Annotated in this window: 55 protein-coding genes and 3 pseudogenes; 26 read left to right on the plus strand and 32 right to left on the minus strand. The window is 39.2% G+C overall.

Going from position 1 to position 57,671, the window contains the following annotated elements:
• Positions 1-513: 513 nt before the first annotated feature.
• Both HLH16_RS13140 and pyrE read right to left on the minus strand, forming a co-directional pair.
• Positions 514-978 carry a MarR family winged helix-turn-helix transcriptional regulator gene (locus tag HLH16_RS13140; RefSeq protein ID WP_171529659.1) on the minus strand — a complete coding sequence of 155 codons (465 nt, stop codon included), beginning with the start codon at positions 976-978 and terminating at the stop codon, positions 514-516.
• Between the two features lie 923 nt (positions 979-1,901).
• Positions 1,902-2,552, minus strand: a complete 651-nt coding sequence (pyrE, locus tag HLH16_RS13145) for an orotate phosphoribosyltransferase (protein ID WP_171529660.1) — start codon at positions 2,550-2,552, stop codon at positions 1,902-1,904.
• Between the two features lie 40 nt (positions 2,553-2,592).
• Between pyrE and HLH16_RS13150 the strand changes: the two genes are divergently transcribed.
• Together HLH16_RS13150 and HLH16_RS13155 are read left to right on the plus strand one after the other, a co-directional pair.
• Positions 2,593-3,411, plus strand: a complete 819-nt coding sequence (locus HLH16_RS13150) for an exodeoxyribonuclease III (RefSeq protein WP_171529661.1) — start codon at positions 2,593-2,595, stop codon at positions 3,409-3,411.
• Between the two features lie 457 nt (positions 3,412-3,868).
• Entirely contained in the window at positions 3,869-4,216 is a 348-nt protein-coding gene (locus tag HLH16_RS13155) for a Spx/MgsR family RNA polymerase-binding regulatory protein (protein ID WP_171529662.1), read from the plus strand.
• Positions 4,217-4,300: 84 nt separating this feature from the next.
• On the opposite strand, the gene HLH16_RS13160 is transcribed toward HLH16_RS13155, so the two are convergent.
• A complete protein-coding gene (locus tag HLH16_RS13160) occupies positions 4,301-4,738 on the minus strand; it encodes a DUF2147 domain-containing protein (RefSeq protein WP_067725428.1) in 438 nt (145 codons plus the stop codon).
• A 154-nt stretch (positions 4,739-4,892) separates the two neighbouring features.
• On the opposite strand from HLH16_RS13160, the gene HLH16_RS13165 reads away from it, so the two are divergent.
• Positions 4,893-5,804: an alpha/beta hydrolase gene (locus HLH16_RS13165; RefSeq protein WP_171529663.1), complete on the plus strand. Its 912-nt coding sequence runs from the start codon at positions 4,893-4,895 to the stop codon at positions 5,802-5,804.
• Between the two features lie 85 nt (positions 5,805-5,889).
• Here HLH16_RS13165 and HLH16_RS13170 read toward each other — a convergent pair whose 3' ends face one another.
• On the minus strand, positions 5,890-6,456 hold the full coding sequence (locus HLH16_RS13170) for an FMN-dependent NADH-azoreductase (RefSeq protein ID WP_171529664.1): 567 nt from the start codon (positions 6,454-6,456) through the stop codon (positions 5,890-5,892).
• Between the two features lie 260 nt (positions 6,457-6,716).
• On the opposite strand from HLH16_RS13170, the gene HLH16_RS13175 reads away from it, so the two are divergent.
• Entirely contained in the window at positions 6,717-7,916 is a 1,200-nt protein-coding gene (locus tag HLH16_RS13175) for a GGDEF domain-containing protein (RefSeq protein ID WP_171529665.1), read from the plus strand.
• On the opposite strand, the gene HLH16_RS13180 is transcribed toward HLH16_RS13175, so the two are convergent.
• From HLH16_RS13180 to HLH16_RS13200, 5 genes are all read right to left on the minus strand, one after another.
• Positions 7,913-8,593: a glutathione S-transferase family protein gene (locus tag HLH16_RS13180; RefSeq protein ID WP_171529666.1), complete on the minus strand. Its 681-nt coding sequence runs from the start codon at positions 8,591-8,593 to the stop codon at positions 7,913-7,915. The two genes, HLH16_RS13175 and HLH16_RS13180, sit on opposite strands and share 4 nt — an antisense overlap.
• Positions 8,594-8,597: 4 nt before the next feature.
• Positions 8,598-10,439: a protein-disulfide reductase DsbD gene (dsbD, locus tag HLH16_RS13185; protein ID WP_502707649.1), complete on the minus strand. Its 1,842-nt coding sequence runs from the start codon at positions 10,437-10,439 to the stop codon at positions 8,598-8,600.
• A gap of 17 nt (positions 10,440-10,456) precedes the next feature.
• Positions 10,457-11,227: a transporter gene (locus HLH16_RS13190; protein WP_171529668.1), complete on the minus strand. Its 771-nt coding sequence runs from the start codon at positions 11,225-11,227 to the stop codon at positions 10,457-10,459.
• Positions 11,228-11,241: 14 nt separating this feature from the next.
• A complete protein-coding gene (locus HLH16_RS13195) occupies positions 11,242-11,784 on the minus strand; it encodes an ankyrin repeat domain-containing protein (RefSeq protein WP_171529669.1) in 543 nt (180 codons plus the stop codon).
• Between the two features lie 169 nt (positions 11,785-11,953).
• Positions 11,954-12,331, minus strand: a complete 378-nt coding sequence (locus HLH16_RS13200; protein WP_171529670.1) for an HPF/RaiA family ribosome-associated protein — start codon at positions 12,329-12,331, stop codon at positions 11,954-11,956.
• 492 nt (positions 12,332-12,823) lie between these two features.
• On the opposite strand from HLH16_RS13200, the gene HLH16_RS13205 reads away from it, so the two are divergent.
• From HLH16_RS13205 to HLH16_RS13215, 3 genes and pseudogenes are all read left to right on the plus strand, one after another.
• Positions 12,824-13,558, plus strand: a complete 735-nt coding sequence (locus HLH16_RS13205) for an outer membrane protein OmpK (protein WP_171529671.1) — start codon at positions 12,824-12,826, stop codon at positions 13,556-13,558.
• Between the two features lie 108 nt (positions 13,559-13,666).
• The gene (locus tag HLH16_RS13210; protein WP_171529672.1) at positions 13,667-14,170 is read left to right on the plus strand and encodes a GNAT family N-acetyltransferase; all 504 of its coding nucleotides are present in this window, start codon (positions 13,667-13,669) and stop codon (positions 14,168-14,170) included.
• Positions 14,171-14,291: 121 nt separating this feature from the next.
• Positions 14,292-14,989: pseudogene (locus HLH16_RS13215) on the plus strand (phospholipase D family protein).
• Positions 14,990-15,041: 52 nt separating this feature from the next.
• Here HLH16_RS13215 and parE read toward each other — a convergent pair.
• A complete protein-coding gene (gene parE, locus HLH16_RS13220) occupies positions 15,042-16,922 on the minus strand; it encodes a DNA topoisomerase IV subunit B (RefSeq protein WP_171529673.1) in 1,881 nt (626 codons plus the stop codon).
• A gap of 14 nt (positions 16,923-16,936) precedes the next feature.
• Complete coding sequence (locus HLH16_RS13225) at positions 16,937-17,518, minus strand: YqiA/YcfP family alpha/beta fold hydrolase (protein ID WP_171529674.1); 582 nt, start codon at positions 17,516-17,518, stop codon at positions 16,937-16,939.
• A 253-nt stretch (positions 17,519-17,771) separates the two neighbouring features.
• On the opposite strand from HLH16_RS13225, the gene HLH16_RS13230 reads away from it, so the two are divergent.
• Positions 17,772-19,103 (plus strand): PGAP1-like alpha/beta domain-containing protein, encoded by a 1,332-nt coding sequence (locus tag HLH16_RS13230; protein WP_171529675.1) that lies wholly within the window; start codon positions 17,772-17,774, stop codon positions 19,101-19,103.
• 48 nt (positions 19,104-19,151) lie between these two features.
• Here HLH16_RS13230 and HLH16_RS13235 read toward each other — a convergent pair whose 3' ends face one another.
• Together HLH16_RS13235 and gshA are read right to left on the minus strand one after the other, a co-directional pair.
• On the minus strand, positions 19,152-19,676 hold the full coding sequence (locus tag HLH16_RS13235; protein WP_171529676.1) for a disulfide bond formation protein B: 525 nt from the start codon (positions 19,674-19,676) through the stop codon (positions 19,152-19,154).
• Positions 19,677-19,693: 17 nt separating this feature from the next.
• Entirely contained in the window at positions 19,694-21,271 is a 1,578-nt protein-coding gene (gshA, locus tag HLH16_RS13240; protein ID WP_171529677.1) for a glutamate--cysteine ligase, read from the minus strand.
• Between the two features lie 212 nt (positions 21,272-21,483).
• Between gshA and HLH16_RS13245 the strand changes: the two genes are divergently transcribed.
• The 3 genes from HLH16_RS13245 to HLH16_RS13255 are packed head-to-tail and all read left to right on the plus strand — an operon-like array spanning position 21,484 to position 23,967.
• A complete protein-coding gene (locus tag HLH16_RS13245; RefSeq protein WP_171529678.1) occupies positions 21,484-22,023 on the plus strand; it encodes a DUF924 family protein in 540 nt (179 codons plus the stop codon).
• A gap of 51 nt (positions 22,024-22,074) precedes the next feature.
• A complete protein-coding gene (locus HLH16_RS13250; protein WP_171529679.1) occupies positions 22,075-22,629 on the plus strand; it encodes a CC0125/CC1285 family lipoprotein in 555 nt (184 codons plus the stop codon).
• Between the two features lie 30 nt (positions 22,630-22,659).
• The gene (locus tag HLH16_RS13255) at positions 22,660-23,967 is read left to right on the plus strand and encodes a DUF445 domain-containing protein (RefSeq protein ID WP_171529680.1); all 1,308 of its coding nucleotides are present in this window, start codon (positions 22,660-22,662) and stop codon (positions 23,965-23,967) included.
• Between the two features lie 358 nt (positions 23,968-24,325).
• Here the strand turns inward: HLH16_RS13255 and HLH16_RS13260 are convergent, their stop codons facing one another.
• The gene (locus HLH16_RS13260) at positions 24,326-24,610 is read right to left on the minus strand and encodes a DUF2798 domain-containing protein (protein ID WP_171529717.1); all 285 of its coding nucleotides are present in this window, start codon (positions 24,608-24,610) and stop codon (positions 24,326-24,328) included.
• A 197-nt stretch (positions 24,611-24,807) separates the two neighbouring features.
• Here HLH16_RS13260 and argS point away from each other — a divergent pair, with 197 nt between their 5' ends.
• Positions 24,808-26,598 carry an arginine--tRNA ligase gene (gene argS / locus HLH16_RS13265; protein ID WP_171529681.1) on the plus strand — a complete coding sequence of 597 codons (1,791 nt, stop codon included), beginning with the start codon at positions 24,808-24,810 and terminating at the stop codon, positions 26,596-26,598.
• A 21-nt stretch (positions 26,599-26,619) separates the two neighbouring features.
• The gene (locus HLH16_RS13270) at positions 26,620-27,231 is read left to right on the plus strand and encodes an SPOR domain-containing protein (RefSeq protein WP_171529682.1); all 612 of its coding nucleotides are present in this window, start codon (positions 26,620-26,622) and stop codon (positions 27,229-27,231) included.
• Positions 27,232-27,381: 150 nt separating this feature from the next.
• Here HLH16_RS13270 and asd read toward each other — a convergent pair whose 3' ends face one another.
• The 3 genes from asd to pncB all read right to left on the minus strand — a co-directional run bounded on the left by asd (position 27,382) and on the right by pncB (position 30,398).
• A complete protein-coding gene (gene asd, locus HLH16_RS13275) occupies positions 27,382-28,233 on the minus strand; it encodes an archaetidylserine decarboxylase (RefSeq protein WP_171529683.1) in 852 nt (283 codons plus the stop codon).
• Complete coding sequence (locus HLH16_RS13280; RefSeq protein WP_171529718.1) at positions 28,230-29,078, minus strand: sulfurtransferase; 849 nt, start codon at positions 29,076-29,078, stop codon at positions 28,230-28,232. Before HLH16_RS13280 ends, asd begins: the two co-directional genes overlap by 4 nt.
• A gap of 114 nt (positions 29,079-29,192) precedes the next feature.
• On the minus strand, positions 29,193-30,398 hold the full coding sequence (gene pncB, locus HLH16_RS13285; protein WP_131288429.1) for a nicotinate phosphoribosyltransferase: 1,206 nt from the start codon (positions 30,396-30,398) through the stop codon (positions 29,193-29,195).
• A 344-nt stretch (positions 30,399-30,742) separates the two neighbouring features.
• Between pncB and dtd the strand changes: the two genes are divergently transcribed.
• Positions 30,743-31,183 (plus strand): D-aminoacyl-tRNA deacylase, encoded by a 441-nt coding sequence (gene dtd / locus HLH16_RS13290; protein WP_171529684.1) that lies wholly within the window; start codon positions 30,743-30,745, stop codon positions 31,181-31,183.
• 72 nt (positions 31,184-31,255) lie between these two features.
• Here the strand turns inward: dtd and HLH16_RS13295 are convergent, their stop codons facing one another.
• From HLH16_RS13295 to serB, 3 genes are all read right to left on the minus strand, one after another.
• Positions 31,256-31,735, minus strand: a complete 480-nt coding sequence (locus HLH16_RS13295; RefSeq protein ID WP_171529685.1) for an SCP2 sterol-binding domain-containing protein — start codon at positions 31,733-31,735, stop codon at positions 31,256-31,258.
• Between the two features lie 153 nt (positions 31,736-31,888).
• Positions 31,889-32,224 carry a ciprofloxacin tolerance protein AciT gene (aciT, locus tag HLH16_RS13300; protein ID WP_131288437.1) on the minus strand — a complete coding sequence of 112 codons (336 nt, stop codon included), beginning with the start codon at positions 32,222-32,224 and terminating at the stop codon, positions 31,889-31,891.
• Positions 32,225-32,646: 422 nt separating this feature from the next.
• Complete coding sequence (gene serB, locus HLH16_RS13305; RefSeq protein ID WP_171529686.1) at positions 32,647-33,867, minus strand: phosphoserine phosphatase SerB; 1,221 nt, start codon at positions 33,865-33,867, stop codon at positions 32,647-32,649.
• 77 nt (positions 33,868-33,944) lie between these two features.
• Here serB and HLH16_RS13310 point away from each other — a divergent pair, with 77 nt between their 5' ends.
• Positions 33,945-35,198, plus strand: a complete 1,254-nt coding sequence (locus HLH16_RS13310) for a hypothetical protein (protein WP_171529719.1) — start codon at positions 33,945-33,947, stop codon at positions 35,196-35,198.
• A gap of 76 nt (positions 35,199-35,274) precedes the next feature.
• Here HLH16_RS13310 and HLH16_RS13315 read toward each other — a convergent pair whose 3' ends face one another.
• Together HLH16_RS13315 and HLH16_RS13320 are read right to left on the minus strand one after the other, a co-directional pair.
• Positions 35,275-36,216 carry a bile acid:sodium symporter family protein gene (locus HLH16_RS13315; protein ID WP_171529687.1) on the minus strand — a complete coding sequence of 314 codons (942 nt, stop codon included), beginning with the start codon at positions 36,214-36,216 and terminating at the stop codon, positions 35,275-35,277.
• Between the two features lie 66 nt (positions 36,217-36,282).
• Positions 36,283-36,615 (minus strand): annotated as a pseudogene (locus HLH16_RS13320) (isochorismatase family protein); the annotation flags it as partial.
• A 77-nt stretch (positions 36,616-36,692) separates the two neighbouring features.
• Between HLH16_RS13320 and HLH16_RS13325 the strand changes: the two are divergent.
• Genes HLH16_RS13325 through HLH16_RS13340 form a run of 4 tightly spaced genes read left to right on the plus strand, consistent with a single transcriptional unit; the run spans position 36,693 to position 42,432 of the window.
• Entirely contained in the window at positions 36,693-38,054 is a 1,362-nt protein-coding gene (locus HLH16_RS13325; protein ID WP_171529688.1) for a tyrosine-type recombinase/integrase, read from the plus strand.
• Positions 38,055-38,062: 8 nt separating this feature from the next.
• Complete coding sequence (locus tag HLH16_RS13330; protein ID WP_171529689.1) at positions 38,063-40,063, plus strand: hypothetical protein; 2,001 nt, start codon at positions 38,063-38,065, stop codon at positions 40,061-40,063.
• The gene (locus HLH16_RS13335; RefSeq protein WP_171529690.1) at positions 40,056-42,017 is read left to right on the plus strand and encodes a hypothetical protein; all 1,962 of its coding nucleotides are present in this window, start codon (positions 40,056-40,058) and stop codon (positions 42,015-42,017) included. Before HLH16_RS13330 ends, HLH16_RS13335 begins: the two co-directional genes overlap by 8 nt.
• Complete coding sequence (locus tag HLH16_RS13340) at positions 42,010-42,432, plus strand: hypothetical protein (protein ID WP_171529691.1); 423 nt, start codon at positions 42,010-42,012, stop codon at positions 42,430-42,432. Before HLH16_RS13335 ends, HLH16_RS13340 begins: the two co-directional genes overlap by 8 nt.
• Before the next feature lie 98 nt (positions 42,433-42,530).
• Here the strand turns inward: HLH16_RS13340 and HLH16_RS13345 are convergent, their stop codons facing one another.
• Both HLH16_RS13345 and HLH16_RS13350 read right to left on the minus strand, forming a co-directional pair.
• A complete protein-coding gene (locus HLH16_RS13345; RefSeq protein WP_171529692.1) occupies positions 42,531-43,055 on the minus strand; it encodes a hypothetical protein in 525 nt (174 codons plus the stop codon).
• Between the two features lie 2 nt (positions 43,056-43,057).
• On the minus strand, positions 43,058-43,654 hold the full coding sequence (locus HLH16_RS13350) for a recombinase family protein (protein WP_171529693.1): 597 nt from the start codon (positions 43,652-43,654) through the stop codon (positions 43,058-43,060).
• Between the two features lie 282 nt (positions 43,655-43,936).
• Between HLH16_RS13350 and HLH16_RS13355 the strand changes: the two genes are divergently transcribed.
• The 3 genes from HLH16_RS13355 to HLH16_RS13365 all read left to right on the plus strand — a co-directional run bounded on the left by HLH16_RS13355 (position 43,937) and on the right by HLH16_RS13365 (position 45,890).
• The gene (locus HLH16_RS13355; RefSeq protein ID WP_171529694.1) at positions 43,937-44,197 is read left to right on the plus strand and encodes a protein L; all 261 of its coding nucleotides are present in this window, start codon (positions 43,937-43,939) and stop codon (positions 44,195-44,197) included.
• A gap of 173 nt (positions 44,198-44,370) precedes the next feature.
• Positions 44,371-45,303, plus strand: coding sequence for an IS5-like element IS17 family transposase (locus HLH16_RS13360; RefSeq protein ID WP_171529695.1), 933 nt, complete (start codon positions 44,371-44,373; stop codon positions 45,301-45,303).
• 122 nt (positions 45,304-45,425) lie between these two features.
• Positions 45,426-45,890: a surface-adhesin E family protein gene (locus HLH16_RS13365; RefSeq protein WP_171529696.1), complete on the plus strand. Its 465-nt coding sequence runs from the start codon at positions 45,426-45,428 to the stop codon at positions 45,888-45,890.
• A 73-nt stretch (positions 45,891-45,963) separates the two neighbouring features.
• On the opposite strand, the gene tnpC is transcribed toward HLH16_RS13365, so the two are convergent.
• The 5 genes from tnpC to HLH16_RS13390 all read right to left on the minus strand — a co-directional run bounded on the left by tnpC (position 45,964) and on the right by HLH16_RS13390 (position 50,297).
• Positions 45,964-47,568 (minus strand): IS66 family transposase, encoded by a 1,605-nt coding sequence (gene tnpC, locus HLH16_RS13370; protein WP_171529697.1) that lies wholly within the window; start codon positions 47,566-47,568, stop codon positions 45,964-45,966.
• A gap of 74 nt (positions 47,569-47,642) precedes the next feature.
• The gene (gene tnpB, locus HLH16_RS13375) at positions 47,643-47,978 is read right to left on the minus strand and encodes an IS66 family insertion sequence element accessory protein TnpB (RefSeq protein ID WP_004783682.1); all 336 of its coding nucleotides are present in this window, start codon (positions 47,976-47,978) and stop codon (positions 47,643-47,645) included.
• Positions 47,975-48,403, minus strand: a complete 429-nt coding sequence (gene tnpA, locus HLH16_RS13380) for an IS66-like element accessory protein TnpA (RefSeq protein WP_004783683.1) — start codon at positions 48,401-48,403, stop codon at positions 47,975-47,977. The genes tnpB and tnpA overlap by 4 nt, the downstream gene beginning before the upstream one ends.
• A 171-nt stretch (positions 48,404-48,574) precedes the next feature.
• Complete coding sequence (locus HLH16_RS13385) at positions 48,575-49,540, minus strand: hypothetical protein (protein ID WP_171529698.1); 966 nt, start codon at positions 49,538-49,540, stop codon at positions 48,575-48,577.
• A 367-nt stretch (positions 49,541-49,907) separates the two neighbouring features.
• Positions 49,908-50,297, minus strand: a complete 390-nt coding sequence (locus HLH16_RS13390) for a hypothetical protein (protein ID WP_171529699.1) — start codon at positions 50,295-50,297, stop codon at positions 49,908-49,910.
• Between the two features lie 83 nt (positions 50,298-50,380).
• Between HLH16_RS13390 and HLH16_RS13395 the strand changes: the two genes are divergently transcribed.
• A complete protein-coding gene (locus HLH16_RS13395) occupies positions 50,381-50,737 on the plus strand; it encodes a hypothetical protein (protein WP_171529700.1) in 357 nt (118 codons plus the stop codon).
• A gap of 271 nt (positions 50,738-51,008) precedes the next feature.
• On the opposite strand, the pseudogene HLH16_RS13400 reads toward HLH16_RS13395, so the two are convergent.
• Together HLH16_RS13400 and mhpT are read right to left on the minus strand one after the other, a co-directional pair.
• Positions 51,009-51,353 (minus strand): annotated as a pseudogene (locus HLH16_RS13400) (isochorismatase family protein); the annotation flags it as partial.
• Positions 51,354-51,630: 277 nt separating this feature from the next.
• On the minus strand, positions 51,631-52,836 hold the full coding sequence (gene mhpT, locus HLH16_RS13405) for a 3-(3-hydroxy-phenyl)propionate transporter MhpT (RefSeq protein ID WP_171529701.1): 1,206 nt from the start codon (positions 52,834-52,836) through the stop codon (positions 51,631-51,633).
• A 727-nt stretch (positions 52,837-53,563) separates the two neighbouring features.
• Here mhpT and dapA point away from each other — a divergent pair.
• Genes dapA through purC form a run of 3 tightly spaced genes read left to right on the plus strand, consistent with a single transcriptional unit; the run spans position 53,564 to position 55,838 of the window.
• Positions 53,564-54,463: a 4-hydroxy-tetrahydrodipicolinate synthase gene (gene dapA, locus HLH16_RS13410; RefSeq protein WP_171529702.1), complete on the plus strand. Its 900-nt coding sequence runs from the start codon at positions 53,564-53,566 to the stop codon at positions 54,461-54,463.
• A 13-nt stretch (positions 54,464-54,476) separates the two neighbouring features.
• Positions 54,477-55,082 (plus strand): lipoprotein-34 precursor (NlpB), encoded by a 606-nt coding sequence (locus HLH16_RS13415; RefSeq protein WP_171529703.1) that lies wholly within the window; start codon positions 54,477-54,479, stop codon positions 55,080-55,082.
• Positions 55,083-55,118: 36 nt separating this feature from the next.
• Positions 55,119-55,838, plus strand: a complete 720-nt coding sequence (purC, locus tag HLH16_RS13420; RefSeq protein ID WP_131288451.1) for a phosphoribosylaminoimidazolesuccinocarboxamide synthase — start codon at positions 55,119-55,121, stop codon at positions 55,836-55,838.
• A gap of 258 nt (positions 55,839-56,096) precedes the next feature.
• Here the strand turns inward: purC and HLH16_RS13425 are convergent, their stop codons facing one another.
• A complete protein-coding gene (locus HLH16_RS13425; protein ID WP_171529704.1) occupies positions 56,097-57,371 on the minus strand; it encodes a replication-associated recombination protein A in 1,275 nt (424 codons plus the stop codon).
• Between the last annotated feature and the right edge of the window lie 300 nt (positions 57,372-57,671).

Consider the following 57,671-nt stretch of genomic DNA (forward strand, 5'->3'; position numbering starts at 1 on the left):
TTAAACTGAGGATCAGAAAGCTTGTTTGAATCGATGTATTTCATCCGCAGATTATGCACGAATGCTAAGAAATCTTGGGTACGAATATTAACCAAAAGAAGATCATTTTTTGATTTATGAAAGAGGTTTAATATTTTAGACTCTGCACTTAACACATTCCATATAAAAAATTACCACAATGAGCCTGTTATAAAAAATAATAGCAATGGATTTTTTATCGATTATTTATATTGCTTAGCTAATCTCTAATGAGTGTTCCGTCAATTTGATTAAGTCATACACATAAAGGATCAGCATTTTTATTTTTATAGGGCTGATCTTTTTATATTCTTTCCTGATTATTTTTTAAATCTTAGTAAGAAAAAATTCTCATGCCAAATCTACCCAATAACGACCAAGATGAGTTATATCAAATATATCCTCTTTTCCTGACGTGAAATTGGATTATACATATTCCTCTAAAATAAAAATAAATCAGCAAACAGTTCTAAACTTTTTTGGATTCAATTTAGTTTAATGGGCTAAATTTTTGAAAATATGCTTAAGATTTTCTAACATTTTTTCAATTTGTAAGGGTGTTAAACCATCAAAAGATTTCTCCAGAACGATGTGACTAAGATCATTAATCTTTTGGATCATTTGCTGCCCTTTATCGGTTAATAAAACTCGGGTAATTCGACCATCATCTTCACAACAATAAGTATCCACCAACCCTTCATCTTTTAAACGGTAAACGATTTTGGTGGTTGTCGACATTTTAGAAATCACCATTTCTGATAGATCAGATACGCTCGCTTTATTTTTAGATTTTAAAGCCAGTAAAATACGACGACGAGAATTATCTAAACCATATTTTTTTAATGCATGATCAACATTCTGTATATATTGAGCATGCACTTGAGTGATCCAGTAATATGGAGAATTTTCTAAATTAAAATCTGCGGTAGCAGATAAAAATTTGTTGTACTTTTTTGTCATGACTCAACCCCTTTAATCTATTGGTGTCATTAAAATTATTTTCAATAAATAAATTTTATTTAGTAACAGCTATATCTATTGCATAACTTATATTGTTTATTTTGAGATTAAATCTCTTTTAAAGTTAACTTCCTTTCTCTTCACTCACTTCTCCGAGTATGTTTTGCAAAAAGAATGAGAGCATCAACGTCTAGATAAAGTCCTCTTTTTTGTGTTTACCGTTGGTTTGTAAACAAATTAAATCACTTTAATGGTTAAATGATCTATCACAAAAAATACCAATTTATTAGCTAGAATAAACAAATATATGACACAATTAACATTAATTTGTTTTATAAAAATCATTTATCTATATGCATATTGACTTATACGGATAAGTTTGAATGGTTTTTGAGGCTTTAAAGCTTAAAATAAGATATTGTTTAATATAGTTTTTTTATTTACAAAGACCCCATACTTTTAATATATAAAATCATACTCATTAAAAAAATAGATGAAAAATCAACTATTTTTATCTAGTAACAAGATGCATTTTGTATAATTAATTTTAACAGTCAGCAATTTTTAGCTATTTTTTATTCAAAAAATCTAAAATAGAAATTTATTTATTCTGAAGAGGTTTGACCTTCTTATTGGAGTTTAAAACACTGCTTCGCATACAGGCTAGAATTAAATAAATCATTCCAAGTTTTATTTCAGTTTTTTTAGTTTACTAAATTTTTATTTAAATTTTGTGAATTGCAAGATCGCTAAAGAAACTGAATCTGGATATTCCCAAACAATAGCGCTAATAATGTCATGAATATCTCCCAATATTGAACCAAATCTAACCTACTTTTTCATTTGAGTTTTTTAATAATTGATCACTTTCTTAAAATCATAAAAAAGGAAGCACTTAGCTTCCCTTCTCAACCATATAACCATCAGATGCCGTATTTGACACGGTAAGCTTCCATTTTCGCTAAAGCGTCTTTGTCACCTTTAGCATCCAAGAAGTCCATCAAATCTTTCATGGTAATGAGTGCATGAACTGGAATTTCGAGTTCTTTTTGCACTTCTTGAATTGCAGACAAGTTACCTTGACCTTTTTCTTGACGGTCTAAAGCAACCAACACACCTGCAATTTGCGCACCGGCATTTTTAAGAACAGTGACCACTTCACGAATCGCAGTACCCGCTGTGATTACATCATCAATGATCCAGACTTTTTTACCTTCCACAGAAGCCCCAACAAGCACGCCACCTTCACCATGATCTTTAGCTTCTTTACGGTTAAAGCCCCAAGGTACACTCACACCATGATTTTGTGACAATGCCACAGCAGTCGCAGCAACAAATGGAATGCCTTTATACGCAGGTCCAAAAATCACTTCAACATTATCGCAAGTTGTTAATTTATCCGCATAGCCTGAAGCCAATAACGTTAAAGCTTCACCATCATTGAGCAAACCCGCATTAAAAAAATAAGGACTCACACGACCCGATTTTAAAGTAAACTCACCAAATTTAAGCACACCACGTGATAATGCTAGTTCGATAAAAGCTTGAGGGTTAAATTGAGCTGGCGAGGTCATGAGGTGCTCCAAAATTCATAAATAGAGGTAAGACTTGCGCATGATACCAAAGAGTAGCTATCCAAGTGATCAAAAAATTCTAAGAGTCGTTTCAATTAACGTAAATGGCTTACGTTCATCAGTGACCAAGGGTTTACTTGAATGGATGGAACAGTCAGATGCCGATGTCATCTGCATGCAGGAAAGCCGGATCACGCATGCGCAGTGGACTGAAAAATTTAGACCTGAAGGTTGGTATACCCACCTGTTCCCTGCTGAACGTGCAGGCTATGCCGGTACTGCCATTTATAGCCGCCTGCCTTTTGTTTCTGTAAAAGATGGCTTAGGTTTTGAATTAGCTGATTCTCAAGGGCGCTTTATTTCTGCTGAATTTGACTTGGGTTTAGAAAAACCTGTTCATATCTGTTCACTTTATTTACCTTCAGGTTCATCCGGTGATGAAGCGCAAGCCCGTAAAGACCACTTTTTAGATCAGTATCAAGACATTTTAAAACAATGGCGTGATGAAGATAAATCGGTCATCGTCTGCGGTGACTACAACATTGTGCATAAACGCATTGATATTAAAAACTGGTCGGGCAATCAAAAATCTTCCGGCTGTTTACCGCATGAACGTGCTTGGCTCGATCATATCTATGATGATCTGGGTTATGTCGATACTTTCCGTGAAGTGCGTAAGGAAGCGGAACTTTATTCTTGGTGGTCAAACCGCGGACAAGCCCGTGCCAAAAACGTCGGTTGGCGAATTGATTACCAAGCCTGTTCTCCAGACTGGAAAGACCGTACCATCAATGCCTGGGTCTATAAAGAAACCTGGTTCAGCGACCATGCCCCAGTGGTTATTGATTATAAAATCTAATCAATATGACTTATTTGAGTGAACGCTTGTTCACTCAACACCATCCAAAAACCTACAGCACTTGACGCGTTTGTGTATTTTTATAGACACGTTTTAAGTGCATTATAGCTTCACGGCAAAGGGATAGGTCAGGATGACACGAAAGGACAGGACGCCGTAGGATGAAACAGAATAAACGACTTCAGTCGCTTATTTTGCAAGGATGTGACAATGGACGTTGAAATGAGACCCGCATGATCAGGATGATTAAATGCGGGTTTTCTCTTTTTCTGGATCTATTAAATCCATATTTTTAATCATAAAGTTATTCTAATCTATAGCACTATATTGGCAAATCTAAATGTCAATTTCATGACATCTCATTGGTTTTTTAGTTTTAATACTTTTCATTCCCCTCTAGAGCTTCTAGATAATTTTCGCTAGGCTATCCAGCAATCGAAAATGGAATGATCATCTTATGCTTAAAATTTATGGCATCAAAAATTGTAGTTCAATGAAAAAAGCATTCGACCTGCTCAATGAACTGGGTTTGGCGTATGAATTTCATGATTACAAGAAACAAGGCGTTGATGCTGAAACTGTAAAGAAATGGCTAGATGAAGTCGGACAAGATCTCATCCTGAATAAAAAAGGCACCACTTGGCGAAAACTGAGCGAAGAAGAACAACAAACTGCGCTTGAAAATGAAACAAACTTAATCACCGCCTTAACAACGCATAGTAGCTTGATTAAACGTCCGGTACTCGCAACTGAGCAAGGTTATGTCGTGGGTTATGATGAAGCTGCTTACCGAGCTTTAAAGTAAAACTGAAACATTCAAGCTCCCATATGAAAAAGCCTAGCTGAATATCAACTAGGCTTTTTTCTTAGTTTTTATTTTGGCTTGAAATTAGTTTGCACGAATCCAAGTTTGGTTACGACCTAAAGCCGCTACACCAATAAAACCACGTAACTCTAATTTTTTACCACCTTCAACCACTTGACCTTTTAATCGGTAAGTTTTGCCCGAAGATGGATCCAGAATAGTACCGTCTTCGTAGCTTGTACCACCACTATTCTTAAGACCATGAACAATCTTTAGACCTTTTAAAGATTTATTATTATATGGGCCTTCACATTTTGTACATGCGTTTTCTTCACCTGGTGTTAAAACCTTTTGAATACTCGCAGATAATGTGCCATTTTTTTGCTCAGTAAATTTTACGATCGCTTTCGGTTGTTTTGTTTTGTCATCAATCGTTTTCCAAACAGAACCATTTAGTGGATCAGCAGCATTAGCCAAAGCTGTTAATCCGAGCAATCCTAATGCAAGTGCAATTTTTTTCATTTTTTTTCGTTTCCCTAGTCTGGTATAGACGGCTTAGTATTAAAAAGTCACAACATTTTTGCAATTTTTCAGTGTGACCATTTAGTGTAATCTTGTAACTTGAATTGGTAAATATCCGGTCATCCCCTAAAAGATATAACAAGATGGAAAGAACATGAAGATAAGTCCGTTATGGAAACAATTAATTACAGAAAGCATCTTAAAAACCACCATCCGTAAACCTAGCCAATTTAACTTGCCTCCCAACTCGATACGCTTTGTATTGGAGCAAATGTGTCGTGCTTTTCCAAGCAGCAAGGAAGTTCAAATCAGGCCGCTACGCTTAGCAGGTTTACGCGCTGAAGAAATCAAACCTCAAAGTGAATCATCGCAACTTATTTTGCACATTCATGGCGGTGCATTCTTTTTGGGCTCACTCAACACCCATCGTGCCTTTTTAACCCATGTCGCTGCACGTACACAAATGCAGGTGCTTCATGTCGACTATCCCTTAGCTCCAGAATCTGTTTATCCTGAAGCCAGCGATGCAATTTTTGATATCTATACCACCTTGTTAGGTCAAGGGATTCAAGCCAAAGACATTATTTTATCGGGCGACTCTTGTGGTGCCAATTTGGCTTTGGGCTTGGCTCTTAAAATCCGTGACGAAGGCCTTCCGCAAGTCAGTGGCCTGATACTGCTATCACCCTTTCTAGATTTGACCCTGACCAGTGAATCTCTGCGCTATAATTGTAAACACGATGCCTTGCTCTCCATTGAAACTTTAGAAGCAGGCATTGACTATTACGTACCCAAATTCATGGATACCGCAGACCCTGCCATTTCACCGTTATTTGCAGACTTAACCGGATTGCCCCCAATCTTGGTTCAAGCCGGCTCTAAAGAAATTTTATTGGATGATGCGCAGCGCTTTAAAGAAAAAGCGCAACAAGCAGGTGTGGATCTGACCTATAAACTTTACACAGGTATGTGGCATAACTTTCAGATGTTTCATCCTTGGTTTGATGAAGGGAAACAAGCCTTGGCCGACCTGGCCGAATTTGCGCATCAACTGGATCGGGATTAGATTTTGGTATTAAAAAGTGATGGGCATAAAAAAGGTCAGCCGAAGCTGACCCAAAAGCAAAAGGAATGCTTTATATTTTCAATAATTACAGAGCTTGTACCTGAGTTAAAGCGCTAGAAATTGCTTTGTCTTTCAACTCTGGGCCCATATTCACGCCTTCAGCACGAATAATTTCGACATCATTCACACCAGTGAAGTTAAATACAGTTTTCAAAAAGCCTTCCTGGAAATCGACTGGGCTATTTTCACCATAAATCCCACCACGGCTACTTGCGATATAAACTTTTTTCTCACCCGCCAAACCGACAGGACCGTTTTCAGTATATTTAAATGTTTTACCGGCTACGCTAATACGGTCAATCCACGCTTTCAAAGTTGAAGTCAAACCGAAGTTGTACATCGCTGCACCAACCACCACGATATCCGCATCAAGATATTGCTGAATAACTTTTTCACCTAACGCAGTTTGTTCAGCATCTTGCCCCATTAAAATGGCCCCTGTTAAATGAGGAATAGGCTGTGCAGCTAAATCTAGATAATCTACGGCTAAATCTGCGTGTTTAGTCTGTAATTGATCAACAATTGCTTTGCTTAATTGGCGTGAAACTGAAGCATCGCCTAAAATACTTGAATCGATATGTAAAACTTTCATGCTCAAAACCTTAATGTTTATTTATTCAATGAACTCATTTTAATCGATCAACAAAAATAGAATAATATCCTTATGCACAACACACTGTTTTATATTTAGAACAATAAACATTCGGATAAAATGCATTTTTATACCTAAAAGTACAAAATATAGGCATTACTATTCACAAAAAAACGTGCTATGTTGTGAATTATTAAAAATAAATCAGATCAACTCATCATTAATACATAATTTGAAGATCTAAAGGTCATATCTATCGAATGAAGCCAACCTTTTCACCCAATCTCACCTCGTCATTCAAAGAAAAAATTGCGAAATATCTGATAGAAGATGAAGTCGTAATGAACTGGAGTGTCCTGAATAAATGCATCCTGATGCTTATTTTAGGAAGTTTGGTGCATGTGATCTGGATTGTCTGGAAAGTTTTTGTCCTTCTTTCACCCGAGGTATGGCCCTGGGTAAATTTACCTTTGCTCAAGCTTCAACTTGGATTCAACATCCTCTCTCTAACGGTCTTTATTGGGCTGATTTACCCGTGTTCCGTCTGGCGAAAAAAACCTGCGGTACAGCAGTGGTTGCCTTATTTATGCGTGGCCATTTTTGTTATTTCATTATGTCGGGATGGCTATGTCGTCGGGGTTCTCAGTCCCGCCACCATGATCTCTTACATCAGTTTGGTAACTGTAGGCCTGGTGCTGTTTAACCGTAAAATTGTTTATTATGCGTTGATTCCGGCCACACTATATTTGATCTTATGTGGCTATTTAAGCTTGCAAGGTCACATTCCCTACGCACCCATCTTTTACTTAAACAGCCTGCCCTACCAAAATATGTTTTGGGTTCTCACGATGATGTATTTCATTGCCCCCATTTTGATTACCTGTCTCATTTTATTTGAAATTTTACTCAGCCAATGGCGCCATCGAGAAAAATTAATCCAACATTTAAGTCAGATTGACCCACTCACCAATGCGCTTAACCGTCGTAGTATTAGCTATTGCCTGGAAAAATTAGAGCGTAAACCGACCACATCTTATGCATTGGTATTAATTGATTTAGATCATTTTAAACGGATTAATGACCAATATGGCCATGATAAAGGCGATGAAACCCTGATTAAAGTCAGTGAAGTGCTTTCCCAAATTATTCGTGATAGCGATGTAGTAGGTCGCTTTGGTGGAGAGGAATTTATTCTTATTCTAAATAACTCCTCTTTAGAACAGGCACAAATTATTGCTGAGCGTTGTCGTCAAGCCATTCAACAACTGAATTTAATCAGTGATTCAGGTGAGAGGATTCAGGTCACAGCCAGTTTTGGGATTGCATTATCGAATACCCAGCTTAGACCGCAACAATTGTTAAGCCAAGCAGATAAAGCACTCTATGAAGCAAAAGCCTGTGGCCGTAATCAGGTCAAATGCTATCAAGAAGAATTCTTGAGTGAAGCCAAGCTGTGTTAAAGCGGTTTCTGTTGATACGACTCTAAATAATTCACCCAAGCATCTTCTTGCAATGCACCATCAATCCAGGCTTGCATTGCAGGATGTTGCAGCATGGTTTGCATATACTGCCGTGTAGATTCACTTACAGGCAAAGCATAAGTCATTAAGCGCGTCACCACCGGTGCGTAAAATGCATCGGCAATCGAAAATGCACCACATAAAAAACCGTTCACACCTGGACGTTCCGACCAAATCTGCTCTATACGTGCCACATCCTGGCGAAGCTCTGCATTGTCCTGCCACAAACGTTTACCCACATCGGCTAAATTGGCTCGGATATTCATGCCACAGGCATTGCGTAAACTCGGAAATCCGCTGTGCATTTCTGCAGAGATACAGCGCGCACGTGCACGTTGCCTAACATCTTCCGGCCATAAAGCCTGATCTGGATGTTGTTCTGCCAAATATTCACAAATGGCCAAGGAATCCCAGAGCATCAGCCCTTCATCTACCAACACCGGCACTTTACCATTCGGATTAATCGCCAGAACATCCTGTTTAAATGTGCCTGTATTTCGCTCTGAAGAAAAGGGAATGATGATTTCTTCGAAGGGTAAATTAAACGCTTTCAGCACCAACCACGGGCGCATTGACCAACTGGAATAATTTTTATTGGCAATATACAGCTGATACATAAAATTATTGTCCTGTATGCTTTTGAAACAGATCGAGCTGTTTCAGTAATTCGGCTTCGTTAAATGCACCGGTTAAACGTAAACCACGAATTTCTTGTTGTTTTGAATTTAAGAATAAATACGTGGGTGGACCTAAAATATCCCATTGATTCAGCAATGCCTGATGCGTTGCATCATAGTCACTCAAATCCAGTTTAATCAGAAAATACGGTGCCAAGGCTTGCTGCACTTGTGCTGATTTTAAGATACGATGTTCAATCGGCTGGCATGCCACGCACCAATCGGCATAGACATCAATAATAATGCCTTGCTCAGAGGATGCACTGGTTAATAACTGCTGAAATTCATCGGCTGTTTTAGCCACATGCCATGTTGCCTGAGTACTGCTTTGTTTAACAAAGAAGCGTTGACTGTGTTGATATTGCGTATAGGCCAGATACGGAACCACCACGAGTAGTGCCAAAATATACAGCCACTTGAATGGGGCGGTTTGTCGCATGATTCGAGGGCTTAAATAAGCAATAAAAATGATGCCTAAGCCCAAACTTAACCATTGTAGCCAAGCTTCAGAAATTAACGGACGAATAAAATACAGTGCCAGGGCCAACATGATAAAGGCAAAGAACACCTTAATCTGGTGCATCCATAGCCCCGCTTTAGGCAGAACCTTGGAACCTAACACACTGGCCAGAAGCAAGGGAGTACCCATGCCAAAACCCAGTGTGAACAGTAAGATTGCTCCCTGCCACTGACTTTGGGTCTGGGAAATAAATAACAGTGCCCCTGCTAAAGGTGCGGTCATACACGGTCCAACCAACAGGGCCGAAATCATGCCCATGATGCCTGCACCAATTAAGCTGCCACCTTTCTGTATCGACTGGGCCTGATCTAGGCGATTGACCCAGCCTTGCGGTAATTTAATTTCAAACAGGCCAAATAAATTCAGGGCGAACAAGACAAAGAGTGCGCTAAAAGCAATCAGTGTGGAAGGCTGTTGTAACCAGCGCTGGAAGTTCAGTCCTGCTGATGATGCGATTAAACCTAAAATGGCATAGACCATGGCCATGCTACAGACAAAGACCAAAGCAATCATCCAGGCTTTTAAGCCCTTGCTATCTCGTACAATTAACGAGGTCAAAATCGGTAACATCGGCAAGGAACACGGCGTGAAAGCCAATAAAACCCCTAAGCCGAAAAATAGCAACAAGCTGTAAAATAAAGAATTTTCAGCCAGTTTTTCCGACCACATTTGGTCTTGAGCAGTATCTAACGCAACTGGAGGTTCAGCAGTTTCTGAAGCCTTTTGCTCAGCTGAAAAAGGTGTCTTAGTGCTTGTTATACTATTCGATGACTGGGAAAGATCGAGCAAACGTTTGCTGGATTTAGCCTGATTTTGCAGAAGCACCAAGCCATCGACATCGGTCTGAAACTCGACTGTTTGTGGTGGATAACAAATACGATCTTGGGCACAGCCCTGCCACGTCACCCGATAGGTTTTTGATGCTTCGGTCGGAATATTGAATTGGACATTGTGAAAATAAACTTGGGTTTGCCCATAGTTTTCATCATACAAATCGGTGGCTTTAGGCAATTTTAAAGCAAGTTTCTGAGACCCTTGCTGGACTTCAAATTTGTGTTGATATAAATAATAACGATCCGGGATTTTCCAATTCAGTTGTGCTTTATGCTCACGATTGGATTCAACTGAAAAAGAAAAAGCATCTTCTGCAGAGAGCAATTGATCTTGTGCTTGTAAAGTCATTGAAAACAATAAAATGACGCTACAAATAAATCCGCTCACAGCGAAATAAAACAAGAACCCACTATTTTGAAGATGCTTTTTCATATGCATTTATTTTTTAATTAAAAGAGGAATGAAACACCCAAACCTGACTGGTAGCTTTTATCTTGGCCATTCAAGTCAACACCCACACTGGCATCCATTTGCACACGGTCATTTAGTGCATAGATAACACCTGAACCTAGTGCATATTCATGATCTTCACTTTCTGCTTTACGATAAACCAATTCAGAAAAGCCTGACCATTTATCCGCAATTTTATATTCAATGCTTGGGACGGCAGTCACTGCCCAATTACTGTTTTGGGCTTCATAACGCATGGTGATTGAAGTGGTAATGAGATCAGTCGCTGCATACGCTACGGCAGAGCTTAAGCTGTAAATATCATCTTCATTACTGAAACCGTCATTACCTGTGGCAAGAATCGCTTCTGCCAAAATGGCCATAGAAAGCTTGTCATCCTCCAGATTAATGGCCTTTTTCACACCAATGCTGACATCGCCCAAACCATCTTCTTCAACCGACTGACCGGCTGTTTTCGTTTTTGACCAGGCTGGACCTTGCCAACCCAATTGCAACTCCAGGTCTTTGGCCAAACCGGTACGCAACAACATGTCAGCATTTAAGGTGGTGTTTTTAACTTTTATGCCGTTTTCATTTTTACTTTCTGAGTAGCTTAGACTCGGTAAACCTTGTTCCCAGGACAATTGACCGACTGGGGTAATACCGGTACCGAAACCTGTCCCTGGACGGTCGAAGGAAAATTCAGCAGCCAGAGTATTCATACTGAAACCTGCCGCAACAATCAAAGCCACTATTTTCACTGCTGACATTTTTTTCTCGCTAATTATGTTAATTCTTTGCTCATTTTAGCGCCGTGACTACGGAGCAATTCCAAGGTTTGTTTTTCTTCCGCCAAAGCTTCTGACCAGTTAATTTCATCAAAATCACAATCAAAGAATAAATCGCTAATTGAAGATAAAATGGTGAGTCCTTCTTCATCTCTGCTATTCGGATCTACTTTTTCATCGAGTAAGCGTTTCACTGCAGGCGCACAGGCAGCGCTGGCAGCATCCCATAATGGACCATACAGTTCTTCAGCATCCCATAAATGTACATTGGCTTTGGCTTGAATAAGCGCTTCTAAAATTTCAATATGTAGCGCCAAATTTTGCTGTTTTTCTTGTTCAGATAAGGGTGAACCTGCTTCATAAGCTTCACAAATCTGTTCCCACCATTTAAACAAACCGTCTGACCAGACAGAAATAACAGGACCTTTTTCCGGATCAATAAAATTAGGGTCGAGACCTTCTGCCAAAAGGCGTTGCACTTGAGCAAGATTGAGTTCTTCTATTGCCTGTACAAAGACTTGTTGTTGCACTGTTAACATGGAGAAAGCTCTCTTCAATCAGTTTTAAACTATTATGCCCAATAAAAGCTGATTTGTTTTGGCTAAATGTATAACGAACATATTTATTATTGATTTTTCTTTTATAACATCTGCACATAAAAAAAGCTCCGAAGAGCTTTTTTTCCTATCTAATCAAGCACGTTTCTGCCTAATCTTCTAAATCCTGTGCACCCTCGGTATCTCTGGTTTCAGCAAATGCCGGTACTGCAGCACGAGGGTCATCTAGTTTCTCAAATAAATGTTCCAGACTGCGTTTTAAGCGGTCGATGGCTCCATGTATGGCAGTATCGATATTATGACCATGATGATTGACTACTACAGGTTTCAATCCTGCTGGACGCGCTTCAATCATGCAATGAATATCATCTGCGCCACCTTTGGCTGCATTTTCGTCGCTAAAATGAACTGAAAAATGAGTAATACGTTCGCTATAACGTTGGAATTCTGCATTCAGTTCTGCACGAACATAAGTAATTAAACGTTCACTATTTTGAATGTTTTTATCTGTACGGATTTCAATGTTCATATAATTTCATCCTCTTTTATTCACATCTTTTGTGCAAAACTTCTTATCTTGGCACGCTTAAACTTGCTGTAAAAAACAGCGCGAAACATCTTCAAATTAGTTTGGAACGAATTCCTCCACATTGAACGATGAACACTTGTGAGTCTGCAGAATCGTGTCCTTATGCTTCGAATATAAGGGTCTAAGCGAAGCATATGCAAGTAGTATTTTGATATTTTTTTAATATACATATAGCAATTATGTGATTCGACTTTATTTGCCAAGTTATTTGATAAATCTAATATTATTTTTTGTTGATCAAAAGTAACGGCTAAAATCATTTTAGCTTTTTTTATCAGCCTGTATTTTTTAAGTATCAAAAGCTGTAGTGTAATTTTAACCTCAAAAATATTTGGGCGAGTTACATTATTTTTGAACCATTGATCAATTTTGGCTTTATTTTTACTTAAGAATCTGTATGCTTTGCTTGCTTCTCGGGGGAGATCTTTTTTAATGAAACTTACACAATTTTTTGCTACATGCGCATTGGCTTCAACTGCTGCGTTCACCCAGGCTTCGCCAGTGGTATGGCAAGACTTCAGCTTGACTGGTCTTTATGGTGATCACTATAAAGTGGGTACTGAAGACCGTACTACTGTGACTGGAGAATATGCAGCTAAACTTAAATACTCTGATGTATTTTTCTTTGTTGACCAACAAGTGGATGGCAATGATGAACAATCTACATATTTAGAGTTAGCACCACGCTTAAGCTTAGGTGAAGTATTTGGTAAAGACCTTTCTGTAGGTCCAGTAAAAGATGTTCTTATTGCAACAACTTGGGAACACAATGCAGGCTATGATCAAAACCAAGAATTTAACAATTTCTTGTATGGTGTTGGTTTCTCTTTAGATATTCCATATACACAATACGCAAATGTGAACTTCTATAAAGCGGATAACGACAAAACCAAAGATGATTATCAAATGACAATCACTTATGCCGTTCCGTTTAAATTAGGTTCTGAAGACTTCCTGGTCGATGCCTTCCTTGACTGGTCAACAGCTGAATCTGACCACGCCAGCGAATTGAACTGGACTAGCCAGTATAAATGGAATGTAGGTAAACACATTTCACCTAAAACTAAATTATATGTGGGTATCGAACACTCAGTTTGGAACAACAAATTTGGTATTCAAGGCGTTGATCAAAATGACGTAAGCGCATTGGTTAAATACCACTTCTAATACGTTTGGTTCATCTCAAAAAAGCAAGGCTTCTGTCTTGCTTTTTTATTGCCCAATGATGGAATTATTTCTAAAATGAAACCTCTTTTTATTCATTCGGCATATGCAATGGACTTTCAAATACGTCCCGCTCAAATACACGATCTAGAACAAATACTGGATATTTATAATGCTGAAGTTCTAAATGGAACTGCGACCTGGAATGACAGAGAAAAGTCTTTAGATGATTTTCATCATTGGTTTAACACTCTCATCACTCAACAGTTTCCGTTATTCGTCGCTGAAGATGTAGAATCTAAAAAAATTGCAGGCTACGCTGATTACTCTTCATTTCGCCAAATTCATGGCTTTAAACATACCGTTGAACATTCTGTGTTTATCCATCCTGACTTTACAAAACAAGGCTTAGGCAAAGCTTTAATGCTTAAATTGATTGAACATGCAAAAAAGAATCATATTCATGTCATGGTTGCTGCAATTGATCATGAAAATAAAGCATCCATTGTACTGCATGAAAAATTAGGCTTTAAGCAAAGCGGTTATATGCCAGAAGTAGGACAAAAATTTGGGCAATGGCGTGATTTAGTGTTGATGCAGCTGATATTGGATTAAGGGTTAAGTTATTCAATCCTCCGAAATAATGCTTTAAATTTGTTTATTTACTGCTAAACAAATGATATGTATGTGCTTTAATAATAAAAATAATTTGAATAAACCTAGTTTGGGGAATTTAATGGCAAAATTTTTAAATACCAGTGCGACCAATTTTTTCTTGGAAGAACTCATCAAAAATGCAAAAGAGCGACTTATTTTAATCAGCCCTTACCTGCGTTTAAACGACCGTATTAAAGAACTATTAGAAGACAAAAACCGTTTAAAAATTGATATTCGGATTGTTTATGGAAAAAGTGATTTACATCCGGATGAAATCAAATGGATGCAAAAACTCGATTATGTACGCCTAAGCTTTTGCAAAAACCTACATGCAAAATGCTATATGAATGAATCAGAATGTATTATTTCGAGTTTAAATCTCTATGAATTTAGCCAAGTAAATAACAATGAAATGGGCATTTGATTCGTAAATATGAAGATGATGAAGTATTTAAAGATGCTTATGAAGAATCTCAGCGCATTATTCGCATTAGTGATGAACTTCGAATTTCACTAGATGAAGTGAAAACAGAGCAAGTTGAAGAAAAAAACGATGAGGACGCTGATAACTTAAGTAAATTAACTTCATCAAAATTAGCAGCAAAACATAAATTAAAAACTGCTGATTTATTAAATAAGTTTGTCGAAAAAGGTTTTCTAACACTCAATGAAAATGGCAAACATCTTCTCACAGAAGAAGGCAAAGCCATAGGCGGAGAATTTAGAACCAGCCAATACGGTGGTTATTTTCTGTGGTCAGAAAGTTTAGAAATCTAATAAAAAAGCCCGCTGAAGGCGGGCTTTCAATTAGCCAATAGTGAGTGAAAAATTACACCACCAAATCAGCCAAATTACCTTTTTGTTCGAGCCACTCTTTACGATCACTGGCACGTTTCTTGGCAAGCAGCTTATCCAGTAAACCTGCAGTAAAGTGTGTGTCATCTAAATCAAGCTGCACCAGACGGCGCGTATCAGGATCTAAAGTCGTTTCACGAAGTTGACTGGCATTCATTTCACCCAATCCTTTGAATCGGGTAATTTGTGGAGACTTGGTTTTGGCTTTCTTTAAAGTCGCCTCTAATTCAGCTTCATCCAGTGCGTAATGGACGTCTTTACCATCATCAATTCGGAACAAGGGTGGCATGGCCACATACAAATGCCCTTCTTCCACCAAGGTTGGAAAATGTTTTACAAACAATGCGCACAATAAGGTCGCAATATGTAAACCATCTGAATCGGCATCGGCCAGAATACAGATTTTGCCATAACGCAATTCTGAAAGATCGTCGCTACCTGGATCTACCCCAATAGCAATCGCAATATTATGTACTTCCTGAGAAGCCAAAACCTCATCGGATGCCACTTCCCAAGTATTTAAAATTTTCCCGCGAATCGGCATGATCGCTTGGAAATTCTTATCTCGTGCCTGTTTCGCAGAACCACCTGCAGAATCCCCTTCCACAATAAACAGTTCAGATTCATCCAGGGTATGACCGACACAATCCGATAATTTACCCGGCAAAGTTGGCCCAGCCACAATCTTTTTACGTTCAACTTTTTTGGCTGCTTTTAAACGACGCCCCGCTTTCGAGATCGCCATTTCCGCCAATTGCATACCGATATCAGAGTTCTGATTCAGCCACAATGCAAAGGCATCTTTGGCAATATTCAGCACAATGGCAGAGGCTTCACGACTTGAAAGACGTTCCTTGGTTTGCCCTGAAAATTGCGGTTCCTGAAATTTTAAAGACAGAATGTAGTTCACGCCATCCCAGACATCTTCCGCAGACAGCTTTAAATTACGCGGCAATAAATTACGCAGTTCACAAAACTCACGCATGGCATCAGTGACACCTGAACGAAGACCGTTCACATGCGTACCGCCTTGCGCAGTGGGAATCAGGTTGACATAACTTTCCTGAACCTGTTCGCCGCCTTCCGCATTCCAGCAAATCGCAAATTCAGCACTGGCGCGTTCTGCTTCTCCAGTCGCGACAAAAGCAGGACATGGAATAATGTCACGGTCTTGCAATTCATCCATCAAATAGTCGACCAGACCATTTTCAAATTGCCATTCAATTTTTTCGTTATTGATTTGGTCGACATACACAATTTGTAAGCCTGCCGCTAAAACGGCTTTGGCTTTTAAATTATGCTTTAACGCTTTTAAGGCAAATTTGGGTGAATCGAAATATTTTACATCGGGCCAGAAATGAACCGTGGTTCCTGAGGCACGCTTGGGTGCCTTACCTTCCAACACTTCAAGTTGTGAAACCGGTTCACCATGCTCAAAAGCCATCTTGTAGATATTGCCTTGACGCTGAACTTCAACTTCCACCCGGTTGGACAGCGCATTGACAACAGAAATACCCACACCATGCAAACCACCTGAAAACTGGTAGTTATCGGTACTGAATTTACCGCCAGCATGCAATTTGGTCAGAATGATTTCAATCCCGCTTTGACCATATTCAGGGTGAATATCGACGGGCATACCGCGACCATTGTCTTCTACCGACAAAGACCCATCTTTATAGACCGTCACGGTGATTTTATTGGCATGTCCTGCAAGTGCCTCATCCACTGCATTATCAATTACTTCTTGTGCCAAATGGTTTGGACGAGTGGTATCGGTATACATCCCCGGACGACGACGAACCGGATCTAAACCAGATAAAACTTCAAGTGATTGAGCCGTATATTGAGACACGTTGTACTGTTTCCTTATTTTATACAATCCGATAAAAACTGTAATGCCATCGGTATTTTGTCTGCGAAATTATCCATCGCATGCTTGCCATCCACTTCAGTGATGATCATGGACTGATGTGAAGCATGGCTATAATAAAGCTGTGCTTCACGATAATCCAAAACTTCATCACCTTGTTGCAGTAACACTAAAATTTTGTCTGCATCGTGTACAAATGGCAGCGCCATCTGCTGCAGTTGATCAAGTTGTGTATGATCCAAAGTCCATTTGGCATTCACCACATAGGGAATGTGCTCGCTGCCAAATAAATCATGAAACAATTGCCATGGTCGCATAGCAGGATTAATTAAAACAGCCGGAACGCCATGTTTTGCGACCAGTTGTGTCGCATAAAAGCCTCCCAGACTACTGCCGATGAGAACCACTTGATCTAAACTTGCAATCATATCCGAAACATAAGCCAAAACCTGTTTGGGTGGCATATTTAAATCAGGCAGATAAACCTGAAAATCGGTCTGCTGACAAAATGCTTTAATCTGTTGCCCTTTTATCGATAAGGCACTGCTTTGAAATCCATGTAAATAAATAATGTTCATCGCTTTTTATTTCATATTAATTTAAATGAATCTGATTTATTCTAAAATAAAATGAGAACGCCATTACCGCTTCGTTTTAATTTGCATTTTACAGGAATTGTCAGACAAAAAAATTACAACTAAAACTGAATCATCGTTATTGTAAAAGCTGTTCGAGATGAACCCTATAAGATTAAAAGCTAAGAATTTATACCGTGATCTCAAGAAAAAATAAAGTGCCTGGGGGACCTGGTCAGAAAAAGGATAGGATAAAATGCCAAGTTTAACACCATTGCATGAAACCTATTGTAGATGGGATCGTACTCCACCTAGCCAAGCCGATGTATTGGAAGGTCTGGCTCAATTGGTCACGACCCGTTTAGGGGATGCGTTACAAGACCTCATCCAGGTCATTCAACGCGAAATCATGATCAGCCTGTTTGGCATGAGTGAACAACGCTCGATAAAATTACAGCGAATTCCGTATATTGAAAAAATGTACCAGTTCTCCTACGATACTTTGCTTAATTCCGGTCTTTATGTACTGGCACCTAGCCTACGTCAAATTATTGAAAAATATCCAAAATTGCATGACAAACCACTCACACCCCTACTGCACTTTTTGGTCGGTGTTCTAAACGGTTTGCTCGGGGATTATTTATTAAAATATCAAAACCCGCTTGCCTTACCGATGGTGTTATACGATCACTATGGTGAACTGCAAAAAGGTGATCTATCCGGTCGGGTAGTGATCTTTGTCCATGGTTTATGCATGTCCCATTTAAAATGGTCCAAACATCGATATGGCGGCATTGGTGAGAAGCTTTTAGCACAGCGTGACCATAACACCATGCTTTACCTCAACTACAACACCGGACGTCGTATCTCTGCCAATGGCCGTAGTCTTTCCCATACTTTAGAAGATCTGGTTCGTCGCAACCCGTTAATTACCAGCATTGATTTAATTGGACATAGTATGGGGGGCTTAGTGTTACGCAGCGCCTTATTTTATGGCAAACAGAACATGTACCCATGGGTACATCTGACAGAAAATCTGGTCTGTTTAGGCTCACCGCATCATGGTGCCGTTTTGGAACGTTTTGGTTTTATCCTGCAGGATAAACTGGGACACTTCCCCTTTGTGAAAATCATTCGGCATATCGTCAATATTCGCAGTAACGGCATTCTGGATTTACGTTATGGCAGCGTACGTGATGATGACTGGGAACATAATCATGCCCGAATTGGCGGTATGGATGACAATCGTAAACCCGCACCCTTGCCCTCCCACATCAACGCCTTTTTTATTGCCGGCTCAATTGCGTATGAAAATAGAAAAAATCGCCCTTTAAATGTACTGGGTGATTATCTGGTCAGTATTAAAAGTGCTTTAGGCGAACATCCAAATCCACGCTTTCAATTGAAGGTGCCTGAATCCCATAAAGCGATTTTCTATGGCTTAAATCATTTTGAACTTCACTATCACCCCAGTGTGGCTGAACAAATTGCGAAATGGCTTTATCCACCAGAAGATGAGCAAGTGAAAGAACAGGTGCATGAATACAGGCTGCAATTGGAAGACTTATCAGGTATTGCCCTGACTTAAATTGATAATAAAAAAGCCAACTTAAAGTTGGTTTTTTTATGAAAATATTTATTTCTTTTTCGCAGCTTTATGCGTTACAAAGGGATAACTACGCAATAATTGCCATAAACTGATTAAAGCCAATACCGCAAAGAAAGCCAATGACCACACTGGAAGGGATTGCCCCAAGAAAGTCCAATCCACTTTGGCACATTCACCCGAACCTGTCAGCACTTGTTCAAACACCGACTTTAAGGGCAACGTTTCTACCCAATAATCTAAGCCTGGGCCACAACTTGGAACCTGATCGGGTGGCAAATTTTGCAGCCAAACATGACGCGCGGCCACGCCTGCTGACCAAAGAATACTGATTAAACCCAACAAGGCATAAATACGTTTAACCGCATTTGAACTCGGGTTATGCAAAAAAGCGACCAGAGAAACAATCCCCAACCCAATCAGGCCGATGCGTTGAAACACACACAGCGGACAAGGTTCAAGCCCTTGTACATGTTCCAGATATAACGCAAATGCCATTCCAATGACGCTGGCTAAAAACAAAAAACCACTCACGAAGCGATAACTCCATTGCATGGTGAATCCTCTTAATTTCATCGATAATCGGCAAGATATTGCTCAAAACTGAGACTGGCATCTTGCTCGAGTTGCTGTTGCTGTTGCAATGACTGCACCGCTAAATCATCAAAATAAGACAAGGTATCCGGGCTTAAGTTATGCTGCTCATAGGTCGTTGCATGTTGTTGTGCCATGAAACTACCAAAGCTCCATGTGCCGCCATTTTCTAAAGTATCGGCAATCACTTGGGCAGACAGGGTTTCATCTACTTCATCAATACGTTTCAACATGACCGTCAATGCGGCTGAATACATGTCTGTACTATAAGTCGCATCTAGTAAATCAGCCAAAGGTTGCATTTCTGTGACCTGAACACGTGCCCAGTCTTCAATGGCATGTTCACCCGTTGCATCAATAATCAATGCATTTGGTGCACGACCACGATTGACCACTTCTGCCTGATTGCGCTCAATCTGTTCTTGTTCTTGATCCAGTAATTCTGGACTCTCTTGTAATAAACAATGCAGTGCCAAAACTTCCAGGAAGGCCGCTGTGTTTTCATCGATCCCGATCGGGCTATACGGATTGACATCCACTGCACGCAACTCGACATACCCCACACCACGATTTTCCAGCGCCTGAGATGGCGTTTCTCCGGCTTGAGGCACCTGTTTCGGACGGACTAAGCTGTAATATTCATTTTCAATTTGCAGCACATGGTCATTGATTTGAATCGGCTCACCCTGTTCATCGGTTAAACCTAAACGGCTAAACGGTGCATAAGGCGTTTTTACCGCTTTCTGCAAGCCTTCTAGATAACCGGACAGGTTATTGTAGTGAATACCCAATTGTTTCTGTGCAGAGTTCTGATAACCAAAGTTACCCATACGCAGTGCTGTTGCATAGGGAAGGAATAACGTTCCTTTTAACAATGGCAATAAATGATGCTCACGCCCGATCATAAAACATTGACACACAGAAGGACTGGCGCCGACCAGGAACATCACCAATGGGGTTAAACGAATAAAGTTACGAATTAAACCAAAGTAACGATGACTGCGATAATCCTGTAAATTTAAACTTTTTAAAGCGTCATCAGTTTCATGTTGTTGCAGCGCTTCAAAGACCTGGTCAGGGAAAGATAAATTATAATGTACCCCTGAAATGGTCTGCATACGACGACCATAGCGCACGCCTAAACCACGACGATATAAAGTCTTAAAGCGACCGACATTGGAGGTGCCATATTGGGCTAAACGAATGCTGTTTTCGTCATCATCGAGCATGCATGGCATCGACAATGGCCACAGCTTTTCACCGTTTTCCAAATGACGATGGGCAATGGCATGAATATCTTCTAAATAATCTAATGCTTTTTCAATGCTGTCTTGCGGAGGAGTAATAAACTCCAGTAAGGCTTCAGAATAGTCCGTAGTGATGTGCGGATGTGTTAAAGCCGACCCGAGTGCTTTTGGATGCGATGCTTGCGACAAAAAACCATTGCTTTGCATACGCAGGCTTTCGCGCTCAATACCGCGCAACATGCCTTTAAACAGCGAAGAATCCACCCAAGCTGGTAATACCACTTGAGAGGTCGATTCGGGTTGACTCATTACAATCTCGCTTATCGGAAGATAACTAATAAAATAAAATCATCAGTTTATATCAGTATAACGTGATTTGGGACTGTCACATTACACCCTGTATAGTTTTCAAGCAAAATGTCGATTTTATTTCTGGCAAATTTTTATCACAAAGTTACTCTATAAGACACCTACATTTTGTGATTGTATTGAATAATAAGTGCTAAGGAATTGTAAATATTATGAATTATCGGGATATTTTGGACTTTTGGTTTACCCCGGAAACACAACCCTTATGGTTTGCAAAAAGTGATGATTTTGATGCATTAATTAATCAAAAGTTTCGTGATATTCACCAGCAAGCTGCACAAGCCGAGCTTTGGTCTTGGCGCAAAACTGCGGAAGGCCGCCTGGCTGAAATTATTGTACTGGACCAGTTTTCGCGTAATTTGTTCCGGGATCAAGCACAAGCCTTTGCTCAAGATGCTTTAGCCCTGACGCTTGCTCAAGAAGCCATTAGCCTGGATTTAGATAAACAATTAAGTCCGGAACAACGTGCGTTTTTATACATGCCCTTTATGCATAGTGAATCGAAATTGATCCACGAATTCGCGTTAAAATTATTTCAACGACTGGGTAATCAGATGAATCTGGATTACGAAAAAATGCATAAAGCGATTATTGACCGTTTCGGGCGCTATCCGCACCGTAATCAAATTTTAGCGCGTCCCTCGACTGCAGAAGAGCTCGAATTTTTAACCCAACCCAACAGCAGTTTCTAAACATTTATTGTGCCTCCTCCCTCGCACAGTAAATTGGTATGGAGGTTTAACATGAAGAACAGCATTATGGGTCTGAGCATGGTCGTGGCAATTGCCCTATCTGGCTGTGCAACCACACCTTCAAAACCGCTGACTTTTGACCAATTGGGTCAATTCAGCAATACGCCTTTAAATGCGCAATCCTATCGCATCAGCTTCCAGGCCCATCCCAATATGAGCTTTGGTACAGCGGAAGAAATCACTCTGGTTAAAGCCGCTCAAACCACGGTACAAAACGGTTTCCGTTATTTTAAAGTGCTGAATGATCCGAGTAATCGTAACCAGCCACCACGCCAAGCCGTGGTCTACTCCACCCCAATGTACTATCCATACGGATATTATCGTCGTTACCCGGGTTTCTGGCCTGACCCATTTTATGATATGCCACGCGTGGTCACTATTGACCCGGTACAAGTTTCCTATACCATTGAATGTTATAAAGATCAGAAAAAAGCACCCAGTGATGCCTTCAATGCCTATTTGATTTTACAATCTTTAGGAGCCAAATATGGACTCAGTCCGACTGGACAAGTCTTGGCACCGCCAGTGCCAGCCAAAACAAAATAACCATGCGCCACGCATAAACAGGAATACTGCATGAATACAGCGGAAGTGACCACAACGCCTAGTTTGCAACGCAGTAAACGCTTTGCCACCATTGCTTTAGTCATGGCTGTTGTAACATGGTTAATGCTGATGCTGGTGGCCAAACTGATGCCTGAATATGTGTGGCTGATTCACATTCTCATGCTCAGTGCTGAAGCGGGTGTCGTGGGTGGCTTGGCGGATTGGTATGCCATTACCGTGCTATTCCGTAACCCGTTTGGGAAAATGCCGATTCCTAAATTCATGCTCGATCACACCGAAATTATTCCGCGCAATAAAGCGCGAATAGCCGAGTCGATGGGCCGTTTTGTACAGGAAAACTTTTTATCGCCACAAGTGGTCAAAAAAAGTCTGCAAAGTACCGACCTCAGCCTTGCTGTTGGGCAATGGCTAGCCAAACCTGAAAATAACGCTCAAGTGACCCAAGTCATTCAGCAAACCGTGCCAAAAATTTTTGAATTTGTGGGACAGGAACAAATTGGACGCTTCATTCAAAACAATAGCGTGCAATGGGTGCGCAATACCCAAATCAATACCTTGGCCAGTGAAATGCTGCGCGCGGTTCTGGAAAATGACTTTCATCAGGATGTATTACAACGCGGACTCGATTTAGCCCATGAATGGGTGATGTCCCATCCCGAAGAAACCCGTCAACTCACCCGCACATTGTTCAAAGAATTAGGCGTGTGGAAACTGGCGAAAGGCGCAAGCTGGATTGGCATTGATGTACAGCAACGCACCATTGACTCACTGGTTGAACGCGTTGAATCTATGCTTGCTGACCCGCAGCATCCTTGGCGTCAAAAAATTGAAGACATGGGACATCAGTTGATGCTGGAACTGGCAGATGATGAAAGTAGTGCCAGTCATCGCTTAAATAGCACCAAGGATGCCTTGCTGGATAGTCCGCAAGTACTGAATTTTATTAGCGGTGCCGTGGTCATTCTCTGTGATGCGATTGAAGCCGATTTACGCAAACCAGATTCAGGCATTGCACAAAACTTACGTGTTGCCATTCAGCAAGTCGGTGAAAATATCATTTCTAATCCAGCGGTACGTCAGTTACTGAATGACCGTATGAGTGGGATTGCAGTTAATTTAAGTGACCAGTACAGTGAAAAAGTCATTCGTTTTATTAGCGAAAGAATTCACGAATGGGATTCACGAGAAATGATCGACAAAATTGAAAATGAAGTCGGTGGCGACTTGCACATGATCCGTGTCAATGGCGTGGTAGTTGGTGCATTTATTGGTTTGGTGCTCGGGATTATTCGTGCTTTGGTAGATTTAGTTCTGTAAAAATGTATGCAAGATAAAGAAAAACGTCTTCTGCACACTCCCCATATACTAGATAACTTGCATAAATCAAAAAATGTTCAATATTCGATTCTTTAAAACCCGCACCGCCTCAGTTTATTGATTCAGTTTTTATGACTTTGCGTAGGCATTACCTCTACTTTTGAAAGGTCAAAAGTAGACAAAAACCTTTTGTTTCCCCATACACGACATCCTTGTCGTGATGGGGAACGTGTGGCATCCATGCCACACTCATAAATCCAATGCTTTCTAAAATTTGTTTTTTTATTTTTAGCTTTACGAACAACTTGTATTGATCAAACAAAGACTCATGAAAAAAAAGTTTACTTTAATGTCTGCTTTACTTTGGTGGATGAGCAGTAGACAGATCTACCAGTTTGCCTGTCAATTTACGCACCAAAGGTAAAAGGGTTAATACAATTGGAAAAGCAAAAGCCCAAGAAATCATCCAGTTGTGGAACCATAAATTCATAAAACCATCGATCCAACCCAGATTACGCAGCATATTAATCAAGGAAATAATGCCACTCATTAGGCAAGATAAAATAAATGGCATCACTACCATGGCCCATTTTGCTGGAAGTTTGGGAATATTGCCGATAATCGTTGGGCGTTCAGGTTGCATGTCGTCTATTCTGTTCATTCCTTCAAGCCCTCCAATATGCCATAAATCATGCTTTTTGGGATCTTTTCCTTGTTTTATCCCCTTCTCCAGCATGTAGACTGTCGGACAAGATTCATTCAATACAAATGGGTTTACCTAAAGACGGTGAAATTTGCTATATTTGCTGTTTTTCCGCGACGTTTATTTTTCGACTGATTATGAATACGGCAATCCAAGCAGCTCTCGATCATGCAGTGCAATCTCTTCAAGCTGAAGGTGTACTCCCATCCGACTTTAATAACAGTAGCAACTTAACGCGAACTAAAGACCGAACTCACGGTGACTTCGCGTCAAATATCGCAATGATCGGTTCTAAAGCTGCGGGTATGAAGCCTCGTGATCTCGCGGAAAAAATCCTCGCCAGTTTTCCTGAAGTTGCCGATATCAGCAAAGCAGAGATTGCAGGTCCTGGCTTTATTAATTTCTTTTTAAATGCCGACCAACGCTTTACTGTCCTGGATCAGGTTCAGGCACAAAAAGATCAATTCGGTCGTACCCAAGCCAATGCTGAAAAACGCATCCAGGTGGAATTCGTGTCAGCTAACCCGACTTCAAGCCTGCACGTAGGTCATGGTCGTGGTGCAGCGTATGGTATGACTGTAGCGAACTTGCTTGAAGCAACTGGCGCCAAAGTAGATCGTGAATATTATGTCAATGATGCCGGCCGTCAAATGGACATTTTGGCAACATCAACCTATTTACGTTATTTGGAACTCACCGGTCAAGAACTGGTATTCCCTAAAAATGCCTATCAAGGCGACTACGTTAAAGAAATTGCACAAAGCATTATCGACCAAGATGGCGATGCTTATGTACGCCCGGTTGCGGATGTCTATAAAGATGTCCCTGAAGATGTGCAATTTGCAGCCGAGCTTGATGCCGATGGCAACAAAGTTGTACTTTCAGGCGATAAAGAAAAACACATTGATGGCTTAATTCATAATTCGCAAAACTTGATTGGCACAGGCTATCGCGTGTTCCATCAAGCGGCATTAAAAGCCATTCTTGATGATATTAAAGATGACCTGGGTGAATTTGGTGTAACTTTCCACCAATGGTTTAGCGAAGCTTCTTTAACTGAAAAAATTGACGAAGCCTTAGAAACTTTAGATCAACGCGGTTTCTTGTACGAACAAGACGGCAACATCTGGTTTAAATCGACTGAATTTGGCGATGAAAAAGACCGTGTAGTCAAACGCCGTAATGGTCAAACCACGTATTTCGCCTCTGACATTGCTTACCATTTAAATAAATTACAGCGTGGTTATACCGATATCGTGGATATCTGGGGTTCAGACCACCACGGTTATATTGCACGTGTAAAAGCTGCGATTGATGCACTGGGTTATGATTCTAAAAAACTGACTGTGCTTCTTGTTCAGTTTGTCAGCCTATGGCGTGGCGGCGAGATGGTGCAAATGTCATCGCGTTCAGGTCAGTTTGTGACTTTGCGTGACCTTCGTAAAGAAGTCGGTAATGATGCTGCACGTTTCTATTATGTAATGCGTAAATCTGAACAGCACATTGACTTTGACCTTGACCTTGCAGTGTCACAAAGTAAAGACAATGCGGTGTACTACATCCAATATGCCCATGCACGTATTTGTCGTATGCTTGAAAAAGCAGCGTCTAGCGATGTAAATTTTGATGCCGTGAATGCACGTCAATTTGCAGTAAAACTTGATCTTGATGCTGAAACTGAAATTTTAGCGAAACTTGCTGCGTATCCTGAAATTGTGATTCGTGCAGCGAATAGCTATGAACCGCATCAGGTGGGGAACTATCTGAAAGAATTGGCAGCATTATTCCATGGTTGGTATAATGAGCATAAAGTACTCAATGATGATGCTGAACTTACGCAAGCACGTTTACTACTTTCGGTAAATGTACAACAAGTCTTACGTAATGGTTTAGAATTATTAGGCGTATCTGCCCCTACATCCATGTAATTAAAATAAAAGGAAGTCCACGTGTTTGGAAAAACGCAACGCGGTGTATCTGAGCGACCGAATAAGCCTAAAAAGCCATTGATTCCGGCATGGCTGGGAACACTTGTCGTCATTTTAATCGTGCTGAGTTTTGCGGTAGCGTTGATGCTATGGAAACCGTGGGCACCGGTTCAGCCGAAGAATCAGATTAATTCTGAACATTATCAGGAAGACACCAACAAAGACTACCGTTTCTACGATTTGTTGCCTCAACAACAAGTCACGCCTATTCCTGATCAGGCTGTGCCTGAAACTAAAAACTCAGAAACTGTGGTGATTGTTGAAGCACCAGAAGAAAAACCAACGATTAATACTGAAGCCACGGAGCCAAGTCTTGAAACTGCTGAAGCACCAGTTGCCCATCAGCCAAGTTATATTCTTCAAGTTCGTAGCTATGCTGATCCAGATAGTGCGGATGCGCGTCGTGCTGAAATTATTTTGAATGGTCTTTCTGCGGATGTGGTTAAATCGGTTGAAAATGGTCAAACCTGGTATCGGGTGATTTCCGGTCCTTATGATTCTGCTGACGCTGCACTGATTGCACAGCAAACCTTACAACGCAGTGGCATTGATTCTATTGTGGTAAAACGCTAAGTTGAATTCGTAAAAAAGCGCCTCATTTGAGGCGCTTTTTTATGCTTTGTGCTTCCCCCTTTAATAAAGGGGGAATGAGGGGGATTTACTGATAAAAGTAAATTCTTTAAATCCCTCCAACCTCCCTTTAAAAAGGGAGGCTAAAAGCATTTAAACCGTATGCCCCAAAGCCTCACCCATTACTACAGTTGAATTGGCTTTGAATGCTGCATCCCATTCCATTTTATCTTGTTCAAATAAAATCACGGCGGTAGAACCCAAATAGAAACGACCCAGCTCTGCACCTTTTTCAAGGAACAGATTATGCTGATTCAGCTCCAACCGTCCTGTGGGTTTCACCTTACCTGTCGCAACTGTTTCAATACCGGCAACAATCATGGCACCGACTAAAACCACAGCCATACGACCGAGTTCAGTATCAAACAAACACACCATACGTTCATTACGTGCAAACAAACCCGGAATATTTTCTGCAGTCGTTTGATTGACCGAGAACAATTCGCCGGGTACATATAAAGTTTCAGTCAAAGTTCCCGCAAAAGGCATATGCACACGGTGATAATCTTTAGGTGATAAATATACGGTTGCGAACTGACCATTTTTAAACGGTTCAGCCAGTTGCGGATCGGCAATTAACTTTTCAACTGAAAAGCTTTGACCTTTGGCCTGAAAAATATCGCCATCTTCAATTTTGCCCAATTGTGAAATTGCACCATCCGCAGGTGAAACCACGCTGCTAGGATTGGCATCAATCTCACGTACACCCTCTTTCAATGAACGGGTAAAAAATTCATTGAACGACTTATATTTCAATGCATCACCCTGTTCAGCAATCGACATATCAATGCCGTATTGGGCTTTAAAAGCCTGAATGACGGTATTTTTGACAATCGGGTTTTCACTGGCTGCGAGTTTCCCCACCACACGTGATAACTGGTGTTGTGGCACAACACGTTGTGCTTGAATAAATAGTTGTTTTTTTAAACGTGATGCGAAACTCAAGACGGTAACTCTCCGGTAATAATCGGACTGTCGAGGCGGTTGCCCCATTCACTCCACGCACCATCATAAGCCTGAATATTCCAACCGAGTAATCGACCCAAGATATAAGCCAAACCCGAACGGTGATGTGACTGACAATAGACCACCACAGGTTCGTTTAAATTGAATCCCAATTGTTCTAAGCGTTGTTGAGTGCGTTCTAAGGGATGTAATTTTAAATGATTTTCACGATTAAGGGCAGTACTCCATTCAAAATGTCGGGCATTTGGAATGTGACCGCCGCGTCGCGCTGCCAGTCGAAGCCCTGTGTATTCATCTTCAGTACGGCAATCCCACACTTGAGTATTATTGTTTTTCACTTTTTCAAGAAGTTCTGCATATTGAATGCGGTACCGATCAATATGTGCCTGGTTAATTTCAACCAAATTTTCAACAGGGGCTAATTTTTCGACCTCGGAAGAAGTTGGAAAACCCGCAGCCAACCAGGCATGAATACCGCCATTCAATAAACTGGTATTTTCAAAACCGAGGCAATGTAAATTCCAGATCAGGCGTCCTGCCCATGCCCCGCCTTCATCGTCATAGGCCACCACGTGATGGTCTGGAGAAATATTCAGATATTCAATCAGGGCTTTCAAGCCATCAATATCGGGAAGCAAACCTGAAGCCTGTTCTTCTTGGCGAACCAGCTGCTTAGGCTTGACGTGAATTGCATGCGGAATATGCAATTGATCATAAACAGAACTACGGCTTAAATCGACAATACGTAATTTCTCATTACCCAGATGTGGCAAGAGGTCTTCTGCTTCAATGAGCAGACCAAAATTAAATGCAGGAACAGTCATACTTTTTCGAGTTTTATTTAGATCAACATTGCTGATCTTAGCACAACTCATTTTCACTATTATGCTGATTTTTTACATTCTTTTAGCAAAAAATCAGCTATAAAAAAGTCACTGTTATTTAGTTTCAGTGATTTGGAACACCTGACGTAAATAAGCAAGGAAAGTATCATTATCGGTCATGGTTTTTCCGGGACTATCGGAAATTTTAGCCACCGACTGACCGTTACATTCCACCAGTTTCAACACAATATTCAATGGGGTTTGTCCCAAATCATTGGTTAAATTGGTGCCGATACCAAAGCTCACCTGGAAGCGATCTTTAAAGTACTGATGCAAATTCCATGCTTTTTCCAAATTCAGCCCGTCACTAAAAGTCAGCATCTTGCTTTTGCTGTCGACTTTCAGTTTTTTGTAGTGGGCATACGCTTTATCGCCCCATTCGTAGGGATCGCCACTGTCATGGCGCAGACCATCAAACAGTTTGGCAAAATACAAATCGAAGTCACGCAGGAAGGCATCCATCCCCACCACATCGGTCAAGGCAATTCCCAAGTCACCGCGGTATTCCTGCACCCAGGTTTCCAGAGCCAGTTTTTGAAAATTACGTAAGCGCACATCTAAAGCTTGAAAGGCTTGCAGGAATTCATGTGCCATGGTGCCAATTGGGGTAATCCCCAGTTCTTTGGCAATTAATACATTACTGGTACCACGGAAAATATATGGCGAGGCTTGATTAAACTCGGTAATGACATGTTTCTGCCAGTCATAACTATAACGACGACGCGTACCAAAGTCGGACACCAAGAAAGGTGGATCATTCGGATTTTGTTCTTGTTCGTACTTTTTAAGCAAAGCCACTTTGGCTTGCAAACGACGTTCACCTTCTGCCAAAACCTCATCAGTACGGATACGGCGGAAATACAATTCGTTAACCAGCGCCAGCACAAAGATTTCAAACATCATCGCTTGTACCATCGGGCCTTCAACCCAAATATCCAAACGGCCTTGATCATCAATACTGGCTTTAATAAAGCGTCGTTTCAGTTGGAATAATTCCAAGTAATCGACAAAGTCACTTTTAATAAAACGCAAGCTACGTAAATATTGCAACTCATCTTCTTTAAACTTGAGCTGACATAAATAATCGAGCTGCTCATTCAAATCATCCAAAATATCCGTCAGTGGATAAACGGTATCTTCTAAATTACGACAACGAAAATGGTAGACGCTATGGGTTTGAGGAAATTTATGCAGAACCACCTGTAACATGGTGAATTTATACAGGTCGGTATCTAATAATGAATGGATGATTGCGGACATATCACTTTCAGTTTTTATCAACTATCCGCATTAAAGCATATTTTTTTCACTATAAAACCAATGTTTTCGTAAATACAGGAAACTATTGAATAAGTTATGCCTCATTTATCCATCACCAAAATAATATTTCATTCTTTCAAATCATTCCAATCCATCTTAAAACACAAGCTCGACCCTTTTAAAAAGGGTCTGTCTAAAGCACGGATGGCAAAAAGAGACTTTCATCTTTATCCATTCATTTATATTTTTTAAATTCACCTATACAAATCACGAGTTTTTAAAGCCTTTAAGCACGTATTTGCTACAATTCACCGCAAATTTGAAATAACTGATTTGGTTAAATTATGCGTGCCTTATTACAACGAGTTTTAGAAGCCAAAGTCGTAGTCGATGGTGAAACGACGGGTGAAATTCAACATGGCATTTTGGTGTTTCTAGGGCTAGGCAAAGAAGACAATCTGGAAAAAGGCAAAAAGCTGATCGACAAGATCTTAAAATATCGTTTTTTTGATGATGAACAAGGCAAGATGGGTTGGAATGTCAGCCAAGCTAGTGGTGGATTATTATTGGTTTCGCAATTTACCTTGATGGCGCAAACGCAAAAAGGCTTGCGTCCTGACTTTGGTCCAGCAATGCCGCCAAGTGAAGCCAAAGCACTTTATGAACAATTGGTTGAATATGCAAAATCACAATTTGAGAATGTGCAAACCGGCATTTTTGCAGCCGATATGAAAGTGCATTTGGTCAATGATGGACCGGTGACCTTTAATCTGGAAGTTGAATAAATAACACAAGATATTAACCATTAAAAAAGCCCTCAGATGAGGGCTTTTTTATTTTTAAATACAGATCTGAAATTATTTACCGGTTTTTTCACGAATAAATGAACGCACCAATTTCACTTTTTCTTGCACTGGCTTAGGTAATTTTGGTGGAATCAGTTTGGCTACTTTGTTAAACCAAACCAAAAGACCGAAATCGCCTTCCATTTTAATCGTGCCATTTTGCATGCCGGTCATGAAAGCAGTTGGATCGCCTTTCATTAAGGTTTTTACGCCCTGCTCACTGTCTGCAAACTGCAAAATAAAGTCCGCTTTTTCAGCATCGCCAGACACAGTATCAATTTGTCCATTGTTTACGATAATTTGACGCGCAATACCCAAATCTGTACCAATTTGAATGCGAAATTGACGTTCATGAACTAACTCAATAAATTTTGGACTGGTACGAGCCAATTGCTTCATACGCAAAGCCAAGCCCGCAACTAATAAATCAAGCGGATCCGTGCTTACATCGACCAGTGGTAATTTTACGACAGGAATCGAAGATAGTTTCATGACATTTAAGCCTATTGTAATTGTTGGAAAATTGACGACTTATCCTAACATAAGTTATGTTTTTTGAAGTAAGGCTTTGTATAACAATATTCAACGAACAAAAAAAAGATGTGCTCCTGGCACATCTTTTTTAGAATTCTTGAATGCTTCGGTTTAACGGCTTGAGCAGTGCTGCTGGTCTTCTTCATATACCGGTGTATGTTCAATACAACGACGTTCAGTTAAAGCACGTTCTGCACGACGATCTTCGCGTACCAAAAGCATGGCGATCACAACCATTGCTGACATTAACGCAGTCAGATAGCTATAGGTCATGGGTAATTCAAATACCACTTGTGTACCGAAGCGAACAACTTCAATCAATCCCCAAAACAGCATACCTGCAAACATAAAGCTTAACAAACGACGATAAGGCGAGAAGAAAACAGCTATCAAAGCAGCCGCAATCAAGCTTAAGCCTACGATGGTCGCTAAATTCGCTGTAACCATAAAAACCTCCGTCTAAGATCAGATTTGGACATTGAATGTTTGTCTAAATCTGATTCCCGATACCGTTAAATAAATGATGAATATGTCTATATCAATCTCTATGCAAGCATTATGCGTAGTTTTTTAAAGAAAAAAAGTCTTGTATTTTCAGAAAGCGACACACCTTGTCGCAACATTATTTTGTCATTACATTTTTTTATTTTTAACTTTTTCTGGAAGTGAGATGGGCACGGACTTGCCGTGTCATTACAAAAAAACAACGCCTTAAAAGCATTAAAAAAATATTTTTTCCGAACGGTTTGATTGTTGTTTTTATCGGCAATTCAAGTCGACCGTTCATCGTGTTTTGACTCTTTTCCCAACAAAAAACGCGACATCAATGTCGCGTTTTGTCAATAAACTTCAATAGTTAGCTAGGAGAGTTAGGCGCGACTCAGGTCTTTATCGTGCACACCGAGTAGATATAATACACCATCTAAACCTACGCTTGAAATGGCCTGATTTGCATTTTGGCGCACCAAAGGTTTGGCACGGAATGCCACACCCAAACCGGCAATTGACAGCATCGGCAAATCATTCGCGCCATCCCCAACCGCAATCGCTTGTTCAAGGGAAATGCCCATTCGTTCAGCAAGTTCACGCAGTAAAAATGCTTTACGTGCTCCATCAACAATATGACCTTTGACTTCACCGGTAACCATGCCATCTTCAACATCCAGGCAATTGGCATGCACTTCATCAATACCCAATTTTTCTTGCAGGTATTCAGCAAAATACTGGAAACCGCCTGAAAGAATAGCCGTTCGATAACCCAATGCTTTCAAGGTAGAAATTAGACGTTCTGCACCTTCTGTAACGGTTAAGCGTTCTGCAATTTGAGGTAAAACAGAAGCATCCATTCCTTTTAACAAGGCTACACGGGCACGGAAGCTTTGTTGGAAATCAAGTTCCCCTTGCATCGCCCGTTCAGTAATTTCAGCGACTTGCTCCCCTACTCCGGCTTCAATCGCCAACTCATCAATTACTTCTTGCTCAATTAAAGTCGAGTCCATGTCAAAGCAGACCAAACGGCGGTTACGGCGGTAAGCATTATCTTCTTGAACTGCGACATCAACATTAAGTTCAGTCGATAAACGTAGGCAAGCTGCACGCATTGCAGTGGCATCCAGCATTTGTCCTTTCAAACCAAATTGTACGCAAGAGCGTTTTGGTCCATCGGCTTGACCCGTTAGCTTTGGACGTTCCGACAAACGCGTTACGGTTTCAATATTAAAACCTTGGTTAGACACAATATTGGTGACTGCTTGTAATTGTGATGCGGTTAATTCTGGTGCAAGTGCAGTCACGATATAACGGGTCTGCCCGCCCTCGCTGACCCATTGATCATATTCTGAGGTAGAGATTGGTTTAAAGCGCACAGTTAAACCAATATCATGTGCTAGAATCAAGATCTCCTTCATGGCTAATGCTGTAGCAGTTTGGTCATCTGACGAAACAACAATACCTAAAGTCAGTTGGTTGTGGATGACGGCTTGTCCAACATCCAAAATTTGTAAGGAATGTACGGACAATACCTGCATTAATCGTGTAAATTGATTAGGCTGGTCGGGTCCCAAAAATGATATAAGAATGATTTCTCGCATGAATTGACTCGGATCTGAGCTACAACTATTGTAAGAATCATAATCGAATTTGAATATAAATGCCTTGGAAGTTTACGTTGAATGCGCCTAGACAAGGGCTATTTGCTAGCCTACTGATTGTAAGTTTTGCTTTACACACCTTTTTACTGGTACTTGCGACAACGCATCAGCTGAATGCAAATCGCGCCAGTCAGGGACAGCTGATGACCACACAACTGGTCACAGACAGTCTATCCGAGCTTGAACCGGCCAATACCGTGTCACTGGCATTATTGGCCGAGCGTTATGCAACCAACCCGAGTGTTGCCTCTATTCGTATTTTAGATGCGAATAATCAGGTACTTGCAACAGGTGGTTTAACCAAGACACGTCAAGGTGAAGTCTTTGTTCGTGAAGCACTACAAAATGAAAAGAAAGTCGGTACGATTGAAATCACTTTAATCCAATCCAGTATTGGTGAAATTTTACGTACCCAATGGCTGGCGATTTTATTATCACTGATGATTCATAGTCTATTATGGTTAGCTTATCGTGCGATTGCCCGTCCAAGTCGAACTGAATATTTGGCGCGTATCAATAATGAATCACGTCTAAAACATGAAATTCAAACATTGACTCAGGCCTTAGAACAAGAACAACATAATGCTGCTGTTGCAGTGGCTCAAGCACAGCATAATGCCCAAGCAAAAAGCAAAATTAAAGAATCTAAACCTGTCATCCTTGATGACAACTGTGTTGCATTGAATATTCAGTTTTATGATCCAAAACAACTTCTGGATTCGGTCAATAAAACCGTTTCAGTTCCCTATTTCAATTTATGTCAGATTTTCCTGAATAAAACAGCTGAATTGTGTGTGCAACACTACAAACTGAATAGTTCTGATATTTCCACCGTACATAAATTCGATGAACACGGTGCCACCATTAGCATGTCGGTTGAAACGCCAAATGCAGTGCAATGTCTGGTGATGATCAGTACCGTGTTCCAGCTGTTGTCGGACGTGTTATATAAACGTTATCGCGAAGAAAAGCGCTTTGTTTTACAAACCCGTAGTGCGATTTCAAGTCATGTCGAAGCTATGCATCTGACTCCTGTGCAAGCTGCAGAACGTCTGGTTCAACAGTTGGCAGCAAAAGAAAGTGCGATTCATTTACCGAATGAATTACTCAAAGATGTTTCCGACCGTTACCAGTTGGTCAACATGCCAAATCCAACCAACGTGCTGACCCGTCATGCCTTTATGATGAATGGGATGGACAGTGAAGTGGCTGAATTGGCACAGACATTCAGGACTGAAATTTTAAAAGCTAAACAGTCCAAAGCTTCTTAAAATGGATTCATAAAAAAGCCGAGCTTATGTGCTCGGCTTTTTTTCGTCTATTTAAAATAGAGATTTTATTAAACCACTATTTCGTTTTATTGGCTTTACTGGCCCAATACGTCGCCAATGCGGGCCCTGAAATGTTATGCCATAAACTAAAAATAGCACTCGGCACAGCAGTAATCGGTGATGCAGCGAAATGCACTGCCGCTAAAGCCACACCCAACCCTGAATTTTGCATGCCGACTTCAATGGCAATGGCCTTACTGTCCGCATAAGGCAGCTTAAACAGTCGACTTGCCCAAAAACCCAATAAACAACCCAAACCATTGTGTAACGCGACTACAGCTAAAATCAGTAAACCTGATTCCAAAATTTGCGCCTTACTGCCCCCAATAATGGCCGCCACAATGGCAACAATCGCAATCACGGAAATCAGTGGCATCACTTGAATATAGGCATCGACTTTTTGTTTTAGTACTGAACGAACGATTAAACCCAAAATAATCGGAAACAATACAACTTGCAAAATTGACCCCAGCATTGACATGGCATTAATTTCAATCCATTGGCTGGCTAGCAGATAAAAAATAGCAGGCGTCAACACAGGCGCTAAAATAGTCGAAACCGAGGTACAGGCAACGGATAAAGCGGTATTGCCTTTAGCCATATAGGTAATCACATTCGATGCTGTTCCCCCCGGACAACACCCCACCAATATCACACCAATCGCAATTTCGGGTGGTAACTGAAATAACTGACACAACAGATAAGCCAGTCCCGGCATCACCACAAACTGTGCGACCACACCAATCACAACCGCTTTAGGACTTTGTAATACCCCTTTAAAGTCATCCACTGTCATGGTCATGCCCATACCGAACATAATAATGCCCAGCATCCAGATGATATAAACTTTAAGCCAGACAAAAGCTTCGGGCACAATTAAAGCAATACCTGCAAATAGCACGACCCACAGCGCAAAGGTTTTTTGAATAAATTGCGTAAAGCGCAAAAAAGCTGACATGATTCAATCCAATATTTATTCTAGCATTTGGGCTAAATGTTACCTTCTACAACAAGCACGGAGAAATTATTGACGATTCCTTTCGCCTAACTGCACACTTTTTGATGCCGCTTGCTGAATAATATCTTTGACCAAAATACGTTTTACCCCTGCTGCAAGCATATCTTGCCAGGCATGTTGCAATGAACCATCAAGGTCAATGCCCTTGGTCGCATCTGAAACCACATAAGCTTTAAAGCCTAATTTACAGGCATCCATCGCCGTCCACGCCACACAAAAATCTGTGGCAATACCAACTATAAATACCGTATCAATGCCACGTTCTTTTAAATAACCGGCCAAACCGGTTGAGGTTTTCTGATCCGCTTCCATAAAAGCAGAATAACTGTCGATATGTGCTACTGTATATATTGCAATATGTAACTACACTGTATATATTATAAAATATGGAATTTATGGAATTTATGGAATTTCGTATGCGTAAACGGACAACAAAAACATCACACAACTACAATTCTAAAGCTCGTGTTGACTGGATTGAAAGATATTCTTTTGTAGCCGAAGAAGACGACTCAGAAGACAGTCCTTTTACATTACGGATGCCTGTAATTATTCAAGGCGATAATACTGTTTGGGAATTAGCAAGCGTCTATTTACAGGATTCATTAATTACCAAATCTGTAGTGGATTCCACTTTAGAGTCAATGAGTAATGGCTTACTAGACTTTCTACAATTCATGGAACACACAGGGCTAGATGTTTTGCATCTACCTTTTAATCAAAATGAAAGGGTAACGTATAGATACCATGCTTCTTTACGTCAAAGAATTAGGCAAGGATTATTAAGGCCTAGTACAGCCAGAGGGAAAATGAATAGAGTTTTAAGGTTTTATGATTTCTGTATCAAAAACCAATTATTTCATAAAGATAGCTTACGCAATTTTCCCTATGAAGAAATTAGAACAAGAATTACTGTTTCTACAGATTTTGGTCGTCCCTTTGAGTTAGAAGTTGAAACTTCTGACCTTGCTATACGTGTAAGTAAAAGACAAGTTTCTGCTGATGCAATTGTTGATGAAGGTGAATTACACCCATTAACTGATACTGAACAAGAATACGTTAAACGGTATTTGAGAGATACAGCCAGTAGAGAGTTCCAATTAATGTGCTATATCGCCTTATTTAGTGGAGCAAGAATTCAAACTGTATGTACGCTAAGAGTTTTTAATATTATTGAATTAAAGAATAAGAAGCCTGATCCTTTTGATGATGCATACTCTTTAAAAGTTGGTTCTAATACCGTTGTTGATACGAAAAATGGAACACAGCTAACTATAAAAATACCTAGATGGTTAGTTGACGAACTTATCGCGTATAGTAAATCGAGAGCTTGGAAAAAGAGAGCAGAGATAAGTTATTACGGTGTCAGTGATCAAAATTATTTATTTCTTACTGCTAGAGGTGATTCTTATTACACAAGCGATAAAGAAGTAGAGGATAGACGCAGAGCTAAGTCATGGAAGGGGTTTAAGAAGAAACAAGGTCTATCTGTTCGTGTCCATATTACACAAATGCTGAAAAAACTGAATGAGAATGAAATAAAAGTAAATCCTTTTACATTTCATGATCTTCGAGCCACCTTTGGCATAAATACGTTAAAAACTATGCTTGCCAGTGGTTTTAATAATGACCAAGCATTAATTTACCTTAAAGAGCGTATGGGGCATCGGCATATCACTACCACAATGAGATATTTAGAACACGCAACACATACCTCAACTATTGTTAATGCCAACACATCATTCTCAGAATCGTTAAATAGATTAAGCAACAGATAATTTAAGATATGAATATCCCATTAGACCTTGATAAAAATACTCTTGTAGAGCTTTATACAGATAGACCTATTGTTTATATAAAAACTGAAACATTCGCCGACATGAGCCAATTACCTGAATATCAATTCAGGAATTTAGTTGTCGTTGCAATGAATAGCAAGGGAGTAGATTCTTGGCTTGATTTTGGTAGTCTTTGCTATAAAAACAAAACCAAAGCTGAATATCTGACGCATGCAGCCAGAGTGGTAGAGTTAAGTCTTGATAAAACACTAGAAGCGGTATTAGATCGGTTTATTAGAAGTAAGTTAAGCAATTGTGCATCAATCACTACTCGTAGTTATCATTGGAGATTGAAATCATTTACAAAGTATTATTGTGAACACTTAAAAGACTTTGATTTTAACGACTACGATCAATGCTGTAAGGCTTATGGGGAATACACTAAAGCATTGCTCTTAGAAAAAGCAAGAAAGATGGCTTCTCCCGACTATCAAAAAGGGTTTTCCGAGTTACAAAAAAGACAAGCCATTTTTGCTGAATTAATATGTATATTTCATAATAAAGATTTGATTAAATTCAAAGGTTCATTCGTTACAATAAAGGGTTCTCATGGCGAGACTAATATAAAACCAGTGAGTGATGATGAACTAACTTATTTCTATGAAATTAACAAACGAGTTTTTTTATCTCTCAAAGCCTTCTTAATGGAAAATAAAGGTTTTCCATTTATATTTAAGGAAGATATTAGTGAAGAAACAATCGTCCATTATCCTACAAATGGATTTCTAAGAACATTTAGAAAAACCTATTTCGATGATAATGGCTATATTGTTAATGAAGAAGAACTTGAAAAAAGAATCCAACAAATTGATGTTGAAAAAGTTGGTAAAATGTCCCTCAAGGGGTATAGAAGTTTTGTTAAGAAATATTATGAAACCACCTTAAAAGACGTAGTTAATCAAAGTAATGCTATTAAATTCCAAGAAAGAGCAAAATTAATTAACTATGCTGTAGCAGCTTTTGCAATGTGTTTCTATTGTGAATCCTCAATCAATCCTGCTCAAATATATACCCTAAGAGAGAAAGAACTTTCAGATTATAAACCTTCTATTAAGGGGTTTAAGGTAACTATAATTAAACCTAGAGCTGGCTATAAAGCTACTAATCTTTTAGTTAGTGTAAAAATGCTACCTTTAATACATGAATATAAAGAATTCAGAGATTGGGTTTTATCATTGGTATCTAATAATAAAATAGATAAAATGTTTTTATCATTAGATACTAGACCAAAAACATATAATTCCTTTGAAAATATTGAAACATATTCAGGTAAAGATACTGTAAATTACAGAAGATGGCTATCTTTATATATGCCAAAATTTGGGTGGATTAATCCCCCTGTTATTAGAAAAACAGTTAGTAATTTTATTTTAACAGTTACTAATAGTGCATCAGCAGCAAGTCAGAAATTAGGAAATACGCCTAAAGTAGTTATTAAGCATTATAGTGAAGTAACTGATAAGCAACACAGTGAACAACTCACCGACTTCTTTAGTCATGTATATGATAATATTGCAAATAAATATCGAAAAAATGAAGAAGTTGTTGATGTTAATATCAATATAGAAGGAAAAGAAATTCCTGTTGGAAGTTGTATAAATTCTATACCTGTCCTCAATTCAGGTTTTTCTGATGATCTAGAAGAACCAAGTTGTTCAAACCCTGCCTCATGTTTATTTTGTAAAGGATATGTTGTGCATTCTGATCAAGAGGACATTAAAAAGTTAATGTCTTTAAAAAAGATATTAAATATGTCTGATAAAACAGAAGAAGCTATTATTGTAACAAGAAGAATTAATGAGATATTAAAAATTTTATTAGATAAACATCCTGAAACTAAAGAAGTTTTTATCTCTGTCGCTAATACCATAGAATCGGGAGATTTTGATGATTATTGGCGAGATCACTTAAATCTATTAATCGAATTAGGGGCAAAATTCTATGCTTAATTTAGATAAATTTTTAAGCTATCACTCGCCTATTCAAATATCTCATGAACTTCCTGATGACCTTGCACCTGTTACTCCTGATGCAGAAGGTAATGTTTTAAGCCGCTTTGGGGACTCTATCTGGGATTTTAGACACTTGAAGTCAAGGCATTCAACTTATGATCACTTGGATTTCACAGAAGAAGGTTTAGATTTAAATGCTGAAACGATATACCACTTTAAATTAATAATTTATTATGAGATCTTTTATTCTGAAAAAATAAAAGATGTATTGGCATTTGGAACAATTGTTGGGAAATATTTAAAAGTAAAATATTTTGCAACCTTATTTATTAAATCAAATATCTCTAGTTTTCTATATCTTAAAAAGAATGGTATTGCTAAAAATCAAGTATTAGAAAAACTTGGAGTGAATAAAGAAATTACTGTAGGGCAATATTATGGTGCTATGCAGTTAATTAATTCTACAGGATTATTTTTCGATATAGAGGATTTTGGATTTGATGATGCCTTTATGCATAAAGTAAAAAAGCTAATGGGGCAAGCTGTAAAAGATAGAAAGCAAACTATCTTAATTCCAAATCGTATTTACTCTGAATTTATTAAGTCAGGCTTAGATGTTTTTGAGAAATTCAATCAGCACTCTGCTGAAATTGAAAAATATTTTGTAAATCAGGTTTATAGCACATTAAGTCCAATGGAATTAAGGTCTACAGCCCATTTTTCTAGAAATGCTAAAAAACATGGGATCTTAGAATTTAATAATGCATTTGAAATAACGAATGCTTCTTCATTCATTGTTCGTTTAATTCAAATACAAATAATAGGTTTTTTATTAATAGCTTGCTTTAGTGGAATGCGTAAATCTGAGATCCAATCTTTAGGAGTTGATTGTCTAAATACCTCTAAAATTGGAGATAGAGAAATCTATACCTTAACAGCATACACAGCTAAAACTTCTAATCAGGGGATAAAAAGAGTCACATGGATTACTTCTGAGCTTATTAAACCTGTTATTGATGCTTTAAAAGTATTGAGAATTATATGTAAAGAATATAGTGATTATAAAAATTTATATACAGATTTATCATTAGAAGACTATCCTCTCTTGCCGAATTATGTGCATAAAAAACTCGATGAGATTAAAGGTAGTCATCCTATTTTTGATTATCCCCCACTGATTGCAGAAAAAATAGATGTTGCTATTAATCAACTAATTAAAAATATTGATTTTAGGCAATCTGACCTTGATGAGCTAACTCATTTCAACCCACTCATTGATTGGGGTGAAGAATATAAATTAGAGATTGGAAAAAACTGGGTATTTAGATCTCACCAATTCCGCAGATCATTAGTGGTTTACGGGGTAAGGAGTGGTTATATTCAATTTCCATCCTTAAAGAAACAATTACAACACCTCACAATAGACATGACAACCTATTATGGAAATCAGGCAGGTTCAGCTCAAAATCTATTTGAAGAAAAGATAGTTACCGAGTTTAGAAAAGAAAATATTAGATACCAATTTGTCCAATACGAAGAAAAAGTGCTGAATAATAACGATCTCCTCTTTGGTGGAGAAGGTACAAGAATACATTTATCTAAACTTACTGCTGATGGACCTTACTATTTAGAGAATAAAAAGACTACCTATAAGCATTTTGAAGAAGGACGAATGGCTTATAAAAAGACCTATCTAGGAGGATGCGCTAAAATAGGGGCATGTGACAAGTTAGGTTTTTCTTATATTACAGTTTGCCTTAATTGCAAGGATGCAATTTTCGATTCATCATCTAAAGAAACTATGAAAAAGACAAAGCAAGCCTTTTTACAACGGTTGCAGAAGTATGAACCTGATTCTATTACCAATAAACAGTTGCAAATAGAGATAAATGCTATAGATAAAGTATTAAATAAAGTTAATGTAATTGAAGTTGAGGTTTCTGATGTCTAAGGCAATTAAAAACTTTGAAAATGCCCTTCAACGTCTAATTGATGGGAAACCGAGCATTGTTAAGCCACCATATACCATTAATAACGATACAGTTGCTTTGGAAGCAGGGCGTAAACGTGGAGCTATTAAGAAATCTAGACCTGAGTTAGCTGAGCTGCTAGTTGCAATAGCCGAAGCAGAAGCTCGTAGAACAGGTAAAAGCGAAACTGAAACAGTAGATATTCGGGATAGTAAACTTCAAGAAGCTCAGGAAAGGATTAAGGAATTAGAAACTCAGTTAGCAGAACTTCAAGACAAATATGACAAGCAGTTAGCTCAATTAAACATACAGATGTATCGTAATATGCAATTTCAAAAGCAATTACAAGGCGGTAAAAACACTGAAAGTAATCTTCTTGATTTTATGAAAAATTGAATTTGTGAGCCTGTAAATTATTCGTATTCCAACCTTAAGTGTGCTGACTGCCTGAGCTTATTTTTATCATTCTCTCACGTACAACACGTATAGGTGAATTATGTGCTTTTAGAAAACTTTATAAATGGAACTAGGCTATTCTTAAGATTTTTTATGTTTGATAAAACTTCATTATTTTTAACATGATCTTGAAGATCATTATCATTAATAAAGCGTTGAAGTAATCTTTGAGTATAAAAAGAGTCTAAGTTTGAAGTTAGTAAATCTACGTTTTTTACTAATATTTCATCATTATTGGTTAAAACTTTAATATATTCAAGCTTAGATAAATTAAGATATGTCCATTCTTTAACATTAGAAAAGAACAGCTTTCTAATTTCAAATTTGTCTTTAATATTGGATTTATATTCTAATCCAACAGGCAATTCTCTTAGATCATCTAATATATTATAAAGCTTTTCAAGTTCATCTAATTTAGTCCATAGTTCTTTACATTCTTTTGATATTTCTTCACTAGCTTTTTGACCTCGCCATTTTTCAGATATAGCCCAAGCTACTGTTGCTCCTATTATGGCAGATACTAATCCTGATATTGCTTTCCAATCTACAGTACAAATTTCCATAGTCACCCCTTTAAAACTCGATATACAGTAGCAACGCCACAACCTACAGCTTTTGCTATTTCTTCTTTTGTTAAGCCTTTATTGTTTAACTCTTTGATTCTATCATGTTTTACTGTGTCAGCTTTCTTGCCTGTAGGCTTGTATCCGCTTCTCTCCAAACCTTGTTTAATTCGCTCTCTACGCTTGTCATTGTCTAATCGAGCCATAGTAGCCAATAAGTCTATGAGCATATTGTTTACAAGAGTTAGAATAGAGCCTGTGATGTTGTCAGTTGAGCTAACAAGCATGTGAGTTGTTGGCAAATCAGCAACAACTAGCTTTAAGCCCTTTTCTTTTATACGTCCTTTCAATACATCAAAGTCAGTTTGAGAAAGCCTAGATAAGCGGTCTACGCTCTCAACTAATAACGTATCTCCATTCTCTGAATCATCGAGCAAATGATTCAATACAGGTCTATCTAGCTTTGTACCTGATTCATTCTCTACATACTCTTTCACATCATCTTTTTTAATGGTTCTAGCAAACTCTCTTAAATCATCTAATGCTCTTTCTGCATCTTGGTCTTTGGTACTGGCACGTACATATATTCTAGTAGTCATTTCTCATTTAACTATATTTTATTAAGTGTTATGACAATACTATCATTTAATTTGTTTTTATAGTCTATTGATAAACAAATTATCATTTAATTTTGTTATCTATTGAGTATAGTTCATTGATAGGTAGATATTGATAGGTAGATATTGATAGGTAGATATTGATAGGTAGATATTGATAAATATTAAGCTAATTATTTCTTAAAAGATTAATTATTAAGTTGAATTATCTTTGATCAGCATCCATGTAAGCTATTAAATTTTAAACTAAAGAGTATGAAAATTATGGCTGCTTATACAAATAAAACAGAACAATACTTACAAAGGGTAACTTCTGATAAGGAACACTGGCTTGCTTCTTATGGAGTTGGAGATACTGTGCCATATTCAGGTATATATAAGTGCTTAGGATGTAATAAAGAAATTACTAGTAATAAAGGAGACCCTTTTCCACCTCAGAATAAGCATCAACATACTTCTGATCAAGGAAAGGTAGTCTGGAAACTTATCATCAGAACTGATACTGAAGGTAATAAATTCGCATAAAGAACATAGCCCATTTTCGAATGGGCTAACCAGTGAAAATGAACTATAGTCTAATGATGGTAGTGAATTATAATTCCTATGCCAATGATCTACATTAAAAGCTTTTTAAGCCTTTCAGTGGCTTTGTTGCACAAACCTATCTGTAAAGGCTTTTTCAGCGATATAATTTTCAAATGAAGAAGCCTACACACAAAATCTACCGCACAACCAATTGGCCCGCATATAACCGAGCACTCATGAGTCGCGGAAATATTGCCATTTGGTTTGATCCTGCTACGCAATGGTATGCTCCATCAAAAGGCAAACAAGGGCGAAATCAAACCTACTCCGACGCAGCTATCCAATGCTGCTTAATGATTAAATCCTTATTCCGTCTATCTTTACGTATGGTCACTGGCTTTGTGCAAAGTCTGATTAAACTTTGCAGATTAAATTGGACCGCACCAGATTACAGTACGCTTTGTAGAAGACAAAAGCATATTGATATTGCAATCAGCTACCAAAAAAGTAGCGATGGGCTGCATCTACTCGTAGACTCTACAGGCATGAAATTTCTAGGTGAGGGCGAATGGAAACGCAAGAAACATGGAGCTGAATATCGTCGCCAATGGCGTAAACTACATATTGGTATAGATGCCAAAACCCTACAAATACGCGCTATTCAGCTCACAACCAATAATGTCAGTGATTCACAGGTGCTTGGTGATTTACTTAATCAGATTCCACAAGATGAGCAGATTGACTCTGTTTATACCGATGGAGCTTATGACACCAAGCAATGCCGTCAGGTCATTGCAGATCGGCAAGCACATGCGGTGATTCCACCTAGAAAAAATGCGAAACCATGGAAAGATACAAAGAGTAGCTCGCTAGAGCGAAATGAATTACTTCGAACAGTTAAACGTTTAGGCAGGACATTATGGAAAAAATGGTCAGGCTATCATCGCCGCAGTTTGGTGGAAACCAAGATGCATTGCATCAAATTATTAGGCGATAAATTAATGGCAAGAAGCTTTCCTAGTCAGGTGAATGAAATTCATGCACGTGTAGCAGTCCTCAACAGATTTACGGAATTAGGTCGACCACTTACCCAAGTTACGCCTTAAATTTGGCTCAATTAGGGGCGCTTTGCATTTCAAATCTTTGTGCAACAAAGCCCCTTTCAGTAATAAAAAATAATCCTATGTTATAGTTTGATTTTTAATAAATCTAAAAGAAAATTTCTCTAATGAATAAGCTTATCTTATGGTCGTTATTATTTTTCTCAGTTCCTGCTATCGCATATACACCTAAATTATTATTAGTTGATAGTGATAATTATTCTTTTAAACAGTATCTTGATGAAAAATCAATTCAAAGAATAGATAAAAATCTAATGAAAGTAGTGGTTTATGACAAACATACTCGTAAGATAAGTGATGAATATGCAAAAAACTATCAATCAGCAATTAAAGTTTATATTGTGGATTGTCCTTATAAAGCTTTAGCAATGGGACAAGCAACTTATTATAGTGGAATGACCTCAAACAGTGATTTTGTAGGGGCATATAACAATATTAAAGGAATGGATGGAGATACTGGAGAGATTATCTATTTCTATGATGATCTTGAATTTACATCTATTAAAAATTCAAATGTTAACCAAAAAATATATAAACGTGTTTGTATCGGGAAATTATCTAACTCAATATAGATTGCTTAATACTATTTATTAAACAGACTTACTGATTTTTTCGTAAGCGTCCGCTGAATCCCATGCCTATTTTTTAATTTTGGTCGGATTTCCAGCGGTGTGGCAGTAATTCTTCTATTTGGGTGACTTTATGCGTCGGCAGCCTTTTCAGCACATCACTTAAATAGGCATACGGATCCAGTCCATTCAGCTTTGCTGACTGGATTAAAGTCATGATATTGGCAGCTCGTTGGCCGCTGCGCAGCGAGCCAGCAAACAGCCAGTTCTTACGTCCCACCGCCCAGGGGCGCATCTGATTTTCAATCCAGTTATTATCTATAGGCAAATTGCCATCATCCAGATAGCGGCAGAGTGCCTGCCAACGTTTTAGGCTGTAATTGATCGCCTTGGCAGTTGGAGAACTCGATGGCACCGCCAGATAATGTTGGTTGAGCCATTCATACAGTTGTTGCATCACCGGTTGGCTATGCTGTTGCCGGTATTCGCGGCGATGTTCTGCTGTACCATCGGTCTTTTTCCTGAGTTCTGCTTCTATGGCATACAGTTTCTGAATCAGCACTAATGCCTGTTCAGCGATCTGACTTTTCCCGGTCACATGCAGTTCATGGAATTTACGACGTGCATGTGCCATGCAGCCCACCTCAATGACCTGGCCTGATTTAAAGCGTGCTTTATAACCACTGTAATCATCACAGACCAGATGACCCTGCCAGCCATTCAGGAACGCTTCAGCATGCTGACCTGAACGACTATCCTGAAAGTCATAGATCACTGCCTGAACTGGATTGTACTGTGTAGTGGCATAGGCCCAGACATAACCTTTCTTCGGTTTTTTCTCATCATCACCCATCCGCATGATGGTGACCGGCGTTTCATCGGCATGGATCACCCGCTGTTGCAGCACCACCTGTTTTAAGGCATTGGCCAGAGGTTCCAGTTCCACACCGCAGCGACCAATCCAGTCAGATAAAGTAGATCTGGACAGATCAATGCCCGCCCGCTGATAGATCAGGCGCTGACGGTACAGCGGCAAATGATCGGCATACTTCGATACCAGCACATGGCTGAGCAATTCAGGTGAAGCAATGCCTTTATCAATCACATAGGCAGGCATCGCTTGCTGAGTCAGAGTGTCGCACTGATCACAGACCCATTTGCCACGGACATGCTGTTCCTTGTAGAACTGTGCCGGTCTGAAATGCAGTTTTTCACTGATATCTTCGCCGATACGACGTAACTGGCAGCCACAACTGCATTGGGTTGATGCAGGTTCATGCTCAATACGGATGGTGTGTAGATGATCTGGCAGCAGTCGACGTTTAGGTTTGTTGACTGTGGCTTTCTGTGTCGCTGCATCGGTTTTATCTGCATTTAATCGTTCTAATTCTAGATCAACGGCTGCGATATCTTCTTCGACCGCTTCGTCCCATAGATGGATTTGTTTTGCGGTAAGATGTTCGTTTTTACTGCCGAATTTATGATTTTTAAACAGCGCCAGTTCATGCTCGTATTTTTGATTGAGAATAGAAAGATGCTGAACTTTGGCATCCAATTGCTGGTTTGATTTTTCTAATTCTTGATTTGATTGTGCCAGAGACTGATGCTGCATCGCCAACTGCCGGGTAAATTCCAGCAGTTGTTCATGGGTCAGTTGGCTTAAATCAGGCAGCATTTTCATGACCGCAGTATGCCTGAGGTCATGACGCAGAGGAAATAGAACGTTTGGAGAATAGCAGAATGTAGCAGCCTAGTTTAGAGCATTGTTACCACTTGCTGTCGTCCAATGCGCTGCCAGGGCAAACCCTGAATTAGTGCCTGTAACTGTTCTGGACTGAGAGCTACGTTTTCACCCTGGTGAACTTTAGCCCAGTGGAATTTTCCCTGTTCCAGCCGCCTGGCACACAGCCAGATGCCCAGTCCATCATGTACCAGCACTTTCATACGATGGCCACGTTTATTACAGAACAGGTAGGCGCAATGCGGTTTGATTGAGCCAAAGGCTTTCATAATCTGCGCCATGGCCGTATCCATACCCGCACGCATGTCCATGGGCTGGGTAGACAACCAGATTTCATCGATACGGATCATTTGATCAAGCCCTGAAGTAAAAGCAGTAATTCAGTTGCAGACTCCACCGGCCATTCGATTTCGATCATCTGATCTCTTACGGAACCTTGTTCATCATGTAATGGAATCCTGATATGAGCGGTAGCTTTCTTCTCTGGCACAGGTGGCGGAGGTGCTTCTTGTTTGACTGGCGTCGGGTGAAGAATGACGGGAAGGAAGTCGGTCTGTGGAATGGATGAGATTGTTAATGATGGAACCATTGATCTGGACTGACGAATCCATTTATGTAACAGATTGGCATTGATCTGATGTTGCATTGCGACCTTAGCCACCGATGTATCTGGCTGCTGGCATTGCTGAATAAGTTGATGTTTAAATTCAGCCGTGAAGGTTCGACGGGGCTTTTTTAGCGTTGGTGCAGTGTCTATAACTGTCTTTAAATCCATAAATAGGTGTCCACTTAAATTTTAGTGGACACTATCGCGGTATTAATGAGTTAGAAAAAGTGGGGCTCAGCGGACGCTTACATTTTTTCCTAGCTTATTATAGGTTTAATACCTTTTAAGTGTAGTGAGCTGTATAAGTCTAATGATAGGTTATATATCTTTCTATTTTTATCAGTAATTAAAGCTCTTCAATATACCTTTGAATTTTTCCTCTAAAGTATCTTTTGAAGTATTTTCAAAAAGCTTTTCTAATGTCTGTACATTTCTGACTTCTATATTCTTAAAGTTTTCAGTTTGTAGACTTTGATATTTCACACTAGACGCAATTACAGCAAAGTTTTTGTTTCTCCCTCCCTCTTTCATAAATTTATCAAAGCTGAGTTGCATATCTATTGATGCTTTTTTATAGTCAATCCAACGAGTTGTGCTTAAAGTAAAATGGTTTTTTATATCATCATTAATTAAAGTAGTTGCAGCTAAAAGATCTTTTTCTGAGAAATTAATTTTTTTCCCTATGTTTGATGGAGTGATTTTATCTTTTTCAGATGGGGTATGTTTTAATTCTAAGAACGACTTATTTGAACTAAGTTTTTGTGATAACTCATTTTCAGTAAGAAAAATCTTTTGATTATTAACAATGTATCTATCTGAAGTTAAGAGTATAAAATACTTTTGATTATTCATTTGGATACATGTGTAGTACATATCATCTATTAGTTCTTTTTGTTTTAAAGGCTCTGTTCGATTAAGTACAGAGTTCTTAAGTATTTTCTCGCTTTCAATATAAGTTCTTATACCAAAAGGGAAGGTATATTGATTAGATTGTTGATATGGAATTTGTACAGTTAGTCGTTGAGAATAATTTTCAGCTTCATCTAATGACTTATGTTTAAATTTTGCTAAATCCCAATTTTGAATTGATAGATAAACATAGTCTCTATATTGTCTACATTCACCTTCTATCAATTTATCCATATCTTCTATACTTGTATTCCTCAATTTAGAAACGAATGTTGTTTCTAAAGATGGGTCTGTTAAGTGTGGGTTTGGATATATATCAAAAATTCTGGATTGGCTGCTTGTGCTTAATATGCAGATGGGTAAAGCTAATAAAGCTATTTTTAAATTGATATTCATTAAAAATTTACTCAAAGTATTATTTTAAAGTTAAAGAAAATTTTACTCTATCTAGATGAATGAAACAGCACAACTCCCCTGAAATTTAATTTCTATTCAAATAAAGCCTTCATTTTTATATATCTCTATAAGCTCCCTTTTATTTCAATATAAGGTTTATACATAATTCCATGATAGCAACTATCGGGATGTTGAGCAGATAAGAAAAGTGGGGGTTCAGCGGACGCTTACAGTGAGCTAAACTTTCAGCTTAGTGTAGTAAAGCATGTCCTCAGTCTGAGTGGACATACCCTATGCTCTGTCTACGTGAATGAATGAGCATGATTATGATTGCCCTGCTAATTAATTTCTATTCACCTACAGCATTTTATTTGTAGCAAATATCTATTTTTTTATTCTTAGTTATGAAGCATTTTAGTGAGTTATCAGAAACTAGGCTCATATCACTTATTTTTTTATAAAATAAATCTCTATAGTAAAAATTAGCTTCTACATTGTTTAGTGATGTTCCACATTCTTCATAATCATCTGTTTTTGCTTTGTAACACATTTCTGTTTCTATGGAATAAGTATTTCCACTTTGCTCAATAGAAGTATAAGAACCTCCTGCACCATATCCACTAGAAACGATACAGCTAGACTTATTAACTAGTTTATCATTTGAGAATTTATAGCAGATAGTCGCATCTTCATTCATAGGCGCACTATAGGCAGTTTCACAGACAATTGATAAAACTAACATTATAAAATATTTCATATTATTTTTTCCATCTGCATTGATTTAGATTTTTACTGATTTAGAATCATAATCTAAATTTTCCATAAAATTTGATTAAATATATGAAAAAAATAGCATTAATAACTACACTGCTTATTGTGTGTGGTAAAGCTTCTGCACTTACTTGCTCTCAACTTTCAAAGATTGCAGATGACAATAGTATTATGTATGGAACTAAATATAGTTTTGTTGTTAAAGGTCAAAAAGGATTCAGAACTTATTTTCATTCTGCACCATCAGCACAATGTAAGATTAAACAACTATTTCTTATTCCGAAAGATTCAGTTGTAGCATATCAAGAGTTTAAGAATGAAAATAAAACATGGCTCTATATCATGTACATAGACAAGAATGGGAAAGATACATCAGGTTGGATGTTAGAACGTGACTTTAAAATATCAGGCTCTTTAAGTCCATAAAGAATTAATAGGCTCAACTGCCTTGTTAGTAAGAATACTTTTATCTTCTTATTATTTAAGTTTAAATCCACATTTTTTCTGCACCCACCAATTGAAATTAAGTAATTTAAAACATTTCTTATATGGAATTTTTACCATCAGAAATGAAGTTTTTTTTAATTTTTATATGGAATTTTTTAAGATAATTGGAAATTCGCTATTATTCTTATATTTTACCTTTAAAATCATATTCTTATTGTAAAATTCCATATATTGCTTATATACACTGGGAAGAATGGAAACCTTTGCGAATAATCAATTGTGCAATCGGTAAATTGAGATCTGGATGCAATTCGGCATCTGGCGTGCCTTGAACACAATGCGCAGGCCACAACACTTGAGTCCCATAATCTAATTTGATCGTTTCAAAAGGCTGTTTAGCTGGATGATTTTCAGCAAATGAAATATGATTTTCCGGATGCCAATCTTGGGTAATCACAATATTGTCAAAACACTGCGCCAATTGATTAATGTTCGGAATGATCTGATCGGCATTCGCTACAGCCAAATTACCCCCCGGCATAAATCCTCGTTGCACATCCACCACAATCAAAGCCGCATTCTGCATTATTTTCATCCCTTGAAATATCGATTTACGCCCAAGCATAGCGCAAAATAGTAGAGGATTTTTAGCGCTAGCGATAAAAATACAATGACTGTTCATTCGGACTAATCTTGCAATCAGCTCAATATCTGCATCATTTTGCAATGAATAATAAATGAAGGATTCGTTTTTATTTCCTCTCAATCGGTAAGAAATAAAGAAAATTCCCCCTAGCAATGACACGATAATTTTTTAATTTCTGACCATAAAAAAAGCCTGCTAATGCAGGCTTTTTTAAATCTTTTTAATCTTACACTTTTGTGCGGTTGACCAGAATCAGCATACATACTGCCGAGATAATGATGCATGGAATCGCTGCGGTAATAACCCCTGCTGCACCGAAGCCTGCAGTCAATAACTGACCTGCAATCACTGGACCTAACATGGCACCAATACGTCCCACGGCTGATGCCATACCAACGCCTGTTGCACGCACTTCGGTCGGATAAACGATACTACCGAAGGCATACAGTACGCCCTGACAGCCAATCACGAAGGCACCGGCCAATGCTGCAGCCATATACATCTGGTTCAGCGAGCTTGCACCGTTCAATGCCAATAGGCCTGCCAAAATACCACCGTACATCAACAGAATCACGTAAGCTTTTTTCCAGCGATCCGTCAGCATACCTAGAATCACAGTACCAATCGTTGCAGTGACCATGAAGTAGAACTGTGCAGTTGAACCATCTTTACGGGTGAAACCCAGTTCCATAAACAATGATGGTAACCAGCTCAGCATGATGTAAACCACCATCAGCGTGAAGAAGTAGCTGACCCAAATGCACAGGGTACGTAACAGGTTATTCGAGTTAAACAGATCCTTGAATGAACCTTGTGGGGCAGCGGCAAGTTCAGCTGCAGTTTTGTTCTGTGCTTTCAGGTATTCTTTCGACTCAGGCAAGAACAGCATCATCAGTGGAATCACGAAAATCGGTAATAAACCACCCAAGTAGAACACATTCTTCCAGTTGGCACCGAATTCAGTCGCGGCAACTAATGACAGGATCGCAGCACCGACCGGCATACCACAGTACATCAGGCCCACGGCACGACCACGATTTTTTGGCGATACGGCTTCAGAAGCCAGCGTGATCAGAATCGGCATCGCACCGCCCAGACCTGCACCCGCCAGGAAACGCACTACCAGCAAACTGTTAAAGCTGTTCACCCAAACCGTACATAAAGTAAATACGGCAAACACTGCTGTCGACCAGATCAGGACTTTCTTACGACCAATACGATCTGCAAATCGACCGCCGACCAGTGCACCAGGCAGTAAGCCTAAAATCCCTGCGCTAAAAAACACCCCCAATTGAGAACTATCTAAGCCAAAAGATTCACGAATACCGGCTGCTGCAATACCTGCCGCTTGAATATCCAATCCCTCAATCACTGCAATTAAAAAACAAATCGCAACGGTAATGACGGAATGTCTGTTATCTGATCTTTCCATTGGAAAATCCTTGTTCAATCAGTGTCCAAAATAGAGCGTCATCATCCATGAGTCTGGAAATACACATAACTACCAATAAGTGGAACAATCCACAATTTATGGATAAAAATAATAGATATTTAACGTTTTTAAATGCAATAACTCATAGTCGCAAAAACAATTAATCTGGAGTTAATCTGGGTGAAAAAGTGAACCATACAATAATGATTTCAATCCAAGAGCGTCTGCCCATCGCAAAAGTGCAGCAATCTATTTATAGTTTTAACTAATTATTACCCAAGTTTTTAATGATGATATTTGTCGTTTAAATTCTTGGTTTATATAGCTTTCAAGTCTATTCTTATCTTTATTAAATCTTAAATCCTGATGTTTTTACCCGGAATTACCGATGTGATTGGCTTTAAAGCACTTTTATGACAGCTTTAACGGCACTTTTGAGTTATAACAAGTAGGCAGTTACAACGATGCTGATCAAAATTTTAGTGAACCCAAATTTAAAAAACGTGACTTTTGTATTGTTCAGTAAATTTTTCCATTGCTTTTCATAAAGTTTTTATATGGTTTGACTAAAGCATATTGTTCTTCATCGTTTGTTCGTTCATAATTTGCATAAGCATTATTCAATTACGCTTAATCGTAGTGAAATTGCTATAAATCAAAATACGCACCCATCCAAATTTATGTTTTTCTACCTCAGCCGGATGGACAAATAGGATATTTTTTCAAAATGACTCAGCAAGCACAGATCATCCAAGGTTCAATTGTCGCAATCGTCACTCCGATGTTTGAAGATGGCAGCGTAGATTGGAAGGGTCTAGAAAAGCTCGTTGAGTGGCATATAGCACAAGGTACCAATAGTATTGTTGCTGTAGGCACAACTGGTGAAGCTTCGACCTTAAGCATGGCAGAACACACCAAAGTCATTGCCGAAATCATTCGTGTAGCCAACAAACGTATTCCTGTGATTGCAGGTACGGGTGCGAACTCGACCCATGAAGCGATCGAACTCACCAAAGAAGCCAAAGATTTGGGTGCAGATGCAGCGCTTCTGGTCACACCTTATTACAACAAACCGACACAAGAAGGCTTATATCAGCATTATAAAGCTATTGCTGAAGCTGTTGATTTACCACAAATTCTTTACAATGTACCAGGTCGTACTGGCGTCGACATGTTAAATGAAACAGTGATTCGCCTTGCCGACATCCCGCAAATTATTGGGATTAAAGACGCAACCGGTGATGTTCCTCGTGGTCAAGCACTTATTGAAGGATTACACGGTAAAGACATGACCGTTTACTCGGGTGATGATGCGACTGCATACCAGCTGATGGGCGTGGGCGCAAAAGGCAACATTTCTGTGACTGCCAATGTGGCACCGAAAGAAATGAGCGAAATCTGTGCTGCCGCACTCGCAGGTGATGCAGAACGTGCTGAAGCTTTAAATAATAAAGTTGCAAATTTACACAATATTCTATTTTGTGAATCCAACCCAATTCCTGTGAAATGGGCACTTCATGAAATGGGATTAATTGGTACCGGTATTCGCTTACCATTAACTCCTCTTGCAGAACAATATCGTACACCGTTGCGTGAAGCACTGAGCGCTTCTGGTGTCATTAAATAAAGAGCACAACACTATGCAATTACGTTTTGGTTTAACCCTTGCACTTTCAGCATTCAGTTTAGTGGGTTGTAGTTCAATCGGAATCAGCAATGGTTCACTGGATTATAAAAATACTGCAACCTCTGAACCCCTGAAATATCCTGAAGGCTCAATGGTTCGACCTGCAACGCCATTGTATCCGTCTCCGATGGTTGACCCACTTGCAATTGAGCATGCACCCAAGCTTGAAAATAAACGTGGCAACCGTTTTGCTCTACCTCGCCCTGAAAAAGCTCAGGCAAATGTGCCAACAGATCGCCAAGATGACAGCACAAATGTCAGTCGTCCACAATTAGTACGTGATGGAAATCAAAATCCATTGCTCAAAATTGATGGAAATTCTGCTACAATTTGGCAGTACACACTTGCTACCCTCAGCAGCCTGAACCATACCATTGTTGGTCAAAGTAAAAATCGTTACGAAGTAACCATTAAGGTCGATCAACAGATCTATGTATTAAGACTGACATCTGTAGGAACAAGCAATAACATCGCTGTGTTCAATGCCGATAATAGCTTTGCAGACAAAGAAAAAGCTGCAGAACTATTAACCCAGATTTACCAAAATTGGCCAGCCTAGTCGTACTAGGCATTTTTTTTTGAAAAAGGTTCCCCCATGTTGAAACAAACCTTGCTCTATACTGGTAAAGCGAAATCTGTTTATGAAACAGACAGTGCAGATCACCTCATCCTAGTCTTCCGTGACGATGCATCTGCATTTAACGGCGAAAAAATCGAACAGCTGGATCGTAAAGGCAAGGTGAACAACCGTTTTAACGCCTTCATCATGGAAAAATTGGCTGCTGCTGGCATTGAAACTCACTTTGAAAAACTTCTTTCTCCTACTGAAGTTTTAGTGAAAAAATTGAAAATGGTTCCTGTTGAATGTGTTATTCGTAACTACGCAGCAGGTAGCTTGTGCCGTCGTTTAGGCGTGGAAGAAGGTAAAGAGCTTGTTCCGCCTACTTTCGAATTGTTCTTCAAAGACGATGCACTTGGCGATCCAATGGTCAACGAATCTCAAGCGATTGCTTTGGGTTGGGCGACTGCTGAACAACTTGAACAAATGAAAGTACTGACTTATCAAGTAAACGACGTACTTAAAGATTTGTTCGACAAAGGCAACATGCTGCTTGTTGACTTTAAACTTGAATTTGGTGTGTTCCACGACCGTATTGTTCTTGGTGATGAATTCTCTCCAGATGGTTGCCGTCTATGGGACAAAGACACCAAGAAAAAACTCGACAAAGACCGTTTCCGTCAAGGTTTAGGCGGTGTTGTTGAAGCTTATGAAGAAGTAGCGACACGTTTAGGTATCGACCTTTCTGATATCTAATCCGTACGCGGATTCAAAAAACCGAGCCTGATGGCTCGGTTTTTTATGCCCTATTAAATCGTAAAAATAAATGTTACTAATAAAAATGATCGTTTTTACATTATTAAGTTAAGCCCGTAATATAATTTGTATACCAAGCAACATCGGAATTGAATCTTCCTCTGATGCCTTGCCGAGCAGATTCCTGTTTACCCTCTAGGATGTATCTCCCCTAAGACATCCTATTTTCCGCCCAACTCGCTCTGAGTTGGGCTTTTTTTATTGCTGTTGTTGTTCCTGCTGCCAGCGACGTTGCTGAAGTTTTTCACCTTCTACTTCACGTTTATTCCGCGCAGATTCATACAACTTGGTACCTTTCAATTCAGGCGGTAAATATTCTTGCAAAACAAAATGCTCTGGATAATTGTGCGGATAAAGGTAATCCACGCCATAGCCCTGCTCTTTCATCAATTTGGTTGGTGCATTTCTTAGGTGCAATGGCACCGGTAAATTCGCGGTTTTTTCAGCTAAATCTAAAGCCTTGTTAATGGCCAAATAAGTACTGTTACTTTTCGCACTGGTTGCCAAATACACGGCACACTGCCCCAAAATAATCCGGCATTCCGGCATACCCACAGCTTGTACCGAACGGAAACATTCTCCTGCAAGAAGCAGCGCATTCGGATTTGAGTTACCAATATCTTCAGATGCTGCGATCAACATACGGCGTGCAATAAACACCGGATCTTCGCCGCCTTTGAGCATGCGTGCCATCCAATATAAAGTCGCATCCGGATCGCTACCGCGAATTGATTTAATAAAGGCAGAAACCAGGTCATAATGCTGCTCGCCCGATTTGTCATAACGGGCAATATTTTGCTGTGCGACTTTCACCACAATTGCATTGGTAATGATATTTTCAAGGTCAGGTTCAAAGGTGCTGGCGATAAGATCCAACAGATTGAGTGCCTTACGTGCATCTCCCGCAGCAAATTGAATCAGTGCTTCATATTCTTCAATCTGAATAGATCGTTCTTTTAAAAAAGCATCATTTTTCAATGCTTGATCCAATAGAGTCTGGATTGCATCGGCATCTAAAGCATTCAGGCTATAGACCTGACAACGTGATAACAACGCACTATTCACTTCAAAGGAAGGGTTTTCTGTGGTTGCACCAATCAGCGTGATTTTGCCCTTTTCCACTGCATTCAATAAGGCATCTTGTTGTGACTTGTTAAAACGGTGAATTTCATCAATAAACACCACAGGTTTGAGTAAATCACCACTTTCAGCAATGATTTCACGGAGTTCTTTCACTCCGGTATTCAAGGCAGATAAACTGACAAAAGTTCGATCAACCGCCTGCGCAAGAAGCAAAGCAATGGTGGTTTTCCCGACTCCCGGTGGTCCCCAAAAAATAATCGAGGGTAAATGCCCTTGATCAATCATTTGGCGTAAAGGAGCCTGATCACCTAATAAATGATCTTGACCAATAATTTCTGATAAATCACGCGGACGAAGCCGTTCAGGAAGTGGAATATGACTATCTGACATCTTGTTATTTCTTGAGTGTGCTTAAAACAAGTCTACTATGTAATTTTAATATCGCGTATTTCAATTGAATTGTTTTACAAAAAAATCATACTGTTTTTTTAAAAGAATCGGCAATATTATTAATCATTATTGTGCCTATTGTCTGAATTTACTTTTAAAAATAACCAAGTAGATTTACTGTGATAGTCAATATTAAGAAAAATATGCTTAATAATTCCACTTCTTATTTATGAAGTACATAATCATTGCGTGAAATACATCACGCTTTTTGGCATTTTGGTCGTTTTAATGGGTGAACTG

It is taken from the genome of Acinetobacter sp. ANC 5378 (assembly GCF_013004315.1).
In the GTDB taxonomy this organism is placed as follows: domain Bacteria; phylum Pseudomonadota; class Gammaproteobacteria; order Pseudomonadales; family Moraxellaceae; genus Acinetobacter.

Coding starts and splice junctions, on each gene's coding strand:
- HLH16_RS13140 (WP_171529659.1), bottom strand. CDS start 978: ATGACAAAAAAGTACAACAAATTTTTATCTGCTACCGCAGATTTTAAT.
- pyrE (WP_171529660.1), bottom strand. CDS start 2,552: ATGACCTCGCCAGCTCAATTTAACCCTCAAGCTTTTATCGAACTAGCA.
- HLH16_RS13150 (WP_171529661.1), top strand. CDS start 2,593: ATGATACCAAAGAGTAGCTATCCAAGTGATCAAAAAATTCTAAGAGTC.
- HLH16_RS13155 (WP_171529662.1), top strand. CDS start 3,869: ATGCTTAAAATTTATGGCATCAAAAATTGTAGTTCAATGAAAAAAGCA.
- HLH16_RS13160 (WP_067725428.1), bottom strand. CDS start 4,738: ATGAAAAAAATTGCACTTGCATTAGGATTGCTCGGATTAACAGCTTTG.
- HLH16_RS13165 (WP_171529663.1), top strand. CDS start 4,893: ATGAAGATAAGTCCGTTATGGAAACAATTAATTACAGAAAGCATCTTA.
- HLH16_RS13170 (WP_171529664.1), bottom strand. CDS start 6,456: ATGAAAGTTTTACATATCGATTCAAGTATTTTAGGCGATGCTTCAGTT.
- HLH16_RS13175 (WP_171529665.1), top strand. CDS start 6,717: ATGAAGCCAACCTTTTCACCCAATCTCACCTCGTCATTCAAAGAAAAA.
- HLH16_RS13180 (WP_171529666.1), bottom strand. CDS start 8,593: ATGTATCAGCTGTATATTGCCAATAAAAATTATTCCAGTTGGTCAATG.
- dsbD (WP_502707649.1), bottom strand. CDS start 10,439: ATGAAAAAGCATCTTCAAAATAGTGGGTTCTTGTTTTATTTCGCTGTG.
- HLH16_RS13190 (WP_171529668.1), bottom strand. CDS start 11,227: ATGTCAGCAGTGAAAATAGTGGCTTTGATTGTTGCGGCAGGTTTCAGT.
- HLH16_RS13195 (WP_171529669.1), bottom strand. CDS start 11,784: ATGTTAACAGTGCAACAACAAGTCTTTGTACAGGCAATAGAAGAACTC.
- HLH16_RS13200 (WP_171529670.1), bottom strand. CDS start 12,331: ATGAACATTGAAATCCGTACAGATAAAAACATTCAAAATAGTGAACGT.
- HLH16_RS13205 (WP_171529671.1), top strand. CDS start 12,824: ATGAAACTTACACAATTTTTTGCTACATGCGCATTGGCTTCAACTGCT.
- HLH16_RS13210 (WP_171529672.1), top strand. CDS start 13,667: ATGGACTTTCAAATACGTCCCGCTCAAATACACGATCTAGAACAAATA.
- HLH16_RS13225 (WP_171529674.1), bottom strand. CDS start 17,518: ATGAACATTATTTATTTACATGGATTTCAAAGCAGTGCCTTATCGATA.
- HLH16_RS13230 (WP_171529675.1), top strand. CDS start 17,772: ATGCCAAGTTTAACACCATTGCATGAAACCTATTGTAGATGGGATCGT.
- HLH16_RS13235 (WP_171529676.1), bottom strand. CDS start 19,676: ATGCAATGGAGTTATCGCTTCGTGAGTGGTTTTTTGTTTTTAGCCAGC.
- gshA (WP_171529677.1), bottom strand. CDS start 21,271: ATGAGTCAACCCGAATCGACCTCTCAAGTGGTATTACCAGCTTGGGTG.
- HLH16_RS13245 (WP_171529678.1), top strand. CDS start 21,484: ATGAATTATCGGGATATTTTGGACTTTTGGTTTACCCCGGAAACACAA.
- HLH16_RS13250 (WP_171529679.1), top strand. CDS start 22,075: ATGAAGAACAGCATTATGGGTCTGAGCATGGTCGTGGCAATTGCCCTA.
- HLH16_RS13255 (WP_171529680.1), top strand. CDS start 22,660: ATGAATACAGCGGAAGTGACCACAACGCCTAGTTTGCAACGCAGTAAA.
- HLH16_RS13260 (WP_171529717.1), bottom strand. CDS start 24,610: ATGCAACCTGAACGCCCAACGATTATCGGCAATATTCCCAAACTTCCA.
- argS (WP_171529681.1), top strand. CDS start 24,808: ATGAATACGGCAATCCAAGCAGCTCTCGATCATGCAGTGCAATCTCTT.
- HLH16_RS13280 (WP_171529718.1), bottom strand. CDS start 29,078: ATGACTGTTCCTGCATTTAATTTTGGTCTGCTCATTGAAGCAGAAGAC.
- pncB (WP_131288429.1), bottom strand. CDS start 30,398: ATGTCCGCAATCATCCATTCATTATTAGATACCGACCTGTATAAATTC.
- dtd (WP_171529684.1), top strand. CDS start 30,743: ATGCGTGCCTTATTACAACGAGTTTTAGAAGCCAAAGTCGTAGTCGAT.
- HLH16_RS13295 (WP_171529685.1), bottom strand. CDS start 31,735: ATGAAACTATCTTCGATTCCTGTCGTAAAATTACCACTGGTCGATGTA.
- aciT (WP_131288437.1), bottom strand. CDS start 32,224: ATGGTTACAGCGAATTTAGCGACCATCGTAGGCTTAAGCTTGATTGCG.
- serB (WP_171529686.1), bottom strand. CDS start 33,867: ATGCGAGAAATCATTCTTATATCATTTTTGGGACCCGACCAGCCTAAT.
- HLH16_RS13315 (WP_171529687.1), bottom strand. CDS start 36,216: ATGTCAGCTTTTTTGCGCTTTACGCAATTTATTCAAAAAACCTTTGCG.
- HLH16_RS13325 (WP_171529688.1), top strand. CDS start 36,693: ATGCGTAAACGGACAACAAAAACATCACACAACTACAATTCTAAAGCT.
- HLH16_RS13330 (WP_171529689.1), top strand. CDS start 38,063: ATGAATATCCCATTAGACCTTGATAAAAATACTCTTGTAGAGCTTTAT.
- HLH16_RS13335 (WP_171529690.1), top strand. CDS start 40,056: ATGCTTAATTTAGATAAATTTTTAAGCTATCACTCGCCTATTCAAATA.
- HLH16_RS13340 (WP_171529691.1), top strand. CDS start 42,010: ATGTCTAAGGCAATTAAAAACTTTGAAAATGCCCTTCAACGTCTAATT.
- HLH16_RS13345 (WP_171529692.1), bottom strand. CDS start 43,055: ATGGAAATTTGTACTGTAGATTGGAAAGCAATATCAGGATTAGTATCT.
- HLH16_RS13350 (WP_171529693.1), bottom strand. CDS start 43,654: ATGACTACTAGAATATATGTACGTGCCAGTACCAAAGACCAAGATGCA.
- HLH16_RS13355 (WP_171529694.1), top strand. CDS start 43,937: ATGGCTGCTTATACAAATAAAACAGAACAATACTTACAAAGGGTAACT.
- HLH16_RS13360 (WP_171529695.1), top strand. CDS start 44,371: ATGAAGAAGCCTACACACAAAATCTACCGCACAACCAATTGGCCCGCA.
- HLH16_RS13365 (WP_171529696.1), top strand. CDS start 45,426: ATGAATAAGCTTATCTTATGGTCGTTATTATTTTTCTCAGTTCCTGCT.
- tnpC (WP_171529697.1), bottom strand. CDS start 47,568: ATGAAAATGCTGCCTGATTTAAGCCAACTGACCCATGAACAACTGCTG.
- tnpB (WP_004783682.1), bottom strand. CDS start 47,978: ATGATCCGTATCGATGAAATCTGGTTGTCTACCCAGCCCATGGACATG.
- tnpA (WP_004783683.1), bottom strand. CDS start 48,403: ATGGATTTAAAGACAGTTATAGACACTGCACCAACGCTAAAAAAGCCC.
- HLH16_RS13385 (WP_171529698.1), bottom strand. CDS start 49,540: ATGAATATCAATTTAAAAATAGCTTTATTAGCTTTACCCATCTGCATA.
- HLH16_RS13390 (WP_171529699.1), bottom strand. CDS start 50,297: ATGAAATATTTTATAATGTTAGTTTTATCAATTGTCTGTGAAACTGCC.
- HLH16_RS13395 (WP_171529700.1), top strand. CDS start 50,381: ATGAAAAAAATAGCATTAATAACTACACTGCTTATTGTGTGTGGTAAA.
- mhpT (WP_171529701.1), bottom strand. CDS start 52,836: ATGGAAAGATCAGATAACAGACATTCCGTCATTACCGTTGCGATTTGT.
- dapA (WP_171529702.1), top strand. CDS start 53,564: ATGACTCAGCAAGCACAGATCATCCAAGGTTCAATTGTCGCAATCGTC.
- HLH16_RS13415 (WP_171529703.1), top strand. CDS start 54,477: ATGCAATTACGTTTTGGTTTAACCCTTGCACTTTCAGCATTCAGTTTA.
- purC (WP_131288451.1), top strand. CDS start 55,119: ATGTTGAAACAAACCTTGCTCTATACTGGTAAAGCGAAATCTGTTTAT.
- HLH16_RS13425 (WP_171529704.1), bottom strand. CDS start 57,371: ATGTCAGATAGTCATATTCCACTTCCTGAACGGCTTCGTCCGCGTGAT.